The organism is Novosphingobium sp. BL-S-21, assembly GCF_055521655.1.
The window spans coordinates 271,123-328,793 of record NZ_CM145495.1 but is presented as its reverse complement, the minus strand read 5'-3'; the positions used below and the strand labels follow the sequence as shown (position 1 = coordinate 328,793).

Genomic DNA, 57,671 nt, shown 5'->3' with positions numbered 1-57,671 from the left:
CCTGGAACTCGGCGCGGACGACTATCTCACCAAGCCTTTCGAACCGCGCGAGCTGCTGGCCCGCGTGCGCAATCTCCTGCGCCGCTCGCGCGTGTTCGACGGCGCGGCGGGACAGGGCGGCCAGCGCCCCCGCGTCGCCCGTTTCGCGCGCCTCGGGCCGTGGCGGCTGGACCTGCACCAGCGCCGCCTGGTCACTCACGACGACCGGCTGGTCATGCTCTCCTCCGCCGAATACCGCCTGCTCTCACGCTTCATCGAAGCGCCGAACCAGGTGCTCTCGCGCGAGGAACTGCTGCCCGAGCGCAGCGCCACCGTCGCCTTCGACCGCTCGATAGACATCCAGATCAGCCGCCTGCGCCACAAGCTGGCCAGCGAGCCGGGCGGCGACGAACTGATCCTGACGGTGCGCAGCGAAGGCTACGTCCTGCCTGGGCCCATCGCCTTCGAATGACGAGCGCCGAACCTGTCAAACCCGGCTTCCTGAAGCGCCTGCGCGACTATCCGCGCTCGCTGGCCGGGCGCCTGACGCTGGTGCTCTCGCTGGGCATGGCGGCCTCGGCGATCCTGGCGCTGCAGGCCTCCGACGGCCTGGGCCACTATACGTTCCGCAGGGACCAGGTCGATGCCGCGCTCGACAGCGCCGAAGACATCGCACACCGCTTCGAGCGGCAGCCTGTAAGGACCGCCAACCTGTTGTCACGCGGCGTGATCCTGGGGGCGCACGATGCCAATCCCGCATGGCGCATGACCGCGCCGGACCCGACATTCTCGCGGCGCCTGTCCGAGCGCCTCGGCCGTCCCGCCCAGGTCATGCCGCTGCTGAACGGCGAATGCTTCGCCCAGCTGACGCGCTATCCCCACGCGGCGGGCATGAACACCGACCCGCTGCCGGACTGCTGGTTCATCCGCGTCGATGCCGGGGACCGCAAGCTGGACTATGTCGTCGACCTCTGGCCCGATCGCAGCTGGAACCGGCACCGCGTCGGGCCGCCCTATATCGAACTCATCATCGTCGCCGGGGCGTTGCTGGGCCTGCTCGCGGCCAGCCTGGCGACCACGCCGCTGCGCCGCATGGAACGCGCCGCCCGCGCCTTCTCGCTGGTCGGCGAGTTCGAGCCGATCCCGGTCAAGGGCCCCAGCGAAGTGCGCGCCGCACTGGAGACCTTCAACCTCGCGCAGGAGCGCGTGCGCGAAGGCCTGCGCGAACGCACGCAGATCCTGGCCTCCGTCACGCACGATCTCCAGACCCCGCTCACCCGGCTGCGCCTGCGGCTGGAGCAAGTGGAGGACGAAGCCTTGCGCGACCGGCTCGTCGCCGACCTGCAAGTGACCCAGCAGATGGTGCGCGACGGGCTGGACCTTGCCCGCAGCAGCGAGATCCGCGAACCCTGGTCGGTGCTGGACATCGATTCCATCCTCTCCAGCACGGCGGAGGACGCGGCCGAGTTCGGGCACCGCGTGGTCTTCAGCCAGGGCTGCGATGTCGAAGCGCGGGTCAAGCCCCATGCCCTGGCGCGCGCGCTCGGCAACCTCGTGGACAATGCGCTCAAGTACGGCGGCGGTGCGGAATTGAGCTGCCACCGCGAGGGCGCGGACCTCGTGATCCGCGTGGCGGACCGGGGGCCGGGCCTGCCCGAGGACGAACTGGCACTGGCGTTCCAGCCCTTCCGCCGCCTGTCGTCCAGCAAGGGCAACGGCACCGGTATCGGCCTGGCGATCGCCCAGGCCCAGGTCGGTACTTTCGGCGCCGCGATCGGCCTGCGCAACCGCGACGGCGGCGGATTGATCGCCGAAATCCGCATTCCGGCTACATCGATTCGCGGTGAAGGCGAAGTCGTTCGCGATTGACGACGCCGATACAATTGGGCACGACTGTATCAAGGCGATGCAACAGAGTTGAAATCCGATTGAAATGTGGATTTACGCCGTTGCATAAAGTCCTCACCAAATAGAGTTGGCATCTTCGTCAGTTCAACTCTGGGGCAACTGTCTCGACACTGTCACATAAAACCGATTAAGGCTTCGGCAGCAGCGACGCCCTGGCTGCCCGAAGACGACCGTTGGCGGACGATTGTGCTTCCCGAGGCCCGGAGACGCATGCTGAAGCCATGATGCCCCCTTCAGGGGGAACCAATGAGGTCGTAAATCCAATGCAGAAACGTTCCGTTCTCGCCGCCTCCGCGGCGAGCTTCGCGGTTGCTTGCGTGCTCGGTTCCGCCCCGGCCCGCGCCCAGTCCACCGGTTCGCTCGATTTCGAGAAGTCGGAAATCGTCGTCACCGGCCGCACCCAGAACGACATTGCCGGAATCGAGATTCCGAACACGCCCAAGGCCAAGCAGGTCCTGACCAAGGACGTGATCGGCCGCGAGACGCCGGGCCAGTCGATCGACGAGATCATCAACCTGATCCCCGGCGTGAACTTCCAGAGCTACGACGGCTACGGCTCCTCGGGCGGCAGCCTGATGATCCGCGGCTTCGATGACAGCCGCATCTCGCAGACCTTCGACGGTATTCCGCTGAACGATACCGGCAACTATGCGCTCTATACCAATCAACAGCTCGATCCCGAACTGATCGAGCAGGTCAACGTCAACCTTGGCACGACCGATGTCGATTCGCCGACTGCCTCGGCCTCCGGTTCCACCGTCAATTACCGCTCCATCGACCCCAGCCACGAATTCGGCGCCCGCATGGTCGGCACCGTCGGCGATTACGGCAAGATGCGCGTGTTCGGCATGGTCAACACCGGCGATCTCAATTCGTCCGGCACCCGCGCCTGGTTCTCGGCCTCCAAGGACACGTACGACGCGCTCTACGGCGGCATCGGCCAGATCGACAAGACGCAGTTCAACGCCAAGCTCTACCAGCCGCTGGGCAGCAACGGCGATTTCATCGCGATCTCGGGCCACTACAACGTCAATCACAACACCATGGCCTCTGACTGGGCCCTGACCAACACCAGCGGCATCCCCACCAATGCCGACGAGCGTGACGCCTATACCGTCGCGCGCTGCACCATCCCGGCCGGCACCGAAGGCGTGGCCGATGCCGCCAGCTCCTGCGGATCGGCCTGGGAATATCGCTACAACCCGTCGAAGACCGCGAACATCCGCATCAATTCGCGCTTCACCCTCAGCGACAAGCTGACCCTGACGGTCGATCCCTACCTCCAGTATACTTCCGCCAACGGCGGCGGCACCGTGGCAGCCAAGGAAGGCAGCTACAGCAGCACGATCGCCAGCGGCTATATCGGCGGCACCCCCTACTTTGGGGGCGTAGACCTCAACGGCGACGGCGATACGCTGGACACGGTACGCCTTTCGGCGCCCAGCCAGACCGAAACCTACCGCATCGGCGTGATCGCCTCGCTGCGCTACGACCTTTCGGACAACCAGCGTGTCCGCGTGGCCTATACTTACGATCGCGGCCGCCATCACCAGACCGGCGAGCTGGGCTACCTGGACTCGAACGGCTTCGCATCGAACTACTTCAACACCGACGATGCGCTGACCGACGTGAACGGCAACGTCCTGCAGAAGCGCGACCGCCTGTCCTACGCGATCCTGCATCAGGTCTCGGGCGAATACTCGGGCGATTTCGTCAACAACTCGCTCCACGTCGTCGGCGGCCTGCGCGTGCCGTTCTTCCGCCGCAACCTGACGCAGAACTGCGTGACCTACAGCAACAGCGGCTCGGTCAACTGCCTTGCCGATGCGGACAGCCTGGCCGCCTACGAGGCCAGCCTGACCACGACCTATGCAGCGCCGCAGAACAAGGTGTTCGACTATAGCCGCGTGCTGCCGAACGTGGGCTTCACGTACGACTTCACCCCGGCCCTGTCGATGAACGCCAACTATTCGAAGGGCCTGCAGGTCCCGGGCACGGACAACCTCTACACCAACGCCTTCTACTATTCGGACGGCTCGGCCGATCCCAAGCCGGAAACGACCGACAACTTCGACCTCGGCCTGCGCTACCGTTCGGGCATGTTCCAGGCATCGGTCGCGGGCTGGTACACGATCTTCTCCAACCGCCTGTCCTCGGCCTACAACCCGGACACCCAGACTTCCACGTACACCAACCTCGGCACCGTGGATCGCTACGGCATCGACGGCAGCGTCTCGTTCCGTCCCGACAAGCATGTCTCGGCCTATCTGTTCGGCTCTTACCTCTGGTCGAGCATCCGCGACGACGTGCAGACCGGCGCTTCCAGCTACGCGGAAACCGCCGGCAAGATGGAAGGCGGCGTGCCGCACTACAGCTTTGGCGGCCGCGTGGAAGGCAATGCCGGCCCCGCATCGCTGGGCGTGGAAGTCAAGAAGACCGGATCGCGCTACTACAACAGCCTCAACGCCGCCGTGGTCGACAGTTCGGGCAACCAGCTCTGGGCTGCCAAGGTCCCGGCCTATACCGTCGTCAACCTCGACGCACGGCTCAACCTCGGCTTCCTGGGCCTGAACGACAAGACCTTCGTGCAAGTCAACGTCACCAACTTGTTCGACAAGTTCTACTACGGTGCCTTCGACGACGCGGGCATCACCAATACCGCGACGACTTATGCCTATATCGGTGCTCCGCGCACTTTCTCGGCATCCGTCAACTTCCAGTTCTGATCCCTTTTGAACTGACGAAAACCTGGTCGGCGGCGATGCACAATCGCCGCCGACTCAGTCGTGCGCATTTTCAACTCATCGCTGCAGAGGCACGGTTCGGCCATTAGCAGCCCCTTTTTCCGCAAACCTGTCTATGGGGGCGCCTCCCCCGCTTGATGCCCTGTCGGCATCGCATCCCTTTACGGCCGCCTTGCGGCCGTTCTCTCGCCTGGTGATCGTGGTGCCGCTTCGTTGCGCCTGCCCGGGCGTGAACGGAGACAGACATGCACGATCCTGTTGCGCGAAATGCGCAATCTGGCGCCGCTGCGCAACATGCGCAATTCGGCTGGTTCAAATCCCGCCGTGAAATGGCCATTGACGACATTACCCTGGTAGACCGCTCGCTGCTGAAGCGCGCGGTCGGCGCTGCCGCGCTCGGCAACGCCATGGAATGGTTCGATTTCGGCGTCTACGGCTACATCGCCGTCACGCTCGGCCATGTCTTCTTCCCCTCGGGCAACCCCACGGTTCAGCTCATCGCCACTCTGGCGACTTTCGCGGCGGCCTTCCTCGTGCGCCCGCTTGGCGGCCTCGTGTTCGGCCCGCTCGGAGATCGCTACGGGCGCCACAAGATCCTGGCCCTGACCATGGTGATGATGGCGGCCGGCACTTTCGCCATCGGCCTCATTCCCTCCTATGACCGGATCGGCCTGGCGGCACCGGCCCTGCTGCTGGTGGCCCGGCTCGTCCAGGGCTTCTCGACGGGCGGCGAATATGGCGGCGCCGCCACCTTCATCGCCGAATATTCGACCGACCAGAAGCGCGGCCTGATGGGCAGCTGGCTCGAATTCGGTACGCTCGGCGGCTATATCGCCGGCGCCGGCACGGTCACGGCCTTGCAGATGTCGCTCAGCGATGCGGACATGCTGTCCTGGGGCTGGCGCGTGCCCTTCCTGGTCGCCGGCCCGCTCGGCCTGCTGGGGCTCTACATGCGCCTCAAGCTGGAAGAGACCCCGGCGTTCCAGGCCTATAGCGAGCAGGTCGACGCCCGCGAGGCGGACCGCCCCGGCCTGTCGGACATGTTCCGCCTGCACTGGCGCCAGCTTCTGAAGTGCGTGGGACTGGTCCTCGTCTTCAACGTGACCGACTACATGCTGCTGACCTATATGCCCAACTACCTGACGGTGACGATGGGCTATGCCGAGAGCAAGGGCCTGCTGCTGATCATCCTGGTCATGCTGGTGATGATGCCGCTCAATGTCGTCGGCGGCCTGTTCAGCGACCGCCTCGGCCGCCGGCCGATGATCATCGGCGCCTGCGTGGCGCTGATGGTCCTGTCGATCCCCAGCATGCTGCTGATCGGCAGCGGGAACGACTGGCTGATCTTCCTCGGCCTGATGACGCTGGGCGTGGCGCTGGTCTGCTTTACCAGTTCGATGCCCTCCACCCTGCCCGCGCTGTTCTACACCCCCGTGCGCTACAGCGGCCTGTCGATCGCCTTCAACCTCTCGGTCTCGCTGTTCGGCGGCACGACGCCGCTGGTCACCGCCTGGCTGGTCAGCCGCACCGGCGATCCGCTGGTTCCGGCCTATTACCTGATGGGCGCCGCCGCGATCGGCATCCTGACGATGCTCACCGTGCGCGAGACCGCCGGCATGCCGCTTCGCGGTTCGCCGCCCGCCGTGGAGAACCGGCGCGAGGCCATCGCCCTCATCAAGAGCGGCCAGCCCGTCACCGTGGACGACGCCATCCCGGGAATGGCCCCGGAAGCGCCGAAGGCCCGGCCCGCGGTCATGATCGCCAGCCCCGCCTGACCTCAACGTTTTTGGCCTTCCCGGCCTGACAGAACCACGACCGGCCGGTTGTCCCACGCGACACCCGGCCGGTCGCTTTTGTGCCGCAGTGCAACAATAATATCTCTAGCCGCGTTCCGGGGGCATCGTTTGCATCACTCGGATCCTGTTCTCGTTTCCATGACCATTCATCGCCGCGCCGTCCTTTCTGGCATCCTTGGAGGCGCCGCCGCCCTCGGCCTGCCGCGCATCACGTTCGCCGCCGACGAGGTCAGCCGCGTGGACGCGCTGATCGCGCGCATGACGATCGAGGAAAAGGCGGGGCAGATGACCTGCCTTGCCGACGCCTTCCGCCCCTTCAACCCGCCCAATCCGCAAGCCGGGATCCAGGACGAAAAGCGCCTCTCGGAAGAGATCCGCAAGGGCCGCGTGGGCTGCCTGTTCAACGGCATTGGCGTAGCCGGCGCCCGCCGCGCCCAGGAACTTGCCGTCAAGCAAAGCCGCCTCGGCATACCCCTGCTTTTCGCCGGCGACGTGATCCATGGGCTCAAGACGATCTTCCCGGTACCCCTCGCCGAAGCCTCCACGTTCGACCCTGCCCTGGCCGAGCGGAGTGCCCGCGCCATGGCCGTGGAAGCCACCGCCGCCGGCCTGCACCTCACCTTCGCGCCCATGGCCGATGTCGCGCGCGACCAGCGCTGGGGCCGCGTGGTCGAAGGATCGGGCGAGGACGTCACGCTGACCGCGCTGCTGACCGCGGCCAGGATACGCGGCTTCCAGGGCCGCGACTTGCGCCGCGCCGACTCGCTCCTCGCCTGCCCCAAGCACTTCGCCGCTTATGGCGCCGTCGCGGGCGGCCTGGAATACGGCAGCGTAGACATCAGCGACGAAACGCTGCGCGAAACCCACTTACCGCCCTTCTCCGCCGCCTTCGCCGCTGGCGCGCTCACCACCATGGCGGCCTTCAGCGAGATAAACGGGGTGCCCGCCACCGCCGACCGCGCCCTGCTCACCGACATCCTGCGCGGCGAGATGGAGTTCCGCGGCTTCGTCTTCTCGGACTATACTGCCGACGAGGAACTGATCGCTCACGGCTATGCCGAAGACGAACGCGACGCCGCGCGCCTTGCCGTGCTGGCAGGCGTCGACATGTCGATGCAGAGCGGGCTCTACGTCCGCTACCTGCCCGATCTGGTGAAGAGCGGCGCCGTGCCGATGGGCACGGTGGACGTGGCCGTGCGGCGCATCCTCTATGTGAAAATGGCCATGGGCCTGTTCGACAATCCCTGGCGCTCGCTGGACGAGGAGGTGGAACGCACTCACATCGCCACGCCCGCCCATCGCGAACTGGCGCGAGAAACTGCCGGGCGCTCCATCGTCCTGCTCAAGAACAGCGGCCTATTGCCGCTGGACCCCGCGCAAGGCCAGAAGGTCGCCCTGATCGGACCGTTCGGAGAGGACAAGGATAATGTCTACGGCCCCTGGGCGTTCTACGGGGACCCGGGCAAGGGCGTGGACATCGCCAGCGGTCTGCGCGCAGCGCTGGCAGACCCGGCCAGGCTGACGATCACGCCCGGCTGCGGCATCGAGAATGCGATGGACGGCGGCATCGCCAAGGCCGTGGACGCGGCCAAGGCGGCAGACGTCGTCCTGCTCGCGCTGGGCGAATCGCAGACCATGTCAGGCGAAGCGCAATCGCGCACGACCATCGAGATTCCCGCCGCCCAGCAGGCCCTGGCGGATGCCGTGACCGCGACCGGCAAGCCGGTCGTCGTCCTGCTGCGCCACGGCCGCGCGCTGGCGCTTCACGACGGGGTCGCCAATGCCCAGGCCATCCTGGCGACCTGGTTCCTCGGTTCCGAGACGGGCCATGCCGTGGCCGACGTGCTGTTCGGCAAGGTCAATCCCTCGGGCAAATTGCCGGTCAGCTTCCCCTGGGAATCGGGCCAGGAACCGTTCTTCTACGACCGCAAGTCCACCGGCCGCCCGGTCGTCGACAACCGCACCGAGTATCGCGCCCGCTACACCACCACCGACAACAGCGCGCGTTTCCCCTTTGGACACGGCCTCAGCTACAGCGAATTCGTGCTGGAGAACCTCAAGCTTTCGGACACCGCCATGCGCTGGGACGAGACTGTCGACATCTCGGTAAGGATCACCAACAAGGGCAGTAGACGGGGCAGCGAAGTCGTCCAGCTCTACATGCGCGACCGCGTCGCCAGCCGCACCCGCCCGATCCGCGAACTCAAGGGCATGGAGCGCGTGACACTGGATCCCGGCGACAGCAAGACCCTACGTTTCCCATTAGCGCGCAAGGACTTGGAATTCGTCGGCGCCGGCAACGCCCGGATCGCCGAACCCGGACTGTTCGACATCTGGGTCGGTCAATCCTCGACAGGAGGACTGCATTCGCAGATCGAACTCTATGCCGCGGCACCGACGACCTAGGGCGCGCCCTATGTTTGCACGGGGCCAAGGCGCCGCACCTGTTGCACTGCAGCAAGCGGTGCGATGGAACCGGTGACACCATAGTATTCGACCGCGCACACTGTGCCAAACGCCGTCAGGATGGGCCGCAACTGGCATCCCTCCAAATTGACTATTGGCCCGCAAAGGATTTCCTGTTTATTTACGTCAATCGTGCGAGGACAGCGTTACAGGATCCTCCTCGCAAAACTCCAAGGGAGCATGTGATGCCCGATAGCGAACAGCCCGACCTCACGCGTCTGACAGTTGAACTGCTGAGCGCTTATGTCGCCAACAACAGCGTGCCCAGCAACGAACTGGCCGCCCTGATCGAGCAGACCCGTTCGGCCCTTGCCGGCCAGTCGGCCGCCGATGGCGAAGCAGTCCACAAGCCGGCCGTGTCTGTCGAAGACAGCCTGGCTTCCAAGGAGCACATCCTCAGCCTGATCGACGGCAAGCCCTACAAGAGCCTGAAGCGCCACCTGGCCAATAACGGCATGACCCCGGCCGAATATCGCACGCGCTATAGCCTTGCAGCGGATTACCCGATGGTCGCCCCGGCCTATTCCGAGCATCGCCGCGCCGTCGCCCAGCGCATGGGCCTGGGCGGTCGCCCCGGTGCCGCCAAGCGCGACACCGCGGCAACCGCAACCTCGCCCGCCAAGCCCGCTCCCGAAGCGAAGGCCGCTCCCTCTGCTCCGGCAGCGCCCAAGACTTCGCCCGCAGCCAAGGCTCCGGCAGTAAAGGCCAAGTCGTCGGCCACGGGTGACAGCGCGAGCAAGTCGCGCGGCGGCAAGAAGCGCTTCGCCCGGGAACCGCAGAGCGGCACCGCTCCCCAAGCGGCCAAGACGGCAGAAGCTCCGGTAACCTCCACCCCGGCAGCAAAGCCCGCTGCCAAGTCGGCATCGAAGCCGGGCAAGCCTGCTGCCGCCAAGACCGCCGCTAAGCCTGACGCGGCCAAGAAGGCCGCACCAGCCAAGCCGAAGAGCGCCAAGCCCGCCGCCACTGCTGCTTCGGCAGCCAAGCCGGCTGAAACCGGAGCGACCACTGCGCCGGCCGCTCAACCGGCAGCCCCAGCCACCGCCAAGCCCGCAGCGAAAGTTGCAGCCCCTGCGGGCGATCCCGCGAATGCCGCAAAGAAGCCTGCAGCACCTGCCAAGCCCAAGCGCAGCAAGTCCGCATCGACCGGCACCGCCAAGTCGAGCGCAACCAAGACGTCCTCCGCCCCGCGCAACACTGCAGCGAAGACGGAACCCGCCAAGCCGGCCAACCAGCCGGAGTAAAACGCCAGGCCCGGCAGGCACAAACCCTGCCGGGCCGCGTGCCTCCCTACGATTGCCGCCCTCAGGTCTGCATCGTGCGACGTTCGCTGGTTGCCGTACCCCTCCCGGCCTCCCGATCCCCGCCGCCGTGCACGGAAACCGCGACCGCCGCGACCACGATGTTGCGGCCGTTAACCCGCAGACATGCACTTGCGAGCGCCGACTTCCAGACGCATGCCTTCTGGAGCCAACCGCGATAGACGCCCGCCAGCGCCGGCCCTGCATCCAAACTGTCCGCACCTTCCTCCGTAGCCTACCGGGTTTCACAACCAGCCGTCCGGAACGCGACCGCCGCGGCCAAAATCCTGTGCGCGCGAGCTTGCCGCCGCCACGCCGTGCACGCTTGCTCGCACCGCGCCCCGAACCGTCGGCGACCTGCCCCGCAGCTTTCCATGCCTCGCGACCTGCCACCCGCAAACCGCGCCCGCCGCGTGAGCCATTACGCGGACGCTAACCTGCTGACGCGCACTCGCAGGCGACAACGTCCGAACGCTAGCTTGCAGACGGCGGCTTGCCGGTGCCAGCCGCCATGCCTGCCTACTCGCGCCCGCCCAGCCCGCCTGAACCGCCGAGGCCCCTCTAGGCGGCCTGTCAGACCTCGCAACAAGTGGCCGAAGACCCGCATCCGGGATAGAATAGCTGGTAACTTGCGCGGCACACGACGTTGCATTCCCGAATACTGACCTTTCGACGAACCGTACCTAGCCTCCATGGACCAGAAAGAAGTTACTGTCGGTCGCCCCAATCCAAGTCTCTTCGCCAGAGGCACCGACCGCTTCCGCTCTGAGGCTACGCTTCCGCGCTATTGCGATCGCCATGCGTTTCCCATTCCCCTCACCATATCGGCGACCGATTCAGACAGACACCAATCATTCCCCACTCGACGTATAGAGCCGCTCTAACTCAGTAAATCGCTCTTTTTGGAGAAGCATCCAATACCGATCTACTCCGCCAAAACGGTTTCTGATCGAATTGCGGCGATGGATCGAAACAGTATAACTGAACCGCATCGCTACTGAAGCGTAGTCCAGCAAACGTGAGGAAACAATGAGATCGCGACCGAACGTTCCCCTGCCCCCCGCCCTCGGTAATTGTCTTGGGCACATACCCATCATATTGATGGATGAACCCGTCCGGCCCCGCCATAGTGTCGATTGCACAGCCGCGACCTCCCTGTGAGCGAGCGCCCGCTCCCGGCACCAGCGGAAACCGTCATCGTCCTGGGAGCAGGCGTCGCGGGTCTTGCCGCCGCCACACACTTGTTGGATGCCGGTCATGACGTTCTGGTTCTCGATCAGCAGAATCGCGCCGGCGGCACACACCGCAGCCGACAGATCGGGGCCTATACTTTCGACGTCGGCAGCATATTCTACGAAGAAACCGCCCGGATCTTCGATCTCGCCCCATCGCTGCGGGAGCTCTGCCCGAAAGTCTCAAGCATTCAGCGACGGGTCGCGCCCGACGGATCGGTCCTGCTCTATCCGATCGAGCCGCGTGACCTGCTCCGTCAATCCGCACCGCGCCTGGCAGCCTCAGTGCTGGATCTCCTCGCCTCACGCCTTCGTCTGACGCCGGACGGCTCCCTCGACACGCTTTGCCGCAAGCGATTGGGCAATCGTTTCTTCGCCGATACCGGGCTGGAACATTATGTCACTCGGTTTCACCACGTTTGCCCCAGCGAGATAGACGAAGAGTTCTTCTTTCGCCGCATGGCAATCATCGAACGTTTCTCGCGTACGAGCAACTTGGCCCGCAGCGCAGCGCGCGCGATTTTCTCCCAAAAGTTGCACCACTCCGCACAACACTGGCCGATGCGCGTCAGACCGCGCCAAGGCTTCGACGCACTGTTCGATCCCATAGTTCGGCATCTCGTTTCTCGCGGCGCGACCTTTGCATTCGGCGAACGCCTGTTGTCGCTCCGCAAGGATAGTCCCATCTTCAAGGTTCAAACCGACCGCAGCACTCGCACGGCCGGGGTCGTCGTCAGTACAGTGCCCCTCGATACGCTCCACCGCGCTCTCTTCTCCCAGTCTTCGAACCTCAACAGCCTCGACATGACCACGCTCTACATTTCCGCCGACTGGCTAAGGCCCGATACCGGAAACGTCCTTTTCAACTTTCACGCCGATGGCGCATGGAAGCGCGCCACGATCTATTCGCGTCTCTATCCCGACCCCGCCATCGCGAGGCGTTACTTCTCGGTTGAAACCACACTGGCACCCGGATCCCCGCACGATCCGCAATCCACCTTCGAGGCATTTCGCTCCCATGCAGAGCAACTCGGCCTCGCCCGAGGCCTGCGCCTGGAGGGCCACGACCATGTCGAGAGCTGCTATCCGCTCTACCGCATCGGCGCCCGAAAGACGGTCGACGCGGTGCTGGAACGGATCGCTCAAGCCGGAGTCATTACCGTAGGCCGTCAGGGTCGCTTCGAATACCTCCCCACCTCCACCGGCGTGATCGCGCAAGTTTCGCGCCACCTCGGCATGGCACAGGCCGCCGCCCGCCCTTCGGAGCTGGCCGCATGAGGACCTTGCAGCGATGACCTATTCAATTGCCGCGCAGGAATTTCCAGGCGTCCCGCGAGACTTCAATCCATCACAGGACGGCGCGCGGAGCAATCCGCTCCGCGTGAGGATCTTCAACGTAAAGTACAGCCCGAACCTGGGCGACGGCCTGCTTTCAGAATGCCTCGAACAGGCCCTGATCGATTGCGGCGCCCATGCCGACACCCGCTCGGTTGATCTGGCAGGACGAAAAGCGTATGGCCCCGGCCCGGCGCAACGCGGCGCGCTGATCCGGGCGCTGCACATGCTGCCCCCCCCCGTCAGACAGCTTTCCGTGCGCCTGCCGCTCGCAATCCAGTCGCGCCGCCGATGGCAACCGCATTATAGTGCCGCGCTGCTCGGCGCGGAATGCGTGGTCATCGGTGGCGGCAATCTGATCGTCGATCTCGATCTCAATTTTCCGACAAAGATCGCGCTGGCCATACGGGCCGCAGAGCAACGCGGCCTGCCGGCCTTCATCTATGGCTGCGGCATGTCCTCGGGTTGGAGCCGAGAGGGCCATGCACGCATGCGCCGGGCGCTGGAACGAGGCGTGGTACGCGGCGTGTTCCTGCGAGACGAACGCTCTCGCCTGTTGTGGAACGCCGAATTCGGGGACGCTCACGGCTTGCCGGCTTTGGTGGTCCCCGATCCCGGCTTGCTTGCATCCTATCGATACGAATCGGGAATGAAAGCACTGCCGACCCGGACGGGCCGAAGCGTCATAGGGCTCAATATCACCAGCCCCGTCGCCGTACGCTACCACTCCAGCCAGCCGGTTGAGACCGGCGGCTTGGAGCGCTGGTACTGCGATCTTGCGCAGGAACTCGCCATCGCCGGGCATGAGGTCAGGTTATTCACCAACGGGAGCCCCGAAGACCGTGCTTGCGCGCTCCGCGTCCGGGCGGCGCTCCAGTCCAGCACGTGGTCCGAGAGATTTTCCCATGCCCAACCCGAAACACCCGCCGAACTTGCAATCCTGATCGGCGGCTTCCAGGGCCTGGTCGCGTTCCGAATGCATGCCGTTATTGCGTCCTATTCGTACCGCGTCCCCTTCGTGGCGCTGCAATGGGATACGAAACTCGATTCCTTCGTCCAATCCGTTGCGCGCGGCGATTGGCTGATCGACCCGTTCAACACCTCTCCCCAGGCCGCTGGCGCTTTGCTCGGCAGGGCGATGGCCTGCGGCATTGAAGCAGAGGCGCACGCTGCCGTCATGGAGCAGGCACGCGCAGGTGTCGCCATGCTCCATGCCGAAATCATTCAGGCCGTAATGAAGGCATGATCTTGAGGTTTGCTGCCCTTGCCTTGGCCGCCATGGCAGCTTTGGTTGCCGCTTGGCAGGCGCCTCTCCGGCCAGTGCGTCACCGTATCGAGATAGGCGCGCTGACCACTAGGCCCCGGGCAATCATTTCGCCGGAGCAGGCCTCCCCTGTTGCACCGATGCGGCTCGGAGCGGCCTCGAACTTCTCGCAGGGCTGGAACGGAGCGATGTTCTCGGCCGCACTGGCTCTTCCCCTGACGAACTGGCGCGACAGCATTCGCTGGGCGGATGTCGAGAAGACCAAGGGGCAATATACCTTCGAGACGCCGATGACCCGGTTTCCCGAGCGACTGGCCGCCGGCGGCGCCCGGCTGACTGTAACGCTCAATTGGGGCAACCCACTCTATGACGGCGGACAGACGCCCCATTCGCCCGAAGCTCTGGCGGCCTTCAGCCGCTTCGTGTCTGAACTGGTGAAACGCTATCCGGCGATCGACACTATCGAGGTCGGCAACGAGATCAACGGCGCCAACTTCGTAAACGGGCCGGTGAAGAACGCCGATCTTGCAGGCAGAAGGGCCTACCATCTGGCCATGGTGGGCAGCGCCGCCGAGGGCGTGAGGTCGGCCCATGCCCGAGTTCGCGTGATCGGCGGATCGGTACACTCGCTGCCGGGCGGGTTTCTCTGGCCGCTGCTGGACGCCCCCGGCGCGGGATACCTGCAAGGTCTGGCGCTCCATCCTTATACGACGCCGATCGACCAGTTGCCGGCGCAGATCGGCGTGCTTCGGCGCCAGAGCGCCTTGCGGAACCAGCCCCTCCACATCACGGAATTCGGAAGCCAAAATCCGCAGACGGCGCCGGATGAACTCGTGCGTTCCTACGCGACCCTTGCGTCGCTGGGCGCGGCCGAAATGGACTGGTATCCGCTGGGAGAGCGGGGAGACGGTTTCGTCCCGCTACTGCGCCGGGACGGAACACCAACCACGGCAGGCCGCGCGTTTCGGTTCGTGACCGAGCAGCTCACGTCGATGCCAGCGCGCAATCTCAGCCCCGATCCCTTTACATTCATCCACGCTTTCGGGCCGAACCTCTGGGCGGTCTGGGGAGCGCCGCGCGCCATCCGGCTGGACCCGGTCGCCGTGACGGCCCTCGACGCCACGGGCGCTCGGATCGATAACGCGGGTCTCAAGCTCGACGAAACCCGGGTTCTGATACTCCGGGGCCGCAAGCCATTGGTTCTTGGCGAGAACGTGAGTCTCGATTGCTCTCCCCTTGTTGCCGACAGCTTTCTGGGCTTCACATTTCCCGATGACCCAGTCCGGCCATCCCGTGCTCCGCCTGGCTTCACGGCTTACGCGCAGACGGCCACGGGAAGGGTGCCCCTTGCGACCATGCCCGGTCAGCAGAACGACGGCGTGCCCTGGACGCCCTATCTCGGTCGAAAAGACGCCGCGCTTCCGCGGCTCGCGGCAGACCTCGCTTTGCCAGGTCCCGGAGCAGAACTGCTGCTGGAAAATAGGTCTGCCCATACCCGGACTCTGCACATCGTCGGCGAATTCACGGCGGCAAATCCCGGTGCGGCCGGTGCGGCAATTTCATTCTCGGTAAATGACGGGCAGGTATCGCTTATCCAGCAAGCGCCCCATTTCCTGTTCGATAGGCAAGTTCAGGCCCAGGCTGGTCGGAGCCTGACTTTCTCGATCGGGTGGAATGGCACGGCGCGAGACAGCGCCACCCGATACCGCATACGTGTGTTCGATCCTGCGGCCTGTCCTTCAGGCCGACCCAGCACAGGACAAAAGCTGCCGATCATGCGATGAAACCTTGATTCTAGCGCACGACAGGCGCTTTCGGCCAGGCGGCGCAGCAGTATGCCCGAAACACTGCGGACAGGGCCGGATCACAAGCCTTGTCCAAGGGGCTCAAACATTCAACCGCCCTGGGCCCCGCGACGGAGCACTGGTTGAAGCGCTGGGCCGCCCCGTCATCCTGAACTTGTTTCAGGACCCCAGGCCAACGGTTGTTCCGGAACCGCGATGAGCAAACTTCCCAGCGGACCGAACGAAGCCTGAGCGGCGCCGCGATGGACTTATGACAAGGTTCAGACGACATCGGCGAAGCCCTGAAGACAGCGGAACACGCCCCGCCTCGCCACTATCGTCCGCTTGCAGCCGGCAGTGCAATCGGGCAACCGTCATGGAATGACACTGCCCGATCCACTTCACGAAACCATTGTCGCCGTGGGATCGATCTTGGCGGACGCTCGCGACCCTTGGTGGATCATTTCCGGCGCGGCTGCAGCGATCCACGGAGCGCAGCCAATCACTGTCTCGGACGTGGATGTCATGCTCAGTATCGACGATGCCAAGCGCCTGTCCGCCCGAATCGGTATCGCGCAGGAGCCTCAATCGAACCACCCACGCTTCCGATCCGAGATCTTTGGCCGATGGGAAGCCTGCCCACTGGTTGCCGAATTCATGGCAAACTTCGTCTTGCGCGATCTGGATGGAGTGTGGCGACCCATGCTGCCCGCCACCCGCCGCGCCGTAACCATCGGCGCCATCACGATTTTCGTACCGGAGTTGCAGGAACTTCGCGGGATGTTTCAGAGGTTCGGCCGTCCGAAGGACCTGGCGCGCATAAAGCGCCTCGATCACCTCTCCTAGCCGGAGTTGGCCAAGCCTGGGACGGAAGCATCCGCCTTTTCGGGCGATCCCGGACATTCAACGCTCATATCAAGGCTCGCCCATTTCGCAGGGCCCGCAAACGCCGCAGACTGAAAAAATCTGTTCGCCTAAGTCCAACTCCTTAGTCCCGAGCGCCGCGGAATTCTGCGTAGATTTGCGTCTCGAATTCCTTGCCGGAAGCACCAAAATCGGCGGCCAGCCGGCCCTATGGTTAACGCCAGCTTTCTCGCGGCACTGCCAATCGCCTGTCCCCATTGAAGAAAACCGCGGCGACCGGCTCGTCGATTCTAAATTACCCGGAATAATACCTAAATCCTAGAAACAAATCGTACAGATACAGCACTGGCGAAACCTAATTTCAATTTACTGCACCAAGAAGCCCGTAATTAGTTTTATTCCGCAAAAACGCTCCTCGCTGAACACCCCATTCCGATCCATTCAGGTCCGAATTTCATCGAACCTATTTGGACAATAGCGAGTTTCGAGCCATGAGCACCAAGACCAATAGCAATTCTGTTTCGGGCGCCGCAAGTCTCACCCCGTATTACGGCGATCTTCTTGAAAAGCAGCAGTGGTATCTTGACGGATCAACCCGCTCGAAGCTGAGCATCGATGCCTATTCCGTCTGGAAGGACTACAATGGCGCGGGCGTGAAGATTGGCGTGATCGACACCCAGATCGACTTTCGCCACACCGATCTGAAGAAGGCCTACAATACCGCGCTCGACTTTAATTTCGCGTCCGGCACGGACAACGTCGCAATCAGCGCCACCGCGCTTCCTGCATCGCATGGCACGCTTGTCGCGGGCGTGATCGCAGCCGAGGCCGGCAACGGCGTGGGCACCGTGGGCATAGCCTCGGGCGCCACTCTGGTCGGCTACGGCGTCGACTATGCCGCTGCCAATGCGGCCGGCCAGATCGCCGCGGCGCTGGAAAAGTCCGCGGCGGTCGATGTTGCCAACAACAGCTGGAGCTTCGTCGAGAACTTTGCCGACAATTTCGCGGTCAATCCCGAATACAAGGCCGCGCTGGTCCACGCCGTTTCCGAAGGTCGCGGCGGCCTGGGCACCTCCGTAGTCTTCGCGGCGGGCAATGCCGGGACGACCGGCATCTCCAACTATCACAACTTCCAGAATTCGCCTTACGCGATCGCCGTGGGCGCGGTCGACAGTGACGGCAGCCCCTCTTCCTTCAACAGCCTGGGCGCCAACGTGCTAGTATCCGCCGCCGGGCGCGATGTGATGACGACCACCCTGAACGACCGCTACGAAAGCGTGAACGGAACCTCGTTCGCCGCGCCTGCGGTCTCGGCCGCGGTCGGCCTCATGCTCCAGGCGAACCCCAACCTGGGCTTTCGCGACGTACAGGAAATCCTGGCCTATTCCGCACACCGCGTCGGCCTGAGCGACAGCGCCAACTTCGGCGACGGCTGGCGCACCAACGGCGCCGACAACTTCAACGGCGGCGGCCTGCACTTCAGCGACGCCTTCGGCTACGGCTTCCTCAACGTCCACGACGCCGTCCGCCTGGCCGAGACCTGGGACCAGCAGCAGACTTTCGCGAACATGGCCAGCGTCAGCAAGACCGTCGCCTCGGCGCAGACGCTGGTGGCCGGTTCAAACGACCACATCTCGCTGGACATTCCGATCACCGACGCCGTCAACCTTGAGCATGTGCAGCTCTCCATCGATCTCAACTGGCTGAATTCCGGCGACATCGACGTCTACCTGACATCGCCGGACGGCACCCAGGTCCGTCTCGTCTACGACCTTCCAACCGAGACGCGCGTGGGCAGCATCCGCAATTTCACCTTCAGCTCGGTCGCATCGATGGGCGAGGATTCCGCCGGCACCTGGAAGGTGGACATCTACAACCGTGATCCCGCAGCCACGGAAAAGACCGGCGTGCCGCTCAACGGAAAGTTCAAGGGCGCCACCCTGACCCTGATGGGCGACGCAGCCGTCTCGAAGAACGACACGTATATCTACACCAACGAATTCGGCGTGCTCTATCAGGGTGACGATCTAGCCCACCGCAGCGTCCTGCAGGATGTGAATGCCGGCATCGACACGATCAACGCGGCAGCCGTGACGACGAACTCCGTCGTCGACCTGACGGCGGCCAAGGCAAGCTCGATCGCCGGCGTCACGCTCTCGCTGACGGCGAACACGATCGAAAACCTCTACACGGGTGACGGCAACGATACGCTGATCGGCAGCAGTGCCGCGAACACCCTGAACGCCGGGCGTGGCAACGACGTGATCTATTTCAGCTTCGGCAACGACAGGATCGACGGCGGACAAGGCGTGGACAGCCTGGTGCTGAACTGCGCGGTGTCCAAGATCGCCGGATCGATGTCCGCCTCGGGCGCGCTGCTGATCTCCGCCAAGGCGGGCGAAGTGTCGAGCGTGTGCAACGTGGAAAGCTTCACCTTCTCGGACGGGACCTATTCCTACGACCAGTTGGCCAAGCTGCTGGCCGCAGGCGGCGTCTCGGCCGGGCAGCCCGTCTCGCAAGTTCCGTCCGAGCCTGCGGGCGGCGGCTCCGGCGTCACCGTCGAAACCCCCGCTTCCGGCACGCCGACGGAGCATGCCGCAACCAGCCCTTACGGCGACGCCAATCACGTCTATGCCGCCAGCCTCAACGGCACGGCCGCCGACGACCGCCTGACGGGAACCGCGGCAGGCGAGCGGATCGACGGGATGGACGGCGCCGACAAGCTGCGCGGCATGGCCGGCGATGACGGCATTCACGGCGGCAACGGCGACGACACGATCTACGGCGACGAGGGGCACGACTACCTCTACGGAGACGGAGGCGTGGACACGATCATGGGCGGCGCGGGCAACGACTGGATCTTCGGCGGCACCGGCGCGGATCGTATCTATGGCGAAGCCGGCGCGGACACATTCGTGTTCGACTCCGCCGACCTTTCGGCCATGGACACGATCTACGACTTCAATGCCGCCGAAGGCGACCGGATCCTCATCACCGGCGCCGGGAACAGTGCCACGTTCGACATCGTCACCAGCGCCGGCAGCACTTATCTCGAAATGCATGACGAGGCCGGAGACCACCTCCTGGCCCGCCTGAAAGGCACCGGCATGGACGGCCTGCACATGGCCGACACCGACGCCGGCCTGCTATGGGCCTGAGAATCCGGCTACCCTCTCGCGGCATCGCCCCGACGCTCCGGCAGGATGCAGCCAAGGAAAAGGCCCCGATCGATCGGGGCCCTTTTTCCGTTTCCGCAGAACAATCCTCGTCCGTATCGGACAGGCCGAAAGCTGTATCGTCTCAACCAAGCGCTTGAACAGGCCTGTTTCCACATAGACAGGTACGGCATGATCCAAGCAATTATACTTAGTATTAGATCCGTAACGAATTAATACTGCACTATCAGCGCCGTCATGATGATTTATTCTATTGCCACTCCATCAAGATACGGAGTATTCGTCTGTCACGATAGAGAGTAGGTCGAATTGCTGTTCCAGATCCACCAAACGGGAATTGGGCAACAGGGGAACTTCGCCAAGTCTCTTGAGTGGGCGTGATTTGCTGAAGAGATAATCGGGAAGCCGGCACAATCGTCGTCGAATTATCGCGATTCATGACTCAACGATTTTCGGAAGGAACATCCCGTGGCAATAATTGATGGATCTTCGATTGGTGATATCCTGTCGGGCACTTCGGCCAATGACGAAATCCTGTCCGGCCAGGGCAACGATACCGTGCACGGCAATGGCGGCAACGACATCATCCAGGGCGGCGCGAACAGCGACAATCTCTATGGTGACGAGGGTGACGACATTCTCTGGGGCCAGGGTTCGCCGGATAAGCTGCGCGGCGGCGACGGCAACGACACGCTCCACGGCGGCGGCGGCGACGATCGCCTTTATGGCGGCGCCGGAGACGACATCATCCAGGGTGGTGCCGACAACGACGTGCTCTATGGCGACGACCCCAACGACCCGTCCGTAACCGGCTCCGACATCTTCCAGTTCGACAAGGACGATGGGTCGGACAAAGTGTTCGATTTCGAACAGGGCATCGACAAAGTCCAGCTGACGGAAGGTGCCGGATATTCGATCTCGTTCTTTGGAGACAATACCATCCTGACCTACGGCAGCACTTCGGTAATGCTCTACGACGTCCACCTCGTCGATGCGGACATTCTCGTCGCCTGACACCCAAGGCACACGACAAGAACCGGAGAAGGCCCATCCTTCTCCGGTTCTTCGTGTCCATAGGGCGGGGCGCGCGGCGCGCGCGAATGTCGCCCAACGGCGGCCCTATCTCGGCATTGTCCAAGCGCGGATAGGCGGTCCAAGGCTAAGCAGAAACTCAGTATGCCTTGGAGACACCGCCTGACACCGGGGCAGTGAAATCCAGACCTGAACCTCAGATCAGGAGCGTCAGCAGGCAGCCCCAGGCCAAGGCGGAAAGACTTGCCGCCACCGCCAGCCCCAGCATCGGTCGCCGCGGCTCCTCGCTTGCAAAGACATGCTCCAGTGCTGCCGTCGAACGACAGAGGCGCGCGCGCTCGCCGGGATCCCGTCCGCGATGCGCTGCCGCCCAGGGTGAAGATCGAGGCACTGCCCCCTCCGGCACGGCGGCAGTCCGGTGCATCCTGGCCTCCGCAAGGCCGTCGGTCGCCGCCGGGCCGCGCGGATCAGAAAAGGATGACATCGGTCGCATCGATCATCGGCTTTCCGCGCAGACTGGCCAAGGCAACTGCAGAGGCCGCACCGTCGCCGTCCGCATCGTAGTAGAGCATGCCGATCGCGGGATCGTAGAACAGGTGCATGTCGGGTCTCGTCGCCTGATTTCCGATTCCAAAGCCCTCCACAACGCCCGCCGACCAGCCAGCGATGCCTGGGAAGGCATCCCGGTCGATGGCGATGCGGTCCACGCCATGCGTGAAATCCAGGATGATATCGGCGTTTCGGCCGGATTCCAGCACGTCGAACAGGAACACGTCCGCCCCCGCTCCGCCCTGCAACTTGTCCGCACCGCCACCGCCCGAGATCACGTTGGCACCGTCATTGCCATAGATGATGTTCGGCAGCGCATTTCCGGTTCCGTCGATATCATCGGTGCCGGTCAGATAGAGATGCTCGATCCAGTCGCCCAGAACGAAGTCCACATCGGAACGGACCGTATCGACGCCGTCTCCCGCCATGTGCTCGATGACCTGGTCCCGAACGTTGTCGACATAATACGTGTCGTCCCCGCTTCCGCCCTCCATGCGATCCGCCCCGTGCCCGCCGTCCAGACGATCCGCGCCGCTTCCGCCGATCAGGACGTCATCCCCATCGAGCCCCAGCAGACGGTCGTCTCCCGCGCCGCCCTCCAGGTGGTTGCCGCGAGCATCGCCCGAAAGGATGTCGTTGTGGCTGGAGCCAATCGCGTCGGACGCGCTCACGGCGACTTTCCTGCCATCGACCACCGCACTCGCCGCCGCCAGATCCAGCCGAACGCCTGCCTTGGCATTGCTCCAGTCCGCAGCAGGGACCTCGGCCATCGCCGCGAGCGCCGGCGCCTCGGAGAATATCTGGATATGCCGGGCAGTGGCGTCGCCGGTCGCATTGGCACCCGACGATACCGTGAACTCCACCCGGTCGCCCGCCGCCAGCCTGACATGGTCGAGACTGAAGCTATAGCGATTGCCGTGGGCCGGATCGTAGACGTGCTGCTGCAGGATCTGCAGATCATTGACGGTCACGGTGAGATAGATGCCATCCTTGGACTGGTCGCCCACGTCGTAGTCGCCCTTGATCGTGAAGAGACCGGCCACGGGAGACGTATATCGCTCCAGGACGGCATAGCGCGAGGCGGCACTGGTCCCGCCGGAAAAGTCCACGGGCGTCACGGTGGTCGCATTGACCTCTAGCGGGCGGAGCCATTGCGATCCCAGGTAGGGCGTCCAGGGTTCCCCGCTTTTCAAGCCTCCGCCCATGGTCTGGAGAGCCGTCGTCTGCCCCGTTCCCGACCGGGTGAAGTAGGACCAGGGGCCTTCGAAACCGGTGCCGGCGGCATCCTTGTTGGTCACGTCGAACTGGTCGAAACTGTCCGCGACGAGCGCCCCGGCATGAAAGGCCACCGATGCAGCCGAGATCGCGCCTTCGGACTTCAGGATGATCGGCTGGTCTGCCGAAATCCTTCCATCGAATTGGGCGATGCGGTTCCCCTCCAGATCGTAGGCGGCAACCCCCGGGGCCAGGGAAACCGAGCCGGTCTGCCCCCAGAGCACCGCCGCATTGTCTCCGAAGGTATAGAAGTAGGTGAAATCATCGGTGGCCACTCGCGCGATCGTCGGGGCGCCTGCCAACAGGCCGTCGAGGAACTGGAAGGCCTCACCAGCCGGCGTGGCCTGCCCCGCAGCCGTGTTCCACAGCTCCATGTTCGGAAAATAGGATTGCCGCGCCAGGGCATACCAACTCGCGCTTTCGATCCCGGCCGCCCCCATGACGCTGAGCATCTTGGCCAGATAGGCGGGCGCCTCATCCAGGGAAGCAAAATTGCCGCCGAACTCGGTAACGCGGATCTCGATCCGATTGCCGATCACGCCGCGCAGCACGCCGATCTGGTCGGCAAACTGCTCGGGCGGCGTCGTGTAGGGGTGGATCGATATCGCGTCGAGAAGATCCAGCGTCCCCAACGCCTTGAGATCGGCAAAATAATCGACCGGAATGGAATGGGTTGCCCCGCCTACCATTTCCACCTCGATGCCGGCCTTGCCAAGCGCGGTATCTACCGCGGAGACCAGTTTGGCATAGTAGTCATCACGCTCGGCGGCCGAAGCAGTGGCGATCGGGCCGGTAACGAACGAGTTCGAATTGTATTCGTTGCCGATCTCGATCGCGCCTACGCCGGGATAGCGCTTCAGAGTGGCGACGACGAAGTCGGCAAATGCCTGCCGGCCCGCATCGCTGTAGACGGTGAAACCCTTGTCATAGAGAGCATTGGCATGGGCGAAAGTCAGCGTGACGAAGAGCCCCTGTCCCAGCGCCCGATCGAGCCAGGCGGCCTGCGGCACCGTGAAGTCGTAGCGACCGGCCGCCGTCTCCACGGCGCCCCAGGGAATGCTGTCGCGAATGGCCTCGGCGCCAAGCGTTGCTGCGGCATCGAGCAGAGAGGGGCTCCAACCCTGGCTGAAATGGGTTTGCGCACCCAGAACGATAGTCATGAAACGGCCTCGTGGAATGGTTTCGCTCCAGATGCGCCGCAGACAGTACCAATCGATGTAAGTGCATGGTTATCCGCGCGAACATCTCTCCTGACAGACTGTTCCGTACCGATCACGTATTGTTACTTATAGATACTGCGCTTTCCGCCGATTGGACGGCCGTTATGCTGCAACAAACATCGATAATGGCCATGCTTCCTGTTGAACTGCGGGCCGTTACGTCGATTTCGGAGATGTTCGCGCTGCAAGATCGACGTCTGCAGGACTAAGGTAACGCCAGTCCGCACTCGCAAGGGCGACGTCTTCGGAGATCGACTTGATACCCGCCAGAGCCAGCAATGCTTCAGGAAGCGCACCGGGGCGTGAAACCTTGGCGTCAGTTTCAGTCGCGTCATGAACGCCGTTCCCATCGTCCTGTTCTGGCTCCTCATCTGTTGCGCCATCATCGGCCGGCCGCCTTTCGCGCTCTACCTGTTCTTCGCCACGATGCCCTTCGGCGCCTGCGCCGCCATCCCGACCAACCTCACCGGCGGCCTGACATTCGTAGCGACACCGATCGTGGCGCTGATTGTCATCGGCAAGACCTTCCTCACTCGCGGCGGGCCTTCGTCTTTCCTCACGCTGGCGCTCCTGCCGGACCGGCTGCTGTGCCTTTTCGCCTTCTGGATCGTCGCCAGTGTCGCCACGCTGTTCATGCCGCACCTGTTCGCCGGAGACATCCTCGTCGTGCCGGTTCGCGGCGTTCTGAGCACGCCCGTGCCGCTGCATCCAACCACGCAGAACCTGTCGCAATGGGTCTACATGACTATCTCGGTCTTCACCGTTTTTGCCATGGCCAGACTGCTCCAGAATCCTGCAATGCGCCAGCATGCCCTCCAGTCCATCTGCCTGGGCGCCGCAATGCTGATCGCAACCGGACTGCTCGACTTCGCCAGCCAATACCTGCCTCTCGCCGCGGTGCTCGCGCCCTTTCGGACGGCTTCCTACGCCCTCGCGACCGAAGTGGAGGTGCTGGGCTCGAAGCGCGTGGTCGGCCTCATGCCGGAAGCCTCGGCCTTCGGAAATTACTGCCTAGGATTCCTCTGCGCCTTGCACTTCTACCGGCGCGCAATCCTGAGCCAGACGTTGCGCGACAGGATATGCCCCATACTGCTCGTCCTGCTGGTCGTCCTGTGCTGGCAGTCCAAGTCTTCCGCCGCCTATGTGGGGCTGGCAGTGTTCGCGGCGATGGCCGCACTGGAATGGCTGCTACGCGCCCATGCGCAAGGTCGGGGCGCGCATGTATACAGGCAAGGCCTGATGGGCGAATTGTCCGTTCTCGTCACGATACTGGTCGCGATAACCCTGGCGCTGCTGTTCAAACCGGGCTTGCTCGATCCGATACTGGCCTTGATCGATCGGATGGTTCTGCAAAAGACATCCTCCCTGTCGTACGAGGAACGCGGAATGTGGCGGGTGATCGCGCTTTCCAGCCTGTTCGACAGCCATGGCTTCGGGATTGGCCTGGGGAGCACCCGCTCTTCCAGCAGCATCGTCGCCGTGTTGAGCGCAACGGGAATACTGGGCGGAATTCTGTTCTACGCCTTCGCGGCGCAATCGTTCTTTCGATCCCCGCGATACGCGACCGTGGAATCCGAAATCATCATGTCGGCATTCCGGTTTTCCTATGTGCCGATGATCGTCGTGTCGTTGATGATCGCTGACGCCAACTTCGAGCCTTTGACCGGGTTCGGGTTCGGCATCACCGCCGCCCTTGCCATCGCCCAGGCACAGCGAAGGGGAATGGGTCATGTGCCGGAAGGGTCGCCCGCGCACCCTCCGGCATCGCTCAGTGCAGCCCCGATGGATCAAGCGGCGCTTCTGCCGAGCGGAGCTGCAACCTCATGACCGCGGCGACGGCGTTGACCAACGCGCATGATCGATATGGTCTCCTGGATGAACTTCGCGGAATTGCGGCTTTTGTCGTCCTGCTCTTCCACATCGGGACGCGCATCGGGGCGCCGGTGGTCGCTGCCAACGGCTACCTTGCGGTCGACTTCTTCTTCATGCTGAGCGGCTTCGTCCTGGCGGAAGCCTATGGACGGCGGCTCACCGGCGAGATGACCTTCGCCGAATTTGCCATGCGGCGCATGGCTCGGATGATGCCGATCGTGGTTCTCGGCGTCTGTCTCGGGACGACTTACGCGCTCACCCGCTGGTACGCGGCGCCCTCGCGGTCGGACGACCTGCCGACGATCCTGGGAAGCGCCCTGCTCAATGGACTGCTGCTTCCGAAATGGTGGCACGGATCGGCAACGGGCTGGGAAGTTTTCCCGATCAACGGCCCCCTCTGGTCGCTGTTCTTCGAAATCGTCATCAACCTGATATGGGCGGCATGGCTGGTCGCCAGACGCCCCGGCACCTTGGCTTTGCTCGCGATCCTCACCCTGGTCAGCCTCTGCCTGCTGGCGCGCCATCACGGGACAATGGATCTCGGCTGGAGCGGGCCGACGCTGGCGGGCGGCATGGCGCGCGTATCGTTCGGTTTCCTCACCGGACTCCTGATCCACGCGGCGCGCGATCGGCTGCCCGTGTTGGGGCGAGGCGCTGCCGCGATCGCGATCATGGTGACCGTGGCGGCGCTGGCCCTGCCGGTGAGCGATGTATCTTGGGTGGTTGCCATGACGACCCTGGCACTGCCGGCCGCGCTCGTGCTGGCAGTATGCTCGGGCCGCCAGAGCATTGTGCCGGGCGCCCGGTTCCTCGGCACGATTTCCTACGCCGTCTACGGGCTGCACGTCCCCTTCCTCGCGCTCTATTCGGGCCTCTCCGAAAGATTGACCGGAAGAAGCGATGCCGGGTTCGAAGCCTACCTGATGGTTCCGGTCATCCTGGGCGTGGCCGCCCTCGCTACCACTTTCTATGACCGCCCCGCCCAACGCATTCTTCGCAAGGCCTTGGAAGCGCGGTATCGGCAGCCCGGCGTGGAAGTATCACCGGGGCGCAAATCGCCCGCAAATCCCGTGAGCGCCAGAAGACTCCGCCACGAAACCGCAGACTCGTGAATGGACCTGACGAGTCCTGGTGCGACATGATCACATGCAAGACGGACCCGCGGGACTGCATGCGTTTTCTCAAGTGCCGGATGTGCAGATGATCGGCCGCAGCAAGGTCTCGGCAATGTCCAGATCGATCCTGGGCTCCGTTCCGTCCAGCCTGAGAGCGCACATCCCCGGCCCAGCACTCTCAAGGACAGCGGCCGGCCACTGGAGGGCCCTGACGCGCTCCGTTTTCACGACCCTTGGCCCGGCAATTTTCGCCCCGCTTACCGCGCCTCACAACTATGCCGGGCCGGTGCTGCCGCGCAGGATGAGTTCATGCGGCAGCATCAGATGCGCGTGCTCGTCCCCCGCCTTCTGCCGGAACTGCGGGTTCACCAGAATATCGACAGCCGCCGCCGCCATCTCCGCCTTGGGCTGGCGGACGGTCGTGACTTGCGGCCAGGCCGCCCGGGAAGACGGCGCATCGTCGAAGCCGCAGACAGAGAGCCTTTCCGGCACGGCAATGCCATGCTTCATCGCGGTGATCAGCACCCCGAGCGCCATGTCGTCGTTCGAGGCGAATATCGCGGTGGGGCGTTCCGGCAGGGCCAGAAGGCGCTCACCCAGTTCCATGCCCGTGCGCGAACTGAAGTCTCCGCGCACGATGCAGTCCTCATCGACCGTGACGCCCGCTGCGGCCATGGCCTTGCGGAAGCCCTCTTCACGCCGCGCCGAGGCGCTATGGCTGATCGGGCCCTGGACGAAACCGATCCGCCGATGGCCGAGGCCCAGCAGATATTCCGTCATCTCCTGCGCTGCACGGCGATCGTCCATGCGCACCGTTCCCGAAGCCGGCGGGGCGCTGCTGGGCGCGACAAGAACGGTGGGCAGGCCGGACTCGGCGAAAACGGCCATCAGCGCCGCTTCGTCACAGATCGGCGGGGCGACGATCGCCCCGTCGAGCCGGAGCGCCGCGATACTGCCGCGAACCTGGCTCTCCCAATCGGGCGCCGTCAGATCGACCGGCTCCACCACCAGGTGGTAGCTGCGCTGCCGGCAGCCGATCAAGGCTCCGTGCTGAACGTCCGTCGCATAGCCCGAGACGGGATCGTCGATGAACAGGCCCAGCAAATAGGAACGCGAGCTGGACAGGCTGCGCGCAAAGGCATTGGGCCGATAGTCGAGTTCGGCCACGACTTTCTGCACCAGTTCCCGCACCTCGGGCCGCACATAGGCCTCGCCGTTGATGACGCGGGACACCGTCTTGGGCGAGACGCCGGCCTTGGCCGCGACATCCTTGATCGTGACGATGCTCAAGACGCTGCCTCCCCGCCGCGCACGCACAGGGCGGCGAACAGGGCGATCCCCACGTAGCAGGCCGCCGGCAGCAGCAGTGCCGGCAGCAGGCCGATCGCGTCAGCCGCCATGCCGGTAAGCAGCGGCACGATCGCCCCGCCGACCACCGCCATGCAGAGCCACATCGAGGCCAGCGGGGCCTTGCTGCTGTCCCGCGGCATGGCGAGCGCGTAGATGGTCGGGTACATGATCGCGTTGCACAGACCGACGGCGATCAGGGCGCCGGCACCAGCCGCGCCGGGCAGAAGGGCCGCGGCCACCGTCAGCATGATCGCCGCCAGGGCCGCGTAGACCAGCAAGCGGGCCTCGGCGATCCAGGTCATCAGCCAGGCCCCGGCGAAACGGCCGATCATGGCCCCCGCCCAGTAGAGGCTGACCAGTCGCCCGGCACTGACCGGCTCCAGCGCCAGCCGGTTCGGCAGCATCAGCACGTTCGTCATCAGCGTCCCGATCGTCACTTCCGCGCCCACGTAGAGGAAGATCGCGCAGGCACCCCAGAGAAGCCGGCGCTCGCCGAGCACGGCGAAGATCTGCCGGGTCCAGTCCCGCGGGAGATAGTCGCCCGCGGCGGACGGCGCGTCGGCCAGTAATGCCCGGTGCGCGATGTAGAACGTGGCCAGCGTCGCCAGTCCTGCCCCGATGGCGATGAAGGGTATCGACGCGGTCACCTCCACGCGCGCGCCGGGGGCGATGTCGGCCAGAAGGAACGGCGCGCTCACCAGCGGGCCAAGCACGGTGCCGAGGGAGTTGAAGCCCTGCAGCAGGTTGAGCCGGAAAGCCGAGCGCCGCGACGGGCCGATCACCGTCACCACCGTATTGGCCGCGATCTGCAGGACCGTCTGCCCGGCCGAAAGCAGCAGCAATGCTCCCAGCACCAACAGGAATTGCCGCATTCCCTGCGCGAGCACCAGCGCCAGGCAACCCGCCGCCATGACGGTCAGCCCCGCCGCGATCGCCCGCATATATCCGATTCGAACCACCGATAGCGCCGCCGGCAGGGCGAACAGCAAGTAGCTGGAGTGGAAAGCCAGCTGGATCAGCAGCGCGCTCTTGTAGTCCAGCGCCAGCACCGACTTGAGCTGCGGCACCAGGAGGCCGACCGAAGCGCTCAGGAACCCGCCGATGAAGAACACGCCGATGGAGAGCCAGAACAGGCGGCGGGTCACCGATTCCTGCGCTTCGGACGTGCGGCTGATCGGGGGGGAAAGCGACATGGTGGACATCTATGGCACTCGGCAGGCGAAGGCAAACGGGCCGGATCGCGGAAATGATGTGTCATGAAATCCACAATCTGACATCGATGTCAAATCGTTGCCGAACCGTTTTCAAATGCGCTTGACATCGATGTCAGATTGCGGCCATCAGCCGCTCACAAGGTACAAACCATCTGGGAGGATGACATGACGAGGCACGATCTCGTCGCGGGCACAGCGCTCGCGGCTTGCCTATTTTCCATTTCCACCGCAGCCCACGCGCAGGATGCCACAGCACCTGCCCAGAATTCGGCGCAACAGGCGTCGTCGGCTGCTTCCAACGGTGACATCATCGTCACGGCCACGCGCCGCGAAACGACTCTTCAGTCGACGCCGATCGCGATTTCGGCCTTCAGCCAGGAAACGCTGACCAAGAACGGCGTCAAGGACGTTACCGACCTGGCCCGTTTCGTGCCTTCGCTGCAGTTCAACCAGCAGGGCGACCAGTCGGCCGTGCTGCTGACCCTGCGCGGCATCGGCAACGACAGTGCCTATACCGAAGTGGCCGACCCCGAAGTCGCCATCTACATCGACGGCATCTACTCGCCGCGCTCGCAGGGCGCCTCGGTACTGATGTACGACATGGAACGCGTGGAAGTGCTGCGCGGCCCACAGGGCACGCTGTTCGGCCGCAACGCCACCGTCGGCGCGCTCAGCCTGATCTCGGCCAAGCCCAAGCTCGGTGAGTTCAGCGGCAATGTCGAAGTGACCGCCGGCAACTACGACCGTCTCGGCGTGCGCGGTGCGATCAACATCCCCGTCACCGACACCCTGGCCTTCCGCGTCGCCTTCGTCAGCGACCGCCACGACGGCTATGCCGACTACCAGGCCGCGCCTGACATCGCCGGCATCAACAAGTCGGCCTTCGTCACTTCGGGCAAGAAGTACTATGCCGCCGACCAGCAGTCGGGCCGCGTCTCGATGCTCTGGCAGCCGAGCGAGAAGTTCAGCTGGAACCTGTCGGCGGAAGGCTTCCTCGACAATGGCGCGCCGGTGATCGGCCTGCTCCAGACCCCGCGCGCGGGCACCAAGCGCTGGTCCACCCTGAGCGACACCGCGCCCAGCACCGACCGCTATTCGGTCGCCGTGCGCAGCACGATGAACTACGACATCACGGACGGCGTCCAGCTCAGCTACATCGCCGGCTGGTCGCGCATCGGCGGCAGCACCCGCACCGATGCCGATGCGGGCGCCCTACCCCCGACCGGCCAGGTGGATGCGGACGGCAACGACCTGCCGCTCGGCGCCTTCAACGAGAACGCCACGCTGTCGTCGCGCTATGACTTCCAGAGCCACGAACTCCAGCTCAAGTCGAGCGGCGAGAACGAACTCGACTGGATCCTGGGCGCTTACTACAGCCACGAGAAGAACAAGATCCGCTTCGACATCGACCAGCGCAACGGCTACCGCGACGGTACGTTCAGCTGGGCGGGCAGCTTCATCCAGGCCAATCGCCAGATCGACAGCCGCGCCGTGTTCGGCCAGACCGTGTGGCACGCCACCGACTGGCTGCGCCTGACCGGCGGCCTGCGCTACACCTCGGACAAGAAGCAGGACATCGGCGGCCGTAACGTCACGTTCTCGGGCGACGGCTGCACCGATGCCGACAAGGCACCCGGCGGCGCCTGCACCACCGGCATCTTCGGCGCCTATCCCGATGCTTCGGCCGCGGAACTGGTGGCCCTGCTGCCCGGCTTCTCGATCTCGAACAACGACGTGAAGGGCAAGTGGGACAAGCTGACCTACCTCGCCCGCGTCGATGCCGATCTTGCCGAGGACACGCTGGGCTATGCCAGCATCTCCACCGGCTTCAAGTCGGGCAACATCCAGGACAATGCCGGTCTGACCGATCCGGAAACCCTGACCAACTACGAAGTCGGCCTCAAGACCCGCCTGCTCGACCGGGCCGTGACGCTCAACCTGGCGGCCTATTATTCCGACTTCAAGGGATACCAGGTCAACCAGGCCGTCACCTTCCGCGACGATGCGGGCAACGTGGTGCGCAGCCAGATCGTGACCCAGAACGCCAAGGGCGCGAAGGCTTACGGCCTGGAAGCGGAAATGAATGCCGCCTTCACCGCCAACGACCGCCTGAACTTCTCGGCTACGCTGCAGAAGACCAAGCTGGACGATCTGGAAAGCGTCGACGGCCGTCTCTACGACGGTGGCAAGGCGTCCTCCATCGTGCAGCTGCAGGGCAACGAACTGGCCCACGCGCCGCGCTTCTCGGCCACGCTGAGCTACGAGCATGATTTCGAACTGGCGAGCGGAGCCCGGATCACCCCGCGCTTCACCACCCATTACGAAACCAAGAGCTGGCTGAGCTACTTCAACGGCGACGCCAATCCGTTCGTGAACGTCAACGATCCGGCCGACAACATGCCCGACCGCGGCACCAACGGCACGTCGTGGGACAAGCAGAAGGCCTACTTCCGTTCCGACGCCTCGCTCCGGTTCAGCCCGGCAGACGGCAGGTACTCGGTCGAAGCCTTCGTCCAGAACATCGAGAACGGGCATATCCGTACCGGTGCCGGTGCCTTCGGCGCGCCGCGCTACGATCCGGTGTTCCTCTCGAACCTGCAGCCGCCGCGGACCTGGGGTGTGCGCGCCAGCGCGAACTTCTGATAGCGAGCTGAAAGGAAAGAACATGACGACCGACTATCCCTCCTCCGGTCGCGTCGTCATCCTGGGCGGCGGTACGGCCGGTTGGCTGGCCGCCGCCTACCTTTCCCGCACGTTGAAGCTGCCGAACGTCACGCTGGTCGAATCCAGCGAAATCGGCATCATCGGCGTGGGGGAAGGGACTTTTCCCACGATCCGCACGACACTGGCGGGCCTCGGGATCAGCGAGGCGGAATTCCTGGTCCGCGCCGACGCCACCTTCAAGCAGGGCGTGCTGTTCGACGGCTGGGCCACCGGCACCGACAGCTATTTCCATCCGTTCAACCTGCCCGTGGGCGGCGAAGACGAAGCGCTGCTGCCGCACTGGATCGCCGATGACAGCGGCCAGCGCCTGCCCTGGGCCGATGCCGTCACCGTGCAGGAACAGGTGATCCGCGCCGGACGCGGTCCCAAGCGGGTCGAAGACCCCGACTTCTCCGGCCCGATGAACTATGCCTACCACTTCGACGCGGCCCGCTTTGCCGATTACTTGCGCGACATATCCGTCGCCGCCGGGGTCGACCGCATCGAAGGAACCGTCGCAACCGTGGAGCGTGCGGGCGATGGCGATATCGCCGCGCTCGTGCTGGCCGATGGCCGCCGCGTGGAAGGCGACTTCTTCCTGGATTGCTCGGGCTTCCGCTCGCTGCTGATCGGCCAGACGCTGGGAGCGGGCTTCACCTCCTGCGCCGGCAGCCTGTTCAACGACCGCGCCCTGGCCATGCAGGTGCCTTATGCCGAACCCGGCGCGCCGGTGCGCCCCTATACTCTGGCCACCGCGCACGAAGCGGGCTGGACCTGGGACATCGGCCTCAGCGAGCGCCGCGGCATCGGCTATGTCTACTCCAGCCGCCATTGCTCGGACGAAGAGGCGGAAGCGACCCTGCGCCGCTATGTCGGCAGCGAAGGTGACAGCCTGACCCCGCGCCAGCTGCGCTTCGAAACCGGCTACCGCGAGACCCAGTGGATCGGCAACTGCGTGGCCGTGGGCCTTTCCGCCGGCTTCTTCGAGCCGCTGGAATCGACCGGCATCATGCTGATCGAGGCCGCGCTCAAGATGATCGGCGAGTTCCTCGTTCCCGGCAGCCGCGCCGCCCGCGATGCTGCCGCGCGCAGCTTCAACCGGCTGATGGCGGCCCGCTTCGAGCGCATCGTCCATTTCCTCAAGCTGCACTACTGCATCACCCGGCGCACCGACACCGCCTATTGGCGCGACAATGCCGATCCGGCCTCCATCCCCGAAGCCTTGCAGGACATGCTGGCGCAGTGGCGCCACCGCCCGCCCTCGCGCTTCGACTTCGTGGTGGATCTCGAGACCTTCCTGCCGCCAAGCTACCACTACATCCTCTACGGCATGGGCTTCGAAACCAGCCTTTCCGCCGGAGCGGCCCGCTATCCCGGTGGCGCCGCCGCGCGCGATGTCTTCTCCCGCGTCCGCAGCGCCCATGCCGGCGCCCGCGGTGCCCTGCCGGACCACCGCGCCCTTCTCGACCATTATCACGCTCGCTCGGCCCCCCAGCCCAACAAGGTTTTCCGATGATTTCTGCCACCAAGACTGCCCTGATCGCCGGCCTCATGGCCGGCGCCAGCCTGAGCGCACCGGCGCTGGCTCAAAACGCGCCTGTCCAGAGCGCGCCTGTCCAGAGTGCTGGGGCCTCCACGTCCGCCGCGACCTCGCCGTCCTCCCAGGCCCGCGCCGATGCCCTCGTCAAGCAGATGACGCTGGAAGAGAAGCTGCAGCTGGTCCACGGGTTCTTCCCGCCGCTGGCCAAGCCGGCGGTGCCCATCGCGATGATCCCCTCTGCCGGCCATATTCCCGGCATTCCGCGCCTAGGCATCCCGACCCTGCGGGAGAGCGACGCCAGCCTCGGCGTCGCCAACCAGATCGAGCAGCGCAAGGGCGACGTCGCCACCGCGCTCCCGGCCAGCATCGCCACCGCCGCCACGTTCAACCCGAAGCTCGCTTATGAAGGCGGCGCGATGATCGGCGCCGAAGCCCGCGCCAAGACCTTCAACGTGCTGCTGGCCGGCGGCGTCAACCTGACCCGCGACCCCTGGAACGGCCGCAATTTCGAGTATCTCGGCGAAGACCCGCTGCTCGCCGGCGTCATGGTGGGTGAGCACATCAAGGGCGTGCAGAGCAACCACATCGTCTCCACCATCAAGCACTTCGCCTTGAACTCGCAGGAGACCGGCCGCACCGTGCTCGATGCCCGGATCGGCACCGCCGAACTGCGCGAGAGCGACCTGCTGGCCTTCCAGCTCGGCATCGAGGCCGGCCAGCCCGCCTCCGTCATGTGCGCCTACAACAAGGTCAATGGCGACTATGCCTGCGAGAACGACTGGCTGCTGAACAAGGTGCTCAAGCAGGACTGGGCCTACAAGGGCTGGGTCATGTCCGACTGGGGCGCGGTCCATTCCACCGAGAAGGCCGCCATCAATGGCCTCGACCAGGATTCCGGCCAGGAACTGGACGACCAGATGTTCTTCGACACCAGGTTCGCCGAAGCGGTGAAGGCCGGGCGCATCCCGATGGCCCGCCTTGACGACATGGTCCGCCGCATCCTGTTCGGCGTGATCGACAGCGGCCTGATGGACAACCCCGTTCCCGAGAGCGCCCAGCAGATCGACTATGCGGCTCACGCCGAAGTCGCCCAGCGCGCGGCCGAGGAAGGCATCGTCCTGCTCAAGAACCAGGGCGACCTGCTGCCTCTCGCCAGGACCGCGAAGAAGATCGTGCTGATCGGCGCCCATGCGGACGTGGGCGTGCTTTCGGGCGGCGGGTCCTCGCAGGTCCGCTCCGTAGGCGGCGCGCCGGTCGAAATCCCCCTGACCAAGGGCGCCGCCGCTTCCTTCGCGCGGATCACCTGGCATGCCTCCTCGCCGCTGAAAGCGATCCAGGCCCTCGCGCCGGGCGCCAGCGTCACGTATGTCGACGGCAGCGACCCCAAGGCGGCAGCCGCCGCCGCGAAGGGCGCGGACATGGCGCTCGTCTTCGCGTGGGCCTGGCGCACCGAGGCGCAGGACCCCGAGAGCATGGCCCTGCCCGACAACCAGGACGCGCTGATCGAGGCCGTCGCCGGCGCCAACAAGAAGACGCTGGTGGTGGTCGAGGCCGGCGGCCCGGTGCTCATGCCCTGGGTCAGCCGCGTGCCCGCCATTCTCCAGGCCTGGTATCCCGGCCAGCGCGGGGGCGAGGCGATCGCCAATATCCTGTTCGGCGCGGTCGATCCTTCGGGCCGCCTGCCGATGACCTTCCCGGTCGGCATCGATCAGGCCCCGCGCCCGCAGCCGCTCGGCCTGGCCGAACTCCACGCCGCCGAAGCGCGGCGCAGCGCCGGGGACAAGACCGTCTACGGCATGAGCGGCGGCGTCGCCTCCTTCCCGGTCGACTACCCGGAGGGCGCCGATGTCGGCTACCGCTGGTATGCCGCGAAGAACGAAAAGCCGCTGTTCCCCTTCGGCTTCGGCCTTACCTACACCAGCTTCCGCTACGCCAACCTCAAGGTGTCCGGCGGCGCCAGGCTGACCGTCGCCTTCGACGTGACCAACAGCGGCAAGCGCGAGGGCGCCGACGTGCCGCAGCTCTATGTCGAGGCGAAAAGCGCCGCAGGCACGAGCGCCTATCGCCTGGCCGGGTTCGAGAAGGTCTGGCTCAAGCCCGGCGAGACCCGTCACGTCTCGCTGACCGTCGACCCGCGCGTGATCGCCCGTTTCGACAACGCCGCGCCCGGCTGGATCGTCGATGCCGGCGCCTATCGCCTGCGCATCGGCCACTTCGCCGGTGACGCCGCTCTCGAAGGCGCCGCCAATCTCGACCGGGTGACCGCCAGGCCGTGACGACCAAGCCCTGATACCCCCGGCGGCGGCACCGGCTTCCCGTCGGAGCGCCGCCACAGCCCCATCCTGACGCCCGCCCTCACAGGAGACCTCATGACCCGCCGTTTCCCAGCCGCTTCCCTGTCGATCCTCGCCCTGGCGCTGACCGGAGCGGCGGGCGCGCAATCTGCGTCTCCTCAGGCCGCCGCTCAGGCAGCCTCCCCAGTGGCCAATCCGGCGATCTGGCCCAAGGTGAACGCCCAGCCGAAGCGCGATCCCAAAGTGGAAAAGCGCGTCGATGCGCTGATCCAGGCGATGTCCCTGGAAGACAAGGTCGGCCAGATCATCCAGGTCGACATCGGCTCGATCAAGCCCGCGGACGTGGTCACCTACAAGATCGGTTCGGTGCTGAACGGCGGCAACAGCGGCCCTTATGACGACGAATATGCCTCGCCCGCCAAGTGGCTGAAGCTGGCGGACGAGTTCTACGACGCCTCGATGACCCGCAGCGATTCTCGCCCGAAGGTTCCCATCATCTGGGGCACGGATTCGGTCCACGGGAACAACAACATCGTCGGCGCCACGCTTTTCCCGCACAACATCGGCCTTGGCGCCGCCAGGGACCGCGATCTCATCCGCAAGATCGGTGAAGTGACCGCGCTGGAAACGGCGGCGGCCGGGCTCGACTGGACGTTCGCGCCCACGCTCGCCGTCGTGCAGGACGACCGCTGGGGCCGCACGTACGAAAGCTATGGCGAAGAGCCGGAGATCGCGGCGGACTATGCCGGCGCCATGATCGAAGGCGTGCAGGGCAAAGTCGGCACCAAGGACTTCCTCGCCCCCAACCACCTGATCGCCACCACCAAGCATTTCCTGGGCGACGGCGGCACCGGCGGCCGGGATCAGGGCGACACGCGGATTTCCGAAGAGGTTCTGCGCGACGTCCATCTCGGCGGCTATCCCGCCGCGATCGAGGCCGGTACCCAGTCGGTCATGGCCAGCTTCTCCAGCTGGAACGGCGCAAAGATGAGCGGCAACAAGTCGCTCCTCACCGGCGTGCTGAAGGACCGCATGGGCTTCGACGGCTTCGTGGTGGGCGACTGGAACAGCCATGGGCAGGTCGAAGGCTGCACCAACGAGGATTGCCCCCAGGCGATCAACGCCGGGCTGGACATGTTCATGTATTCCGGGCCGGGCTGGAAGCAGCTCTACGACAACACCCTGCGCGAGGCGAAGGACGGCACCATTCCCATGGCCCGCCTGGACGATGCCGTGCGCCGCATCCTGCGCGTGAAGCTGCGCGCGGGTACGTTCGAGCGCGGCCGCCCCTCGTCCCGCGTGGCGGCCGGCAAGTTCGACGTGATCGCCAGCGCCGCCCACAAGGCCATTGCGCGGCAGGCGGTGCAGGAATCGCTGGTCCTGCTCAAGAACGAGGGCGTGCTACCGCTGAAGCCCAGCGCCAATATCCTGGTGGCGGGCAAGGCGGCCGACAGCGTGAGCCAGCAGGCCGGCGGCTGGTCGATCACCTGGCAGGGCGCGGACCTGCCCAACTCCGCGTTCCCCAATGCCACCACCATCTGGAAGGGCATCGAGGACACCGTGAAGGCTGCAGGCGGCACCGCGACTTACGCGCCGGACGGCACATTCGCGAAGAAGCCCGACGCCGCGATCGTGGTCTTCGGCGAAACTCCTTATGCCGAGTTCAAGGGCGACATTCCCAACCTGGAATACAGCCCCGGAGACAAGCCGGACCTGGCGATGCTGAAGCGCCTCAAGGCGGCGGGCATTCCGGTCGTCGCCGTGTTCCTGTCTGGCCGGCCGCTATGGGTGAATGCGGAGCTGAACGCCTCGGACGCCTTCGTCGCGGCCTTCCTGCCGGGCAGCGAGGGCGGCGGCGTGGCCGACGTGCTGTTCGCCAGGGCCGACGGCGCGGTCGCTCACGACTTCAAGGGCAAGCTCAGCTTCTCCTGGCCCAAGCGCCCCGACCAATATGTGCTGAACCGCCGCGATCCGGGCTACGATCCCCTGTTCGCGTTCGGCTACGGCCTTTCCTATGCCCGCCCCGGCAAAGTGGGCAAGCTGGACGAAACCCGCCCCGCAGGCATGACCGAGGCGACTCCCGGCACGTTCTACGGCACCGGGCGGACTCCTCCGGGCTGGCAGTTCGACACGCAGCTGGTCAAGGAAACCGGCGTGGACCGGCGCGCGCAGGAAGATGCCCGCCTGTTCACCTGGGGAGAGCCGGGCGGCAAGGCGGGAAGCGGCACGGCAACAGGCCGCGTCGCCATCGTCGCGCCCCGCCCCATCGACCTCTCGCGCGAGAGCAACGGAGAGATCAGCCTGGTGATCCAGTACCGGCTGGACGGCAAGCCCACCGGCCCGGTCACGCTGGGCATGGAGAGCGGCGGCAAGACGGTGGGAGTCCCGCTCACGCAGACGCTGGCCAAGGCGGCGCCGGGCACCTGGACCACGTTCGCCATCCCGCTGCAATGCTTCGCCAGCCGCGGCGCCGACATGCACGCCCTCACCGCGCCGCTGGTGCTGTCCGCCACCGGACCGTTCGCCATCGCCATCTCCGATGTGAAGCTGGACTATGTCTCGATGCCGATGAACGCCTGCGGCGGCTGAGGCCCGCAAGGGGCCGGAACGCATCTCCCCCGCTTTTCGGCCCTTCGGACATATTGAGTTCCACCCGCAGAAGTGATTTAATCCGTCCTGCACGCGTAGGCCCGGCCTGCAAGCGTCGGCCTGCGCAGAAAGGGTCCGTTACCCTGACGATGGGCCCTCTTGCCGGGCCATGGTGCTGGCCCCTGACGTTGGGACCTCGCCATGCACAAGGCAGCTTTTCTGGTCTACGCCCTGGTCGTCTACGGACTGTTCCTGGCGACTTTCCTTTATCTGATCGGCTTCCTCGGCAATGTTCCGGGTCTTCCCTTCACGGTGGACCGCGGACCGGGCGCTCCTTTCGCGGCGGCAGTGGTGCTCGATCTGGCGCTGATCGCGCTGTTCGGCGTCCAGCACAGCGTGATGGCGCGGCAGGGCTTCAAGCGGCGATGGACCCGGATCGTCCCGCCCCCGATCGAGCGCAGCACATATGTGCTCTTTGCCAGCCTCGCGCTGATCGTGCTGTTCCTGTTGTGGCGGCCCATCCCCGCGGTCGTCTGGGATCTTTCCGGCCCGACGCCCCGCGCGCTGGTCTGGGCGCTGTTCGCCGCGGGCTGGGTGATCGTGCTGACGAGCACGTTCCTCATCGATCACTTCGAACTCTTCGGCCTGAGCCAGGTCATCCGCCACGCGCGCGGAGGAACGCCCGCCGCCCCGCGCATGCGCCAGCCGCTGTTCTACCGCGTCGTGCGCCATCCGCTCTATTCGGGCTTCTTCCTGGCCTTCTGGGCCGCGCCGACCATGACCGCCGGCCACCTGCTGCTGGCGCTGGGAATCTCGGCCTATATCCTGATCGCCATCCGCTACGAGGAGCGCGACCTGGTGCATCTGTTCGGCCACGACTACGAGAGCTATCGGCTGCGCGTGGGCATGCTGGTGCCGCGGTTCCCGGGGAAAACTTCTAGGCCGCCGCGAAAGTGAGCGCCTCGATCTTGTTGCCGTCGGGATCGCGCACGAAGGCGGCATAGTAGTGACGGTCGTACTCCGGCCTCAGTCCGGGTGCCCCGTCGGCGCTGCCGCCGCTGGCGATCGCCACGCGGAAGAACGCCTCCACCGCCGCGCGCGCTTCCACTTCGAAAGCGATGTGGACGCCGTTGCCCGGCGTCGCCGCGCCGCCATCTGCCGGGAGGTTGAGGCTGAACACGGTGATCCCCGCCCCGTAGCCGACCGCCTCATCCACATCCAGGGTCCGCGACAGCCCCAGCTCGCGCATGACCGGGTCATAGAAGGCGCGGGCGCGGGCGAGGTCGGACGTGCCGAGGGAAACGTGATGGAGCATGCCCGGGGAACGAGCGCCGGGCGATCCGGTTCCGGCGCGGGGGCTTTGCTGCCGCTTCGCCGGAACCGGATGACGGTCCGACCCGTCAGGCGGGACTGACGAGCATCAGCGCATCCAGCGCCACCGCACCCTGCCCAGTGGGATGCAGGATCACCGGGTTGAGGTCGATCTCCGCCAGCGAAGGCTCTGCCGCCAGGATCGCGCCCACTTGCGCTACCAGCCGCGCCAGCGCCCGTACATCGAGGGCCGGCGATCCGCGATAGCCGGCCAGCAGCGGCGCGCTTTCAAGCTCCATCAGCTCCGCCGCGATCTGCTCCTGCGTCATGTCGGGCGTGAACAGGCGCACGTCCTGCAGGATTTCCGCCGTCACGCCGCCGAACCCGGCCAGGACCACCGGGCCCCACTCGGGATCGTTGCGACCGCCGACTATCATTTCCAGCCCGCGTGCGCCCATCTTCTCGATGAGAACGCCGTCCAGCACCAGCGCGGCATCGTAGGCGCCGACATTGGCATGGATGCGCGTCCACGCCTGGGCCACCGCATCGGCATCCGCCAGCCCCAGGATCACCCCGCCCGCGTCGCTCTTGTGCCCCAGCGCCGCCGCCTGGGCCTTCATCGCCACCGGATAGCCCACCGCATCGGCAGCCGAGACGGCAGCCTCGGCGCTGTCCGCGAAGCGCCCTGCCGGGAACGCGAAGCCGAGCGGCGCCAGCAGTTCCTTCGCGCGGTACTCGGCGATCACGCCCTCGCGGTCGCGCAGACCCGGCACCGGCATCGGGGCCGTCTCTGCCGCCTTGAGGTCGCGTGCCGCCAGCGCCCCCAGCCGCGCGAGCGCGCGGAAGGCCCGCTCGTTGCTGGGGAAGCAGGGGATGCCCCGCGCCCGCAGCGCGGCGATATGCTCGGGTGGGATCGGCGCGCCTTCGTCCAGTCCGGCGAAGACCAGCGGCTTGTCGATCGTGCGGCCTTCCAGCGCGGCCAGGATCGCGGGCACCTTGATGGCGCACGTCACGGGATCGGTCTGGATGATCCCCGCCACCACGCCGCCGACGCGCGGATCGTCCAGCAGAGCGGCCAGCGTATGGGTGTATATCTCCGGCTGGCTCAACCCCTGCGCCGTGATGTCGAGTGGATTGCTGACCGGCACGAAAGGCGGCAGCGCGGCGCGCAGGGCCGGGGAATCCGCATCGCCCAGCGGCGCAAGGGCAATGCCCAGCTCTTCCGCCAGATCGAGCGTCAGCGCCTTGAAGGCGCCGGACTCGCCCAGCACCGCCAGCTCCGCCTGCGCCAGCGCGGGCGCGCGCAGGAGCACTTCGGAGATATCGCCCAGCTCTTCCAGCGTTTCTGCGAAGACCACGCCGGCCCGCTCCACCTTGCGGCGCATCAGCTTGTAGTCGCCCGCCATGGCCCCGGTATGAGTCGCGGCGGACTCACGCGCGGCGCTGGACTTGCCGGGGTGCAGCAGCACCACCTGCTTGCCTGCCGCGCGGGCACGGCGCGCCGCGGCCAGGAAGCGCGCGGGACGGCGGAACTGCTCCACGATCATGGCGATGACCTGGGTGTCGCCATCCTCGACCAGCCAGTCGACATAGTCCTCGACGCCGCTGGCGGCCTCGTTGCCGGTCGAAACCGAATAGCTGATCGCCAGGTCGCGCGCCTGGAAGGTGGTGCAGAGCACGGCCGCCATCGCGCCCGATTGCGACACCACCGCCACCGCGCGGCGGCCCGACGGGGCGACCGTGTCGGTCTCCACGAAGGTCAGCGGTATGCCGTCTACATGGTTGACCAGGCCCAGGCAGTTCGGGCCCTCGATCACCATGCCGTGCTCGGCGGCGATGCGGGCGATTTCCGCCTGCTGCGCCTTGCCCTCTTCACCGCCCTCGGCAAAGCCTGCCGAGAAGATGATCGCGCCGCCGCAGCCGCGCACGGCCAGACCGCGCACGGCGTCCACCACGCCTGCCTGCGGGATCGCCAGGACCGCCACGTCGACGCCTTCGGGCAGAGCCTCCACGGAAGGCAGGCAGGTGCGGAAACCGATCGTCTCGCGCTTGGGGTTGATGGGATAGACCTCCCCCGCGAACGCGTTGCGGTCGAGATTGCCCAGCACCGAGGCGCCGAGCGCCCCGGGCTTGTCGCTTGCACCCACCACCGCGACCGAGCGCGGCCGCAGCAGACGCGCGATCGCGTCCCTCGGCAGGGTTCTTTCGTTCATCGCTGCCTCTCCCAGGGCCTGGCGCTCAGCGCGCCTTGTTCAGATCGTAGGCGCCGAGACCGGGCTTGTACGTCTTGTCGTCGATGAATTGACGAGTGGCTTCCTTGCGCCCCTCGCCATCGAAGAAGTTCGCCGCTTCCTGCGTGCGCACGAGGTAGTCCATCGAATTGTCGAAGGTCATCTCGCTCACCCGGCGGATCGCCCACTTGGTGCCGCGCAGCGCCACGGGGTTCTTGCCGAGCAGGACCGTGGCCACTTCGGTCACGCGCGCCTTGAGCTTCTCCGCCGGCACCGCTTCGTTGACGAGGCCCCATTCGGCGGCCTTCCGGCCATCGATGTTCTCGCCCATCATGGCGTGGTACATGGCGTTGCGGAAGCCGGTCAGCTCGACGATGATCTTGCTGGCGCCGCCGCCGGGCAGGATGCCCCAGTTGATTTCGGACAGGCCGAACTGCGCGTCTTCCGCGGCAACCGCCAGGTCGCAGCCGAACAGCGGGCCATAAGCGCCGCCGAAGCACCAGCCGTTGACCATCGCGATCGTCGGCTTCTCGTACCAGCGCAGGCGTTCCCACCAGCCATAGGCTTCGCGCTGGGCCTTGCGGACATGGCCGAGGCCCTTCTCTTCGTTTTCGCGGAAGTATTCCTTGAGGTCCATGCCGGCCGAGAAGGCGGTGCCCTCTCCGGTCAGCACCAGGACGCCCACGTCGTCGCGGAATTCCAGCTCGTCGAGCACTTCCTTCATGCGCCGGTTGAGGCTGGGGCTCATGCAATTGCGCTTCTCGGGGCGATTGAACGAAACCCAGGCGATGCGGTTTTCGACGGTGTAGGAAACGGTATCGGTTTCAGCGCGGTCTTGCATGGCTATCCTCTTTCCTTGATTGCTGTCATGCATAGCAACACGATTGCTATCGTCAATAGCATAAACAACGAGGGACCATGACCGATCTTCTGGGGCAACTGCCGGGCTATGCGCTGCGCCGCGCCGCCAATGCCGTGATGGGCGAACTGGGCGACCTGCTGGGCGATCGCGGTTTCCGCATCACCGAGGCTGCCGTGCTGCTGCTGGTCCAGGACCGTTCGGACCTCACCAGCAGCCAGATCGGCAAGACGCTGGACATCCAGCGCGCCAACATGGTGCCGCTGCTGAACCGGCTGGAAGCGGCCGGCTGGATCCGCCGCGAGCCGCTGGACGGCAAATCGCTGGCGATCATGCTTACGCCCGAAGGGGCGGCAAAAGTCACGGAACTCGGTGAAGTGATCGAAGCGTTCGAGCAGAAGCTGCTGGACCGCGTGCCCGCCGAGCACCGCGACCACTTGCTCCCCGCGCTCAACGCCATCTGGCGATAGGCGGCGGGCGCGCCGCCGAAGTGGAGAGCGGGTTGCCCCGCTCTCGGTTCCCTCAGATCGGGTAGTGGCCCGGCTGCGTTTCCACCGTGATCCAGCGGGTCTCGGTGAAGCTGTCCAGGCCCTGCCGGCCGCCGAAGCGCCCATAGCCCGAGGCGCCGACGCCGCCGAAGGGCATCTGCGCCTCGTCATGCACGGTCGGGCCGTTGACGTGGCAGATGCCGGATCGGATGCGCCGCGCGACGCCCAGCCCGCGCGCGGTGTCGCGGGTGAAGACAGCGGCGGAAAGGCCGTATTCGGTGTCGTTGGCCAGTTCGACGGCGTGGTCCTCGTCCCGCGCGCGGATCATGGCGACGACCGGGCCGAAGCTCTCGTCGCGGTAGAGGTTCATCGCCGAAGTCACGCCGTCCACCACGGTCGCGGGCATGAGCACGCTGTCCGCCGCGCCGCCCGTGAGGATGCGCGCTCCCTTGTCGGCGGCATCGGCGATCAGCGCATTGACGTGGTCCACGGTCTTGCGGTCCACCACGGCGCCGAGCGGGGTCTTGCCCTCGCGCGGGTCGCCCGTGGTCATGGTGGAGACTTTCGCGGCGAACTTCTCCGCAAAGGCGTCCGCCACCGCATCGACCACGATGATCCGCTCGGTCGACATGCAGATCTGGCCCTGGTTCATGAAGGCGCCGAATGCCGCGGCCTTGACCGCCTCATCCAGGTCGGCGTCGTGCAGCACCACGAACGGCGCCTTGCCGCCCAATTCGAGCAGGCAGGGCTTGAGATGCTCGGCCGCGCGCTTGGCGATGATCTTGCCGACCGCGGTGGAGCCGGTGAAGTTGATGCGCTTCACGGCAGGCGCATCGATCAGCGCGCCCACCACTTCGGCCGCCTGGGCCGGGGCATTGGTGACGACGTTGACCACGCCCTCGGGGAATCCGGCCTCGGCGAAAGCCTCGATGATCAGGGCATGGGTGCGCGGGCATTGCTCGCTGGCCTTGAGGATCACGGCATTGCCGCAGGCGAGCGGCACGGCGATCGCGCGCACGCCCAGGATGATCGGGGCGTTCCAGGGCGCAATGCCCAGAATCACGCCCACCGGCTCGCGGATCGCCATGGCCAGGCAGCCCGGCTTGTCCGAGGGGATGATCTCGCCGGTGATCTGGGTGGTCAGCGAGGCCGCCTCGCGCACGATCCCGGCGGCCAGCGTCAGGTTGAACATGGCCCAGCCCGCGGTCGCGCCGATCTCGCCCATCATGGCATCGACGAACGCGTCCTTGCGCGCTTCCAGCGCATCGGCGGCCCGCAGCAGCACCGCGCGGCGCGCATTCGGCCCCAGCGCGCCCCAGGCAGGCTGCGCAGCGCCGGCCCGGGCGGCGATCGCAGGCATCTGTTCGGCCGTCATGGCCTCTGCGCTGGAGGCGACGTCGCCGGTCAGCGGATTGATGCGCTCGAACTTCATGGCGTGGATTCTCCCAAAGATTTAGCTATTGGCTATAGCATTAAACCAGCCCATGCAAGCGGGGCGCATCGGCTGACGGCCGCAAGGCGTTGACCGGCAGGCCCTGTTCCGCGCATCGTCCGCCCAGCGTTGCATGGCTGAAGGATGTGGAATTGGACCGGTGGCAAGCCATGAGGATCTTCGTCCGGGTGGCGGAAACGGCGAGTTTCGTCGAGGCGGCCCGGCAGATGCATCTCAGCCCGCCGGCCGTCACGCGGGCGGTATCGGGCCTGGAAGAGGACATCGGGGTCAGGCTGCTGGCGCGAACGACGCGATCGGTGAAGATGACCGAGGCCGGCCAGCGCTATTTCGAGGATTGCCGCCGCATCCTGGCCGACATCGCCGAAGCGGAGGCTTCCGCGGCGGGATCGCACGGCAATCCCACCGGCACGCTCATCGTCACCGGGCCGATCATGTTCGGACAGATGCACGTCCTGCCGATCCTGCTGGAATATCTCGACATGTTCCCGAGCGTCACCGGCCGCAGCCTCTTCGTGGACCGGGGCGTCAACATCGTCGAGGAAGGGATCGATGTCGCCGTGCGGATCGGGCATCTCCCCGCCTCGGGCCTCAGCGCCACGCGCGTGGGCTGGGTGCGGCGGACGATCTGCGGCGCGCCTTCCTATTTCGAGCGGCACGGCGTGCCTCGCTCCCCAGCCGATCTGGCGGATCACCGCGTGATCGTGCCGACCGGCGCCTGGGTCTCCCCGGAGTGGCACTTCGGCCCCGACGGACGGACCCGCGTGACCGTGCACCCGCGGCTGCTGTGCAATACCAACCAGGCCGCCATCGCCGCCGCCGAGCAGGGCTGGGGCATCACCCGCGTGCTGTCCTACCAGGTCGGCCCGGCGCTGGCGGCGGGGCGCCTGCAGTCCGTGCTGGACGATCATGCCGAAAGCCCGATGCCGATCCACGTCGTCCATGCCGAGGGGCGGCATGCCACAGCCAAAGTGCGGGCTTTCGTGGACCTGGCCGTCCAGCGCCTGCGCGGCAACGACCTGTTGCAGTGACGGAGTCATTATTCCTCAAATAGGAACAATGAGTTCCGCAGACACCCGATTATCGAGATCGGGCATAAGAACTACTTCTTCCATCAGAGGCTGACGCAGCTCGCTCGGCCGCTCTCACGAAAGTGGAAGACATGACCAAGCCCCTGATCCCCGCTCCGCTCCCCCAGACGTTCCAAGCCGCCACCCAGAATGCGGCCTCCGCCGCCGCCCACAATACGGCCTCCGCCGCGGCCCACAATGCGGCCTCCGCCGCCATCCACTACCGCACCGCCACGGTCGAAGGCCTGACGATGGCCTATCGCGAAGCCGGCCCGGCGGACGCTCCGGTGGTGCTTCTGCTCCACGGCTTCCCCACCTCTTCGCACATGTTCCGCAACCTGATCCCGCTGCTGGCGGACGGCTACCGCGTGATCGCGCCGGACTATCCCGGCTTCGGCCAGAGCGACGCACCGGACCACACCGCCTTCGACTACAGCTTCGCCCACTATGCCGACCTGGTCGACGCCTTGCTGGAGCAGATCGGCGCCGCGCACTATGCCATGTATGTCATGGATTACGGGGCGCCCGTGGGCTACCGGCTGGCGCTGAAGCACCCCGAGCGCGTCACCGGACTGATCGTGCAGAACGGCAATGCCTATGACGAGGGGCTCGGCGCGTTCTGGGACCCGATCAAGACCTACTGGCAGAGCGGATCGGCCGAGGACCGCGAGGCGCAGGCCTGGCTCGTCACGCCGGAAGCCACCCGCTTCCAGTACACCGACGGCGTCCGCGACGTCACCCGCATCAGCCCGGACAACTGGGTCCACGACCAGGCCCTGCTCGACCGGCCGGGCAACCGCGAGATCCAGCTCGACCTGTTCTACGACTACCGCACCAATGTGCCGCTCTATCCCGCGTTCCAGCAGTTCTTCCGCGAACACAGGCCGCCGACGCTGATCGTCTGGGGCAAGAACGACATGATCTTCCCCGAGTCCGGCGCTCATCCCTACTTGCGCGACCTGCCCCAGGCCGAAATGCACATCCTCGACACCGGGCACTTCGCGCTGGAGGACAAGCTGGACGAGATGGCGCCGCTCATCCGCAGCTTCCTCGACCGTGAGGTGGCGACCCGCTGATCCGGGCCACAAGGGGGCCGGGCACCCGCCCGGCACCCTTTTACCACCCGTCATCGCTTTGGAGATGGACCATGTCCTACGGATTTCTGGATATCGCCATGACGCCCAGCGTTCGCGCGGCCCAGGCGGAAATGGGCGCCGACCGGCAATGGGCCCACTTCGAGGGAGACCGCGAATTCGACCGCTTCACCGCGAACGAGGCGGCCTTCATCGCCGCGCGCGACAGCTTCTACATGGGGTCCGTATCCGAGGACGGCTGGCCCTATGTCCAGCATCGCGGCGGCCCCGCCGGCTTCCTCAAGCTGGTGGACGAACGGACGCTGGCCTTCGCCGACTATCGCGGCAACCGCCAGTACATCAGCACCGGCAACCTGGCCGCGAACGACCGGGCCTGCCTGATCCTGATGGACTATCCGCGCCGCATGCGGCTGAAGATCTATGCCCATGTCGAGAAGCTCTCGCTTGACGCCGATGCGGCGCTGACCGATCTCGTCATGGACCCCGGCTACAAGGCGCGGCCGGAGCGGATCTTCCGGTTGCGGCTGGCGGCGTTCGACTGGAACTGCCCCCAGCACATCACGCCCCGCTTCACCGAGCGGGAAATCGAACAGGCGGTCCGCCCGTTGCACGAGCGGATGGCCGAACTGGAGGCGGAGAACGCAGCCCTGCGCAGCCGCCTGGAAGAAGGACACGCATGATGGAAAACCCGCGCCCGCCGCTGCCGCCGTTCACTGCCGAAAGCGCGGCCGAGAAAGTGCGCCTGGCCGAGGATGGCTGGAACAGCCGCGACCCCGCCCGGGTCGCGCTGGCCTATACGCCTGACAGCGCATGGCGCAATCGCGCCGAATTCCTGAACGGACGCCCGGCCATCATCGCTTTCCTCACCGCCAAATGGCAGCGCGAGCGCGACTACCGGCTGATCAAGGAACTCTGGGCCTTCCGCGAAAACCGCATCGCCGTGCGCTTCGCTTACGAATGGCACGACGACAGCGGCGACTGGTTCCGCTCCTATGGCAACGAGAACTGGGAGTTCGACGCCGATGGCCTGATGCGCAGACGCCTGGCCTGCATCAACGATGCCCCCATCGCCGAGGCCGACCGGCTGTTCCACTGGCCGCTCGGGCGCCGTCCGGACGAGCACCGCGGCCTCAGCGACCTCGGGCTCTGACGATATCCGCTGCGCCGGGCGCGGTGTGGCCTGTCAGCGCACCCGGCCCGGCACATCGGGACGTTCAGCGGCCCAGCGTCCCGGCCCAGGCACGCATGTCCGCGGCAAAACGCGTCAGTTCGCCTTCGTCCTCGAACACCGAATGGCCCGCCGCATAAGTCTTCGAGGTGCGGCGATCCGGCCCGATCCCGGCATGGTCGAGCGCGAACTGCCCCGCCGCGACCGGCGTTGTGATGTCGTAGTAACCGCCCACCGTCATCAGCTTCATGTCCGGCTTGTCGGCCATGGCCCTGGCCAGGAAGGGCGCGAAGCGCACGGTGCGATAGACTTCGCCGCGGCCCCAGTCCCACTTGAAGTTGATGCCCAGGTTGAGCGTGCGATAGGCGCTCGGCAAGGGATAGCCCAGGTCCTTGCCGATGTAGTCGGCGATCAGATGGCCGGTCTCCCCGCCCAGCGTCATGGAAGGATCGTCGAAGGGCGGGTGCATGTTGGATTCGGCAATGGCCCGCGTCGCGCGGCCGTCGAGCTGGCCGGTGCGCAGGCCCTTGGCGGAAAGCAGGCCGAGCATGAAGGATTGCCGGTCCAGCTGCAGCCCGTCCTTTTCCAGCGTCGCCGCGGGGATCCCGATCAGTTCCGAGATGCGTGCGGCGATTTTCGCCCGGTCGGCCTCCGGCAGCGACGCGCCGGCGATGAGGGCGCGGGCATAGTCGTTCTCCGCAAAGGCGCGGGCTTCGGCGAAGTGCTCCGCCACCGACTTGCCCTTGCGGTCGACGGCCTGGTGATACCAGGCGACGGCGGCGAGCGTGGGCAGGAGCGAAACGTCGGAGATCACGGGGCCGTCGTTGTCGCCCAGCGAAAGCGAGAACAGCGCCACGCCGTTGGGCAGCGGCAGCTTCGCCTTGCTTTCGGCATCGAGCATGGCCAGCGCCCGTGCGGTGCCGTAGCTTTCGCCCACGATCGCGAAAGGCGCATCGGTGCGGCCATTGGCCCGGCGCCAGCGCTGCACCACGTCGGCCACGGCGGCGGCATCGCCGGAGACCGAGAACAGGCTGGTGGCATCGGCGCCCTTCACCGGCATCGAAGCGCCGGTGCCCGGCGGATCGATGAACACCAGGTCGGCCACGTCGAGCAGGCTGTGCGGATTGTCGTCCAGCCGCGCGGCATCACCCTTGCCGACGATCCGGCGCGGGCCGAAGGCGTTGAGGTGCAGCGGCGAGGACGATGCGCCGGGGCCGCCGTTGAAGAAGAACAGCACCGGCCGCTTCGCACGCGCCCCGGTGTGCTTCGCATGGGCCGCATTGCGCGCGACATAAGCGTAAGTGACGACCACCGCCGCCGTCTGCCCCTTGGCGTTCGCCACCGGCGTTTCGGTGACGATCGCGTCATAGCCCAGCTTTCGGCCGCCGAAGGTTCCCTCGTGGCGGGTGAGCACGACCCTGTCGCTGGCGGCAGGACGCTCCACCATCGGCTCCATGGCCTTGAGGAATACCGGCGGCATCGGCAGGCTTTCGTCCTGCGCCAGCAGCGGACCCGCGGGCAGGAGCGCGGCCACAGGCAGGAGCGCGGACAGGGCTAGCAGGCTGGAACGCAGGAAAACGGTCTTCTTGGCGGACATGGGGTCTGGTTCCGGATCAGGAGGAAGCCGGCAGCGCGGCGATCAGGCGTTCGATGTCGTCCATCGTGTTGAACCACGAAGGACAGATGCGGAACCGGTTGCGGCTGAGCGTGATCGCCACCCCGGCCCGGTTCAGCGGCTCGGCCAGCGCCTTGTGCGCATCCGGCAGGACGCATGTGAGCAAGGGACTGCGACAGTCGCGCGGCGTGACGACCGTGTAACCCTTGGCCGGCAGCGCCTCGTGCAGGCGGCGCAGCAGGGGCTGGCGATGGGCCATGATATTGTCCACGCCCAGCTCCAGCAGCTTCGCCAGGGACCAGTCGAGCTGGGCCATCACCGCGTGCGAATGGGTGCCCATGGCGAACAGGCCTTCGGCATCGCTGCGCGGCGTCATGTCGGCGATAGTCTCGCCGGGCTGGTCGTAGGGATAGACGTGCGGGTTGAAGCCATCGAGCTGATAGTAGCCGAAGCGCTTGCGCTTGAGGCGCGGCAGCCGGTCCGGGCGGACATAGAGGAAGCCCAGCCCGAAATCGCCCATGAGCCACTTGTAGCTGGCCGTCGCCGCGAAATCGACGCCGGTGGCCCTGACGTCGATCGGCACGGTGCCCGCCGCATGGATGATGTCGGCATAGACCAGCGCGCCGCGGGCATGGGCGATCTCGCAAATGCGCTTCAGGTCATGCTCGAAGCCGTTGTAGGTGGAGACGAGCGAGAGGCTGACCAGCTTCGTATCGGGACCGATCGCCTTCTCGTAGGCATCGGGATCGATCCGGCCGTCCGTCGGCCGGATCCAGCGCACGTCCACGCCTTGCTTGCCAAGCTGGTCGTAAAGCCAGAACGAGCCGAAGAAATGCAGCGTATCGGTCACCACGCTGCCTTTGGCGGCCGGCAGGTCGAGCGCATCGACGATCGATTGCTCTCCCGCGGTCGTGCTCTGGACGAAAGCGAGGTCTTCCGGGGCTGCGTTGATGAGGCGGGCGAAGGCGGACTTGATGCGGACTTCGGTATCGTGGCTGGACCACTCGCGCATTTCGGTGCGGGTCCGGAAATAGGCGTCCACCGATGCCTTGGCCGGCAAGGGCACCGGATGCATGGTGCCGGAATCGAGGTAGACCTTGGCCATGGGCGCGAAGTCGCCCGCCCGCGAAAGCGAACCGGCCGCGGCAGGCGCGGCCGCAAGGGCCTCTCCCGCCATCGCCGGGGCCAGCGGCAGGAGCGCCGAACCGCGCAGCAAGGTGCGACGGGAAAGTGCGGTTTCGGCGGGCGAATCGGATCGTTGGATCATTTACGCATCCTAGGCAAAGGCTTGCGCATAAGAATTGCGCATTTCGGGCGTTGCTGCATCGGCAGTCAAGGACGGGTGCCGAAGGTGATCGCGCGACGTCCCCCTTCGCGCATAAACTTGCCTCCACAACTCGGCTAGGGTCGGCGGGAAGCTGATCCCCGTGAAAGGTCCCAGATGCCTGCCAAGCCCAACCGCCTGCCTCGCCCGGCACGGATCTTCACCGCCCTGATCGCCGCCGCACTGGGGACCAATACCCCCACTCTGGGGAACAGCATCCCGGCCCATGCCGAACCGGCGGGCAGCGCCTGCACCCCTGCGGAATCCGGTGCCTCGGCCCGGCTCGGCCGCATGGACTATGCCGCCTGTGCCGGGACCATGGAGATCGGCGACCGCCAGACCGGCAAGCAGGCCGACTTGTTCTACACCGCCTACTTCGCAAAGGCCGCAAGCCCCGAAACCCGGCCCATCGCCTTCGTGTGGAACGGCGGGCCCGGCGCGGATTCGCGCCTGCTGCAGTTCCATGCCCTCGGCCCGCGAACGCTCAGGGGCGCCGCGCTGGCGGACAATCCCGGCAGCCCGCTGGCCGCGGCCGACCTGGTATTTCTCGATCCCGCCGGAACGGGCTTCAGCCGGGCCGCTTCCGAACGCGCGGCCAAGAGCCTCTATTCGACCACCGGAGACCTTTCCGCCACGACGGCGTTCATCCTGAACTTTCTCAAGAGCCGGGGGCGCGAGAAGGCGCCGGTCTATCTCGTCGGCGAAAGTTTCGGCACCTGGCGCGCGGCCGGCGTGGCGGAAGCCCTGATCGACGCAGGCCAGCCGGTCGCCGGGATCGCGCTCGTTTCCGGCGGCATACCGATGGGCGAGGAACGCGACCGGGCGCTGATGCGCGCGCTGACCCTGCCCAATCGCACGGCAACGGCGCTCGCCCTCGGCAAGCTCGACCCGGCGCTGGCGGCAAAGCCGGCCAGGACCCTTGCCGCTGCCGAGCAATGGGCGCGGGAGGTCTGGTATCCCGCCCTGGCCCATCCCGATGCCCCCGGCGACCGCGCCCGCGTGGTGGCCGGCCTGGCGCGCTATACCGGACTTGCACCGGCCGCGATCGACGCGAAGACGCTCTGGGTATCGCCGCGGGACTTCCGCACCAGGCTGCTGGCATCGGAGGGCAAGACGCTGGGCATCTTCGACATGCGCCGCACCGCGCCGCCGGCCGACGACAAGGCCGGCGATGCCGCGATCCTGGCCTTCTACCGCCAGACGCTGGGCTATCGGCAGGGCCAATACGCCGGGATCGACATTCCGGAGCTGCCGGTAGGCAACGACTGGCAATACGACCAATCGCCCATCACCAAAGAATCGCTCGCCCGCGCGATGGCCGGCGAAGGCCCGCCCAGCGCATCGCAGCCCTGGGTTCAGCGCGCTCTGGAGAAGGCGCCTGCCATGCGGGTCCTGGTGGCGACCGGCCTTTACGATTCGCTTAACGGCTGCGCCGCCAACCGGCAGGCCGCCGCCGATTTTCCCGCCGCCCTGGCGGAGCGGATCACGGCGCACTGCTATCGCGGCGGCCACATGATGTACGAGGAACCCGCAGAGGCCGTGCAATTCGCCAGCGACTTGTCCGCCTTCTTCCGCAATTCACAACCCGCGGCAAAGTGAGGCTAGAAATTTCGCGATTCCTCTTCGGTGCGAAATTTCAATTCAAACAGCCTCACCCGCGCATCGCACAACGCAACCCCCTCGCTGCCCGCCTGCGCTAGTCTCTCGCTCAGGGATTAAAAACGCATAGAGCACATGAGGGGTAGTTCGATGATCCAGTCACGCATGGAGAGGGCCGGCCTGGCGGCGCTCATGGTTTCCACCGCCGTCGCCGCGCTGTTCGCCGCCCCGGCCTTCGCGCAGGACCTCGCGCCGGCTGCCGACGACAGCGCCTCCGCCGTGGACATCGTCGTCACCGGATCGCGCATTCGCCGCGACGCCTCGGACGAGACCGCCCCGCTCAATGTCGTGGACAGCCAGACGATCGCGGATCGCGGCTATATCAGCGCTTCGGAAGCGCTGAACCAGCTCACTTCGAACAGCCCCATGCTCAACCAGGCCGACGGCAGCGGCGAAGGCAGCGGTTCGGGCCAGCAGTTCCCCAACCTCTTCGGCCTGGGCGCCGGGCGCACGCTGACCCTGCTCAACGGCCGCCGCATGGTGACCAGCTCCTCGGGCCTGGGCGATGCCCAGGTGGATGCCAACATCATCCCGCTCGGCCTGCTGGACCGGGTCGAAGTGGTGCAGGGCGGCGGCGCGGCGGTCTATGGATCGGACGCCATCGCCGGCGTGGTCAACTACGTGCTGAAGGAAAGCTTCGAAGGCCTCGAACTCGATGGCCAGAACGGCATTTCCTCGCGCGGGGACTATCACACCTACAGCCTGCGCGGCACGGCGGGCAAGAACTTCGCCGACGGGCGCGGCAATGTCGCCATCGACCTGAACTATGCCCAGTCGCCTACGCTGATGTTCGCCGCGCGCCCGCTTTCGGCGCTGGGCCGCCTGACGGTGAGCAACCCGGACGATACCGGCCCCAGCGACGGCATTCCCTCGGTCAAGGAACTGCTCGACGCGCACTTCTGGGAATTCAACTCGAACGGTGTGCTGTTCAACACGCCCGCCCCCTTCACGCGCTTCCTGACCCAGTCGAACGGCACGCCGCTGCAGTTCGATTCCAGTGGCAACGTGGTGCCCTACGATCCCGGCACCAGCGTGGGCATTCCCTTCTCCAGCGGCGGACAGGGCTTCGCCTATCGCGACCTGGCGGGGCTGCGCACCGGCGTCCAGCGCTTCACCGGCAACCTGATCGCGCACTACGACCTGACCGACGCGATCACCCTGCGCACCGAACTGCTCTATGCCCATACCGAAGGCACCGAGATCCCGCAGGGCCAGAGCCGCACGATCCTGAACTTCGGCACTTACGCGGGGCCGGTGGTCTTCACGATCGACAACCCCTACCTGACCGACCAGGCCAAGGCCGCGCTTTCCGCCGCCCGCCCGGCCTTCGCGGCCGGTGCGCCGCTGTTCCTGTCCAAGTATTTCCAGGACCTGACGCCGGACAATCTCCAGCGCTACAAGACCGACACCTATCGCGCCCTGCTCGGCGTGGACGGTGAATTCTCGGCCGGAAGCCGCAACTTCTACTGGTCGGTTTCCGGCAGCTATGCCCGGGTCGACGGTTCGCAGCGCCGCTGGGAAGTGGACAACGCCAAGTACGCGAACGCCATCGACGCGGTGCTCTCGGGCGGCCAGATCGTCTGCGGCATCAACGCCGACGCCGATGCCACCAACGACGACGCGGCCTGCGCGCCGATCAACCCCTTCGGCAACGGCAATGTCTCCAAGGCCGCGCAGAAGTACGTAAGCGTGCGCGCCGGACTGGACTATCGCAACGAGCAGACCGACATTCTCGCCACGCTCGGCGGTGACGTGATCCGCCTGCCGGGCGGCACGGTGAAGTTCAGCCTGGCCTACGAGCACCGCGACGAGCAGGTTTCCTACAACCCGCTCGCCGCCAACCAGCAGGGCCTGTTCGGCGGCGGCACGCTGGAGATGGCGCAGTCGGCCGGATACAATACCGACGAACTCTCCGGCGAACTGCTGATCCCGCTGATCGACAGCGCGATGAACGTGCCGATCGTGCACATGCTGGAAGCCAGCGCGGCGGGCCGCCTGGTCGACAACTCGATCGCCGGCAAGGAGCAGGTCTGGGATCTCGGCCTGCGCTGGCAGCCGGTGGACGGCGTGACCCTGCGCGTCAGCCGCAGCCGCAACTTCCGCGCGCCCACCCTGGCGATGCTGTTCGCGCCGACGACGACCTCGCTCGGTTCGGTGGGCTACGACCCCTGCGACGCCGACCGCATCAACAGCGGCGCCAACCCTTCGGTACGCTACGCCAACTGCCTGGCCGCCTTCACCGCGAACGCGAACTACGGCGTAGAGGCCGACACCAATGCGGGCCTCAGCCCCGCCGAACGCCTCGCCCGGTTCCAGGACCCGGCCGAGAACTTCGAGCGCGCCACCATCACCACGGGCGGCAACCCGAACCTGCGCAACGAGATCTCGGATACCTTCACGTACGGTATCGTGCTCCAGCCCAAGTTCATCCCCGGCCTGACGATCAGTGCGGACCGCATCGAGATCGACCTCAAGGACGGTCTCTCGGCCTTCACCACCGAGGACTTCACGGCCGCCTGCTATGACAACACCACCCCCGATCCGGCGGTCTGCAATGCGTTCTCGCGCATTGCCTCCTCGGACGGCGTAAGCCCGGGCGGCACGATCCTGGCCGGCACCACCACGACCTTCAACGCCGGCGTCGTCAAGTATCGCGGCGAAGTCTACGCCATCGACTACACCTTCGAGCCTGGCCGGATCGGCGCCTTCCACGTCGGCGTCAACGCCACGCACAACACGCTGCTGACCACCTCGGTCACCGGCGAGAACTATATCCGCACCGACAACACGTACGAGAAGCCCACCTGGGAAGGCCGCTTCAACCTGGACTGGACCAGGGGTCCGGTGCGGGTGAGCTACCAGGCCTACTACCTCGACAAGACCCGTGCCGCCTATGACGCCACGATCGAAACCAACCCCAACCCGATGCTGGACAGCAACCTGACGCACTCGATCTCGGCGCAAGTCGAAGCGGGCGCGATCACCTTCCGCGCCGGCATCGACAACTTCACCGACGAAGCGCCTTCCTACCCGCAGATCGCCTATGGCGACATCCTCGGCCGCCGATTCTGGATCGGCGCCAAGCTGAAGATGTGACGGGTTCCGGCGGCGCCGGGGAACATTCCCTTCCCGGCGCCGCCGCCACCCGACGCACTCGGCATTACCCGGCAGATACGAGACAATGGCTTCCCGCCCAGACGACCAGACTTCGCAGTCCTACGCCCAATGGGTCAGGCGCTCGATCATCCGGAACAGCAATTCCCGCAGCCTCCTCGTCAGCCTGTTCGAAAGCTCGGTCCCCGAGCCGCGCGACCTGCTGCGCGACGTGCTGCTCGAAGGCTTCGAGGCGGGCATGACCTCGCGCTACGCCAGCACTTTCGTGAAGGGCAATCCCTACCTCGTGGCCGCGCTGGCGCGGGACTACGGCGTGCGCGAGGAACAGGTGCTGACGACCACCGGCGCCACGGGGGCGCTGTCCCTGATCTACCGCGCGCTGCTTTCGCCGGGCGACCGCGTGCTGGTGGAGAACCCCAGCTTCGAACTGTTCGGCAACCTGGCCCAGGCCAGCGGCATCGCGGTGGACACCTTCGAGCGCCCGGCACCGCGCTTCGCCATCGATCCGGGCGCGGTCGAGGCCGGCCTGCGACCGGAGACGCGGATGATCGTGATCTCCAACCTGCACAACCCTTCGGGCATGGCGGTGGACGATGCCACGATCGCCGCGCTGGGAGAGATCGCCGAGCGGCACGACCTCCTCGTCGTGGTGGATGAAGTCTATGCGCCTTACGCCGGAACGCGGATCCGCCCGGCCGCCTCGCTCGGCGCCTCGCCGCGGCTGGTCTCGGTCAACAGCCTGACGAAGATCTTCGGTCTCAGCACCTTGCGCTGCGGCTGGATCGTCGGGGACGAGAGCGTGGTCAATCCCGTGCGCGAACTGGCGCAGGAAGTGGACTTCGCGATCTCGAACCTCGCCCACGCAGTGTCCGCGCTCATCGTCGAGCATCCCGCGCGGTTTCTGGACAATACGTTCTCCGTGCTGGCCAAGGCGCGGCCGATCATCGAATCCTACCATGCCTACTGGCTGGCCGAGGGCCTGGCCGAGGGCGAACTGCCGGAAAGCGGCTGCATCGCCTTCCCCCGCCTTGTCGGGATCGGGGATACCGAGCGCTTCTCCGGCTGGCTTTCCGATCGCTGCGGCGTACTGGTGGCGCCGGGGGAATATTTCGGCGCGCCCGGACATGTCCGCCTCGGCTTCGCCATGGAGCCGTCGCGCCTCGATTACGGGCTTCAGGCCCTGACCGACGGCCTCATCACCTATCGGGAACATAACAAGCAGCTGGAAACGCCATGAAGTTCACGCCGCCGCAGCCCTTCGGTCGCAAAAAGAAGTCTCCGCTGCGCCTTTCGGTGCTGACGGGGATCGCACTGTCAGCGGCGTCTGCCGGACCCCTTCCGACGCTCGCGGCCGCGCCGCCGGCCGAACGGGTCCTCATCGATGCGCGGGTATCGCAACCCGATCCCGCGCATCCTGTCCGCGCCGAGCTGGGACTTGTCCCTGTTTCAGCCGGCGCGGACAGTTCCGCGGCCACGGCCGGCTACCTCTCCTATTCGCGCAAGGTCGCCCGTTCGGCCGAGAGGCCGGTGATCTTCGCCTTCAACGGCGGCCCCGGCGCCTCTGCCGCCTATCTGCACATGGGGCTGCTTGGCCCCGTGCTCGCCCATGTCCCGCAGGACCCGGCGAGCCGCGATGCCCGCCCCGGCCGCAGCGGCCCCGGCCCCGCAAAGCTCTACGACCTCGCCGAC

Annotated in this window: 38 protein-coding genes (2 of these 38 only partly in view); 28 read left to right on the top strand and 10 right to left on the bottom strand. The window is 65.8% G+C overall.

Annotation, left to right across the window (positions count from 1 at the left end; translation table 11 throughout):
• From ACZ1J6_RS01310 to ACZ1J6_RS01255, 12 genes are all read left to right on the top strand, one after another.
• Positions 1-451 carry the 3' portion of a response regulator transcription factor gene (locus tag ACZ1J6_RS01310; RefSeq protein WP_132268970.1) on the top strand. 296 nt of this gene lie to the left of the window's left edge, so 451 of the gene's 747 nt are visible here — the last part of the coding sequence; its start codon lies beyond the left edge, outside the window; its stop codon occupies positions 449-451.
• Positions 448-1,848: an ATP-binding protein gene (locus ACZ1J6_RS01305; protein WP_134095963.1), complete on the top strand. Its 1,401-nt coding sequence runs from the start codon at positions 448-450 to the stop codon at positions 1,846-1,848. Before ACZ1J6_RS01310 ends, ACZ1J6_RS01305 begins: the two co-directional genes overlap by 4 nt.
• A 302-nt stretch (positions 1,849-2,150) precedes the next feature.
• A complete protein-coding gene (locus ACZ1J6_RS01300) occupies positions 2,151-4,613 on the top strand; it encodes a TonB-dependent receptor (RefSeq protein ID WP_132268842.1) in 2,463 nt (820 codons plus the stop codon).
• 347 nt (positions 4,614-4,960) lie between these two features.
• On the top strand, positions 4,961-6,406 hold the full coding sequence (gene proP / locus ACZ1J6_RS01295; RefSeq protein ID WP_243841238.1) for a glycine betaine/L-proline transporter ProP: 1,446 nt from the start codon (positions 4,961-4,963) through the stop codon (positions 6,404-6,406).
• Positions 6,407-6,565: 159 nt separating this feature from the next.
• On the top strand, positions 6,566-8,833 hold the full coding sequence (locus tag ACZ1J6_RS01290; protein WP_134095961.1) for a glycoside hydrolase family 3 N-terminal domain-containing protein: 2,268 nt from the start codon (positions 6,566-6,568) through the stop codon (positions 8,831-8,833).
• Between the two features lie 245 nt (positions 8,834-9,078).
• Positions 9,079-10,134, top strand: coding sequence for a Ros/MucR family transcriptional regulator (locus ACZ1J6_RS01285; protein WP_134095960.1), 1,056 nt, complete (start codon positions 9,079-9,081; stop codon positions 10,132-10,134).
• A 1,214-nt stretch (positions 10,135-11,348) separates the two neighbouring features.
• The gene (locus ACZ1J6_RS01280) at positions 11,349-12,701 is read left to right on the top strand and encodes an FAD-dependent oxidoreductase (RefSeq protein ID WP_243841237.1); all 1,353 of its coding nucleotides are present in this window, start codon (positions 11,349-11,351) and stop codon (positions 12,699-12,701) included.
• A gap of 13 nt (positions 12,702-12,714) precedes the next feature.
• A complete protein-coding gene (locus ACZ1J6_RS01275; protein WP_134095959.1) occupies positions 12,715-14,004 on the top strand; it encodes a polysaccharide pyruvyl transferase family protein in 1,290 nt (429 codons plus the stop codon).
• Between the two features lie 158 nt (positions 14,005-14,162).
• The gene (locus ACZ1J6_RS01270) at positions 14,163-15,806 is read left to right on the top strand and encodes a glycoside hydrolase 5 family protein (protein WP_134095958.1); all 1,644 of its coding nucleotides are present in this window, start codon (positions 14,163-14,165) and stop codon (positions 15,804-15,806) included.
• A 381-nt stretch (positions 15,807-16,187) separates the two neighbouring features.
• Positions 16,188-16,652: a hypothetical protein gene (locus tag ACZ1J6_RS01265; RefSeq protein WP_134095957.1), complete on the top strand. Its 465-nt coding sequence runs from the start codon at positions 16,188-16,190 to the stop codon at positions 16,650-16,652.
• A gap of 509 nt (positions 16,653-17,161) precedes the next feature.
• Positions 17,162-19,828 (top strand): S8 family serine peptidase, encoded by a 2,667-nt coding sequence (locus tag ACZ1J6_RS01260; protein ID WP_134095956.1) that lies wholly within the window; start codon positions 17,162-17,164, stop codon positions 19,826-19,828.
• Positions 19,829-20,314: 486 nt separating this feature from the next.
• Positions 20,315-20,860 (top strand): calcium-binding protein, encoded by a 546-nt coding sequence (locus ACZ1J6_RS01255; protein WP_134095955.1) that lies wholly within the window; start codon positions 20,315-20,317, stop codon positions 20,858-20,860.
• A 214-nt stretch (positions 20,861-21,074) separates the two neighbouring features.
• Here the strand turns inward: ACZ1J6_RS01255 and ACZ1J6_RS01250 are convergent, their stop codons facing one another.
• Together ACZ1J6_RS01250 and ACZ1J6_RS01245 are read right to left on the bottom strand one after the other, a co-directional pair.
• Complete coding sequence (locus ACZ1J6_RS01250; RefSeq protein ID WP_465127379.1) at positions 21,075-21,302, bottom strand: hypothetical protein; 228 nt, start codon at positions 21,300-21,302, stop codon at positions 21,075-21,077.
• Between the two features lie 43 nt (positions 21,303-21,345).
• Complete coding sequence (locus ACZ1J6_RS01245; RefSeq protein WP_134095953.1) at positions 21,346-23,862, bottom strand: calcium-binding protein; 2,517 nt, start codon at positions 23,860-23,862, stop codon at positions 21,346-21,348.
• Between the two features lie 486 nt (positions 23,863-24,348).
• Between ACZ1J6_RS01245 and ACZ1J6_RS01240 the strand changes: the two genes are divergently transcribed.
• Entirely contained in the window at positions 24,349-25,749 is a 1,401-nt protein-coding gene (locus ACZ1J6_RS01240; RefSeq protein ID WP_465127378.1) for a hypothetical protein, read from the top strand.
• Positions 25,746-26,906 (top strand): acyltransferase family protein, encoded by a 1,161-nt coding sequence (locus ACZ1J6_RS01235; protein WP_134095952.1) that lies wholly within the window; start codon positions 25,746-25,748, stop codon positions 26,904-26,906. Before ACZ1J6_RS01240 ends, ACZ1J6_RS01235 begins: the two co-directional genes overlap by 4 nt.
• A gap of 276 nt (positions 26,907-27,182) precedes the next feature.
• Here ACZ1J6_RS01235 and ACZ1J6_RS01230 read toward each other — a convergent pair whose 3' ends face one another.
• Both ACZ1J6_RS01230 and ACZ1J6_RS01225 read right to left on the bottom strand, forming a co-directional pair.
• Positions 27,183-28,199 (bottom strand): LacI family DNA-binding transcriptional regulator, encoded by a 1,017-nt coding sequence (locus ACZ1J6_RS01230; RefSeq protein ID WP_134095951.1) that lies wholly within the window; start codon positions 28,197-28,199, stop codon positions 27,183-27,185.
• Positions 28,196-29,461 carry an MFS transporter gene (locus ACZ1J6_RS01225; protein WP_134095950.1) on the bottom strand — a complete coding sequence of 422 codons (1,266 nt, stop codon included), beginning with the start codon at positions 29,459-29,461 and terminating at the stop codon, positions 28,196-28,198. Before ACZ1J6_RS01225 ends, ACZ1J6_RS01230 begins: the two co-directional genes overlap by 4 nt.
• A 177-nt stretch (positions 29,462-29,638) precedes the next feature.
• On the opposite strand from ACZ1J6_RS01225, the gene ACZ1J6_RS01220 reads away from it, so the two are divergent.
• The 5 genes from ACZ1J6_RS01220 to mddA all read left to right on the top strand — a co-directional run bounded on the left by ACZ1J6_RS01220 (position 29,639) and on the right by mddA (position 39,556).
• The gene (locus ACZ1J6_RS01220) at positions 29,639-32,116 is read left to right on the top strand and encodes a TonB-dependent receptor (RefSeq protein WP_134095949.1); all 2,478 of its coding nucleotides are present in this window, start codon (positions 29,639-29,641) and stop codon (positions 32,114-32,116) included.
• Positions 32,117-32,138: 22 nt separating this feature from the next.
• A complete protein-coding gene (locus tag ACZ1J6_RS01215) occupies positions 32,139-33,692 on the top strand; it encodes a tryptophan halogenase family protein (protein WP_134095948.1) in 1,554 nt (517 codons plus the stop codon).
• Positions 33,689-35,992, top strand: coding sequence for a beta-glucosidase family protein (locus tag ACZ1J6_RS01210; protein ID WP_166675364.1), 2,304 nt, complete (start codon positions 33,689-33,691; stop codon positions 35,990-35,992). Before ACZ1J6_RS01215 ends, ACZ1J6_RS01210 begins: the two co-directional genes overlap by 4 nt.
• A 93-nt stretch (positions 35,993-36,085) precedes the next feature.
• Positions 36,086-38,599, top strand: coding sequence for a glycoside hydrolase family 3 protein (locus ACZ1J6_RS01205; protein ID WP_134095947.1), 2,514 nt, complete (start codon positions 36,086-36,088; stop codon positions 38,597-38,599).
• A 201-nt stretch (positions 38,600-38,800) separates the two neighbouring features.
• Entirely contained in the window at positions 38,801-39,556 is a 756-nt protein-coding gene (gene mddA, locus ACZ1J6_RS01200; RefSeq protein WP_134095946.1) for a methanethiol S-methyltransferase, read from the top strand.
• Here the strand turns inward: mddA and ACZ1J6_RS01195 are convergent.
• The 3 genes from ACZ1J6_RS01195 to ACZ1J6_RS01185 all read right to left on the bottom strand — a co-directional run bounded on the left by ACZ1J6_RS01195 (position 39,537) and on the right by ACZ1J6_RS01185 (position 42,982).
• Positions 39,537-39,914, bottom strand: coding sequence for a VOC family protein (locus tag ACZ1J6_RS01195; RefSeq protein ID WP_134095945.1), 378 nt, complete (start codon positions 39,912-39,914; stop codon positions 39,537-39,539). The genes mddA and ACZ1J6_RS01195 overlap by 20 nt on opposite strands.
• A gap of 85 nt (positions 39,915-39,999) precedes the next feature.
• Positions 40,000-42,123, bottom strand: a complete 2,124-nt coding sequence (locus tag ACZ1J6_RS01190; protein ID WP_134095944.1) for an acetate--CoA ligase family protein — start codon at positions 42,121-42,123, stop codon at positions 40,000-40,002.
• A 25-nt stretch (positions 42,124-42,148) separates the two neighbouring features.
• Positions 42,149-42,982, bottom strand: a complete 834-nt coding sequence (locus tag ACZ1J6_RS01185; RefSeq protein ID WP_132268873.1) for a p-hydroxycinnamoyl CoA hydratase/lyase — start codon at positions 42,980-42,982, stop codon at positions 42,149-42,151.
• A 77-nt stretch (positions 42,983-43,059) separates the two neighbouring features.
• Between ACZ1J6_RS01185 and ACZ1J6_RS01180 the strand changes: the two genes are divergently transcribed.
• The gene (locus ACZ1J6_RS01180) at positions 43,060-43,470 is read left to right on the top strand and encodes a MarR family winged helix-turn-helix transcriptional regulator (RefSeq protein ID WP_132268875.1); all 411 of its coding nucleotides are present in this window, start codon (positions 43,060-43,062) and stop codon (positions 43,468-43,470) included.
• Between the two features lie 52 nt (positions 43,471-43,522).
• On the opposite strand, the gene ACZ1J6_RS01175 is transcribed toward ACZ1J6_RS01180, so the two are convergent.
• On the bottom strand, positions 43,523-44,920 hold the full coding sequence (locus ACZ1J6_RS01175) for an aldehyde dehydrogenase (RefSeq protein WP_134095943.1): 1,398 nt from the start codon (positions 44,918-44,920) through the stop codon (positions 43,523-43,525).
• 170 nt (positions 44,921-45,090) lie between these two features.
• Between ACZ1J6_RS01175 and ACZ1J6_RS01170 the strand changes: the two genes are divergently transcribed.
• From ACZ1J6_RS01170 to ACZ1J6_RS01155, 4 genes are all read left to right on the top strand, one after another.
• On the top strand, positions 45,091-45,969 hold the full coding sequence (locus ACZ1J6_RS01170; protein WP_243841236.1) for a LysR family transcriptional regulator: 879 nt from the start codon (positions 45,091-45,093) through the stop codon (positions 45,967-45,969).
• 131 nt (positions 45,970-46,100) lie between these two features.
• Positions 46,101-47,084, top strand: a complete 984-nt coding sequence (locus ACZ1J6_RS01165) for an alpha/beta fold hydrolase (RefSeq protein WP_431567295.1) — start codon at positions 46,101-46,103, stop codon at positions 47,082-47,084.
• Between the two features lie 71 nt (positions 47,085-47,155).
• Positions 47,156-47,782 (top strand): pyridoxamine 5'-phosphate oxidase family protein, encoded by a 627-nt coding sequence (locus ACZ1J6_RS01160; protein ID WP_134095940.1) that lies wholly within the window; start codon positions 47,156-47,158, stop codon positions 47,780-47,782.
• The gene (locus tag ACZ1J6_RS01155; protein ID WP_134095939.1) at positions 47,782-48,252 is read left to right on the top strand and encodes a nuclear transport factor 2 family protein; all 471 of its coding nucleotides are present in this window, start codon (positions 47,782-47,784) and stop codon (positions 48,250-48,252) included. The genes ACZ1J6_RS01160 and ACZ1J6_RS01155 overlap by 1 nt, the downstream gene beginning before the upstream one ends.
• A 64-nt stretch (positions 48,253-48,316) precedes the next feature.
• Here ACZ1J6_RS01155 and ACZ1J6_RS01150 read toward each other — a convergent pair whose 3' ends face one another.
• Together ACZ1J6_RS01150 and ACZ1J6_RS01145 are read right to left on the bottom strand one after the other, a co-directional pair.
• Positions 48,317-49,867: a S10 family serine carboxypeptidase-like protein gene (locus tag ACZ1J6_RS01150; protein ID WP_134095938.1), complete on the bottom strand. Its 1,551-nt coding sequence runs from the start codon at positions 49,865-49,867 to the stop codon at positions 48,317-48,319.
• A gap of 16 nt (positions 49,868-49,883) precedes the next feature.
• Complete coding sequence (locus ACZ1J6_RS01145; protein WP_134095937.1) at positions 49,884-51,152, bottom strand: aminotransferase class V-fold PLP-dependent enzyme; 1,269 nt, start codon at positions 51,150-51,152, stop codon at positions 49,884-49,886.
• 174 nt (positions 51,153-51,326) lie between these two features.
• Here ACZ1J6_RS01145 and ACZ1J6_RS01140 point away from each other — a divergent pair, with 174 nt between their 5' ends.
• The 4 genes from ACZ1J6_RS01140 to ACZ1J6_RS01125 form a co-directional block, all read left to right on the top strand.
• Positions 51,327-52,808: a S10 family serine carboxypeptidase-like protein gene (locus ACZ1J6_RS01140; protein ID WP_134095936.1), complete on the top strand. Its 1,482-nt coding sequence runs from the start codon at positions 51,327-51,329 to the stop codon at positions 52,806-52,808.
• Positions 52,809-52,958: 150 nt separating this feature from the next.
• The gene (locus ACZ1J6_RS01135) at positions 52,959-55,964 is read left to right on the top strand and encodes a TonB-dependent receptor domain-containing protein (RefSeq protein ID WP_465127377.1); all 3,006 of its coding nucleotides are present in this window, start codon (positions 52,959-52,961) and stop codon (positions 55,962-55,964) included.
• A gap of 85 nt (positions 55,965-56,049) precedes the next feature.
• Positions 56,050-57,219 carry a pyridoxal phosphate-dependent aminotransferase gene (locus ACZ1J6_RS01130; protein ID WP_132268891.1) on the top strand — a complete coding sequence of 390 codons (1,170 nt, stop codon included), beginning with the start codon at positions 56,050-56,052 and terminating at the stop codon, positions 57,217-57,219.
• Positions 57,216-57,671: the beginning of a S10 family serine carboxypeptidase-like protein gene (locus ACZ1J6_RS01125; RefSeq protein WP_134095934.1), read on the top strand. It continues 1,080 nt past the right edge of the window; the window shows 456 of its 1,536 coding nt (coding positions 1-456); it begins with the start codon at positions 57,216-57,218; the stop codon falls past the right edge of the window. The genes ACZ1J6_RS01130 and ACZ1J6_RS01125 overlap by 4 nt, the downstream gene beginning before the upstream one ends.

Bases quoted from the DNA above. Each gene is read 5' to 3' on its own strand.
- ACZ1J6_RS01140 (WP_134095936.1), top strand. From the start codon at position 51,327: ATGCCTGCCAAGCCCAACCGCCTGCCTCGCCCGGCACGGATCTTCACC.
- ACZ1J6_RS01215 (WP_134095948.1), top strand. From the start codon at position 32,139: ATGACGACCGACTATCCCTCCTCCGGTCGCGTCGTCATCCTGGGCGGC.
- ACZ1J6_RS01175 (WP_134095943.1), bottom strand. From the start codon at position 44,920: ATGAAGTTCGAGCGCATCAATCCGCTGACCGGCGACGTCGCCTCCAGC.
- ACZ1J6_RS01150 (WP_134095938.1), bottom strand. From the start codon at position 49,867: ATGTCCGCCAAGAAGACCGTTTTCCTGCGTTCCAGCCTGCTAGCCCTG.
- ACZ1J6_RS01240 (WP_465127378.1), top strand. From the start codon at position 24,349: ATGCCCTTCGGCGCCTGCGCCGCCATCCCGACCAACCTCACCGGCGGC.
- ACZ1J6_RS01180 (WP_132268875.1), top strand. From the start codon at position 43,060: ATGACCGATCTTCTGGGGCAACTGCCGGGCTATGCGCTGCGCCGCGCC.
- ACZ1J6_RS01235 (WP_134095952.1), top strand. From the start codon at position 25,746: ATGACCGCGGCGACGGCGTTGACCAACGCGCATGATCGATATGGTCTC.
- ACZ1J6_RS01225 (WP_134095950.1), bottom strand. From the start codon at position 29,461: ATGTCCACCATGTCGCTTTCCCCCCCGATCAGCCGCACGTCCGAAGCG.
- ACZ1J6_RS01160 (WP_134095940.1), top strand. From the start codon at position 47,156: ATGTCCTACGGATTTCTGGATATCGCCATGACGCCCAGCGTTCGCGCG.
- ACZ1J6_RS01300 (WP_132268842.1), top strand. From the start codon at position 2,151: ATGCAGAAACGTTCCGTTCTCGCCGCCTCCGCGGCGAGCTTCGCGGTT.
- ACZ1J6_RS01130 (WP_132268891.1), top strand. From the start codon at position 56,050: ATGGCTTCCCGCCCAGACGACCAGACTTCGCAGTCCTACGCCCAATGG.
- ACZ1J6_RS01170 (WP_243841236.1), top strand. From the start codon at position 45,091: ATGAGGATCTTCGTCCGGGTGGCGGAAACGGCGAGTTTCGTCGAGGCG.
- ACZ1J6_RS01275 (WP_134095959.1), top strand. From the start codon at position 12,715: ATGACCTATTCAATTGCCGCGCAGGAATTTCCAGGCGTCCCGCGAGAC.
- ACZ1J6_RS01145 (WP_134095937.1), bottom strand. From the start codon at position 51,152: ATGATCCAACGATCCGATTCGCCCGCCGAAACCGCACTTTCCCGTCGC.
- mddA (WP_134095946.1), top strand. From the start codon at position 38,801: ATGCACAAGGCAGCTTTTCTGGTCTACGCCCTGGTCGTCTACGGACTG.
- ACZ1J6_RS01260 (WP_134095956.1), top strand. From the start codon at position 17,162: ATGAGCACCAAGACCAATAGCAATTCTGTTTCGGGCGCCGCAAGTCTC.
- ACZ1J6_RS01155 (WP_134095939.1), top strand. From the start codon at position 47,782: ATGGAAAACCCGCGCCCGCCGCTGCCGCCGTTCACTGCCGAAAGCGCG.
- ACZ1J6_RS01305 (WP_134095963.1), top strand. From the start codon at position 448: ATGACGAGCGCCGAACCTGTCAAACCCGGCTTCCTGAAGCGCCTGCGC.
- proP (WP_243841238.1), top strand. From the start codon at position 4,961: ATGGCCATTGACGACATTACCCTGGTAGACCGCTCGCTGCTGAAGCGC.
- ACZ1J6_RS01290 (WP_134095961.1), top strand. From the start codon at position 6,566: ATGACCATTCATCGCCGCGCCGTCCTTTCTGGCATCCTTGGAGGCGCC.
- ACZ1J6_RS01285 (WP_134095960.1), top strand. From the start codon at position 9,079: ATGCCCGATAGCGAACAGCCCGACCTCACGCGTCTGACAGTTGAACTG.
- ACZ1J6_RS01185 (WP_132268873.1), bottom strand. From the start codon at position 42,982: ATGCAAGACCGCGCTGAAACCGATACCGTTTCCTACACCGTCGAAAAC.
- ACZ1J6_RS01190 (WP_134095944.1), bottom strand. From the start codon at position 42,123: ATGAACGAAAGAACCCTGCCGAGGGACGCGATCGCGCGTCTGCTGCGG.
- ACZ1J6_RS01210 (WP_166675364.1), top strand. From the start codon at position 33,689: ATGATTTCTGCCACCAAGACTGCCCTGATCGCCGGCCTCATGGCCGGC.
- ACZ1J6_RS01205 (WP_134095947.1), top strand. From the start codon at position 36,086: ATGACCCGCCGTTTCCCAGCCGCTTCCCTGTCGATCCTCGCCCTGGCG.
- ACZ1J6_RS01270 (WP_134095958.1), top strand. From the start codon at position 14,163: ATGCGGCTCGGAGCGGCCTCGAACTTCTCGCAGGGCTGGAACGGAGCG.
- ACZ1J6_RS01220 (WP_134095949.1), top strand. From the start codon at position 29,639: ATGACGAGGCACGATCTCGTCGCGGGCACAGCGCTCGCGGCTTGCCTA.
- ACZ1J6_RS01135 (WP_465127377.1), top strand. From the start codon at position 52,959: ATGATCCAGTCACGCATGGAGAGGGCCGGCCTGGCGGCGCTCATGGTT.
- ACZ1J6_RS01265 (WP_134095957.1), top strand. From the start codon at position 16,188: ATGACACTGCCCGATCCACTTCACGAAACCATTGTCGCCGTGGGATCG.
- ACZ1J6_RS01250 (WP_465127379.1), bottom strand. From the start codon at position 21,302: ATGCACCGGACTGCCGCCGTGCCGGAGGGGGCAGTGCCTCGATCTTCA.
- ACZ1J6_RS01245 (WP_134095953.1), bottom strand. From the start codon at position 23,862: ATGACTATCGTTCTGGGTGCGCAAACCCATTTCAGCCAGGGTTGGAGC.
- ACZ1J6_RS01165 (WP_431567295.1), top strand. From the start codon at position 46,101: ATGACCAAGCCCCTGATCCCCGCTCCGCTCCCCCAGACGTTCCAAGCC.
- ACZ1J6_RS01195 (WP_134095945.1), bottom strand. From the start codon at position 39,914: ATGCTCCATCACGTTTCCCTCGGCACGTCCGACCTCGCCCGCGCCCGC.